The sequence below is a fragment of the Halomonas campaniensis genome (assembly GCF_014193375.1).
Classification (GTDB): Bacteria; Pseudomonadota; Gammaproteobacteria; order Pseudomonadales; family Halomonadaceae; genus Halomonas; species Halomonas campaniensis.
Map to the genome: position 1 here is coordinate 111899 of NZ_JACHZF010000007.1, position 55433 is coordinate 167331.

Here is a 55433-nt window from a genome sequence, read left to right on the forward strand (position 1 = left end):
TCACCCTGGCCATGACCCACGGCATCGGGCTCAACAAGCTGCTGGGCACCATCCATCCCTACCCGACCCGCAGCGAGGCGGTGAAGGCCACGGCGGGGGTCTGGAAGAACGCCCACAAGCCCGAACGGCTGCTGGGCTGGCTCGAGCGCTACTTCCGCTGGCGGCGCAGCGGGCACGGAGAGCGTGATGTGCGGTCCGCGGCGGGGGGACGTCGCGCGGAACAGGAGGCGCGTTGATGCTGGATCGCTGGACCATGCCGATGAGCCAGCCGCCGCTGGGCTGGCTGGCCCGGCGCCTTCAGGCAGCCGGGGTGCGCCCCGACCAGGTCACGGTGGTGGCCTTTCTGGTGGGAATGCTGGCGTTGCCGTTGCTGGCTCTGGGCTGGACCCTGGCGGCGCTGGTGGTCATCCTGCTCAACCGCCTGGGAGACGGGCTCGATGGTGCCCTTGCCCGGCTGACCGGTCGGACGAGCGATGCGGGTGGCTTCCTCGACATCGGCCTGGACTTCGTCTTCTATGCCGCCGTGGTGCTGGGCTTCGCCCTGGCCGACCCCGCGGCCAATGCGCTGGCCGCCGCCTTCCTGCTGTTCGCGTTCATTGGCACCGGGACCTCCTTTCTGGCCTTCGCCATCATGGCGACCCGTCATGGCCTCGAGCGGCCGTCGTTCCAGAGGAAGGCCTTCTACTACCTGCACGGCTTGACCGAGGGCACCGAGACGGTGCTGGCCTTGGTGGCCTTCTGCCTGTGGCCCGGGCATTTCGCCCTGATGGCCACGGTCTTCGGCCTGGCCTGCCTGGTCACCACGGCGACACGCCTGTGGGGCGGCTACCGGACCCTCCGTGCCATGGGGTAGCGGCCGAAAACGCGGAAGGGGCAGCCAGTGGCTGCCCCTTCCGGATCCGGGCCCCGGGAAACTCTCGGGGCCATGGCGCTGGGCCCGGCTCAGTGCTGGTGGCCGCCCTCGCCGTGCACGTGGCCGTGCTCGATCTCTTCCTGGCTGGCTTCGCGCACCGAGGCGATCTCGACGTCGAAGTTCAGGGTCTGGCCGGCCAGCGGATGGTTGCCGTCGACGGTGACGGTGTCGCCTTCCACGCTGGTCACGGTGACCATCAGCGGGCCGCCCTGGGTCTGGGCCTGGAACTGCATGCCCGGCTCCACGCTCTCGACGCCCTGGAAGGCATCGCGCGGCACTTCCTGCACCAGCTGGTCCTGCTTCTCGCCATAGCCGTCGCTCGGCTCGATGGTGGCGGTGAGCTTGTCGCCGGCGGCGCGACCCTCAAGCTCCTTCTCGAGGCCCGGAATGATGTTGCCGGCGCCGTGGAGGTAGGTCAGCGGCTCGCGGCCTTCCGAGCTGTCCAGCACCTCACCTGCGTTGTTGGTCAGGGTGTAGTGGAACGCGACAACGGAATTCTGCGCAATCTGCATTAGGGAGAAACCTTTCGGTGAGTGCATGTCCCGCGCATGGTAACGCGTCGGGCGGGGGGCTGTCAGGGGCATGGCGGATTTTCAGGATCAAGGGACCCATCCTGAGACGCGTTCACGCCCCGCCGCGGGGCCTTTCCGCGTGACCTTTGGACGGTTGCGCCACCCTCCGGGCGGGGATAACCTAGCGGGCACCCTTTTTCGCACACCCCCTTCCATCCCTCTGTGGAGACTGCCCATGACTCAACTCGTGATCTGGCTGATCGCCTTCGCCGCGATCCTCGTCCTCTCTCTCAAGCGCTGGGAATCGGTCAGCCCGTCCCTGGACAAGGTGCTGCCCGCGGCGATGAAGAGCCACGGTGACAACGCCATCGTCTGGAGCCTGGCTCTGGCCATCCTCGGCGCCACCACCCTGGTGCGTCCGGTGGACATCCTGCTGACCGTGATCGTGATCGCCGTGCTGGGCCTGGTCGGCGCCAAGCTGGCCGGCTGGGCCATGAACAAGGTCGACCTTCACTGAGTGCCCGGGCGGCCGGCCCGATGCCGGCCGCCGGCCTGCAGGACGGCCACGAGGCCCCGCACGACCCCACGAGAGAAGGCCCGCGGATCGCTCCGCGGGCCTTCTCTCGTGGGGGGGCTAACCGATGGGGCCAGGCCCCGCCCGATGTGGCGGGCGGCCGTGGGTCAGTAGGGGGCCACGGTGATGTTACGGCCGCTGCCGATCAGCCGGACGCGCTGGCCCACCTGGAAGGCCTGGTCGGCCTTCTGCACGACGACGACGTTCATGCCGTCGTCGCGGCGGATCTCCATCTCCCAGGCGCGCACCCGGTTGGTGGACTCCTCGATGCGGCTGCCGGCCACGGCACCGCCGATCACGCCGGCCGCGGTGGCCAGGTCGCGACCCGAGCCGCCGCCCACCTGGCGCCCCAGCAGGCCGCCGACGACCGCGCCGCCACCGGTGCCGATGATGCCGCCGGCACGGCTGTCGGCCTCGACCTGCACCTGGCGCAGGGCCTGGATGGTGCCGAAGCGCACGGTCTGCTCGGCGCCGACCTGGCTGCCGCTGTAGACGTTGCCCCCCATGGAGGCGGTGTTGGCGCAGCCGGCCAGGCTGAGGGCGCCGAGGGCGATGACGGGAAGAAGACGTTTCATGCATGACCTCCTGAGGCGTTCTGCGGGGCAGCCTGTGTAAAGTACGCGGCCCGGTGACATCCTGTCCTGGATTGGCAGGTTCGTGAACACTGTTTGGTAATGGAATTCTACCCAGCTGTCGAAGCTTTGACCAGTCGACGCCGGAGTCGTGCTGCTCATTCTAGCCGGCAAAGCGACCAAACAATGTGCAAAATCGGCCGGCCACAAAAAAGGGGAGGCGCAAGCCTCCCCAAGGGTTCCAGTCATTCTACCGTGTCACCAACCGTCGGCTCAGCCGAACTGGTTCATGGTGTTGTCCTTGCCGCCGGCCTTGAGGGCCGCCTCGCCGTGGAAGAACTCCTTGTGGTCGTCCCCGATGTTGGAGCCGGCCATGTCCTGGTGCCTGACGGTGGCGATGCCCTCGCGGATCTCGCGGCGCTGCACGCCTGCCACGTAGGCCAGCATGCCCTCGTCACCGAAGTAGCCCTTGGCCAGGTTGTCGGTGGACAGGGCCGCGGTGTGGTAGGTCGGCAGGGTGATCAGGTGGTGGAAGATGCCGGCCTCGCGGGAGGCGTCGCGCTGGAAGTTGCGGGTCCACTCGTCGGCCAGCTGGCCCAGCTCGGTGTTGTCGTACTCGGCACTCATCAGGCTGGCGCGGTCGTAGGCCGACACGTCCTTGCCTTCCTTCTCCCAGGCATCGAACACCTGCTGGCGGAAGTTGAGGGTCCAGTTGAAGGAGGGCGAGTTGTTGTAGACCAGCTTGGCGTCCGGGCAGACCTCGCGGATGCGGTTGACCATGGCGGCGATCTGGCCGACGTGGGGCTTCTCGGTCTCGATCCACAGCAGGTCGGCGCCGTTCTGCAGGCTGGTGATGCAGTCCAGCACCACGCGGTCCTCGCCGGTGCCGGGCTTGAACTGGTAGAGGCCGGAGGCCAGGCGCTTGACCTTGACGAGCTTGCCGTTCTGCTTGATCACCACGTCGCCGTTGTCGATGTCGGAGGCGCTGTCGATCTCGTCGCCATCGAGGAAGCTGTTGTACTGGTCGCCCAGGTCGCCCGGCTCGTTGGTCACGGCGATCTTCTGGGTCAGGCCGGCACCCAGGGAGTCGGTGCGGGCCACGATGACCCCGTCGTCGACGCCCAGCTCCAGGAACGCGTAGCGCACGGCGTTGATCTTGGCCAGGAAGTCCTCGTGGGGCACGGTGACCTTGCCGTCCTGGTGGCCGCACTGCTTCTCGTCGGAGACCTGGTTCTCGAGCTGGATGCAGCAGGCACCCGCCTCGATCATCTTCTTGGCCAGCAGGTAGGTGGCCTCGGCGTTGCCGAAACCGGCGTCGATGTCGGCGATGATCGGCACCACGTGGGTCTCGTGGCTGTCGATCTGGTTCTCGATCTCGGCGGCACGGGCGCTGTCACCGGCCTCTTTGGCCTCTTCCAGGGCGCGGAACAGGTGGTTGAGCTCCCAGGCGTCGGCCTGGCGCAGGAAGGTGTAGAGCTCCTCGATCAGGCTCGGCACGGTGGTCTTCTCGTGCATGGACTGGTCGGGCAGCGGGCCGAACTCGGAGCGCAGGGCGGCGACCATCCAGCCGGAGAGGTAGAGGTAGCGGCGCTGGGTGGTGCCGAAGTGCTTCTTGATGGAGATCAGCTTCTGCTGGCCGATGAAGCCGTGCCAGCAGCCCAGCGACTGGGTGTACTGGGCGGTGTCGGCGTCGTAGGCGGCCATGTCCTCGCGCATGATCCTGGCGGTGTACTTGGCGATGTCCAGGCCGGTCTTGAAGCGGTTCTGGGCACGCATGCGGGCGACGTTCTCGGGGCTGATGTCGGCCCACTTGCCCTGCATGGCCTCGCGCAGTTGAGCCACTGCCTTGATGTCGTCTTTGTATGACATGGAACCATCCTCCCTCGGGTCTGTTCGATTGCTTGCCGGTGACGGCTAATGCTGCACCTGCGAAGTGAGCTCAGGTTCGACCATCGCGGGACGCTTGTCTCTGCTGCCTTGGTCGAACCCTGGCGAATTTGAAACGAATGTATGAGTGAGCCCGGCGGGCGGTGCCAAACAGTCGTTTTGTCTTTCGCCTTGGCAAGCACTATGGCCCATGGCTGCGCGCTTCAACAATGGGCTCTTTGGGGGAGGAGGGGTTGTAACCCGACTACAGGATGGCGCCTCGAGGCCGCCATCCTGTAGTCGTTTTTCGTTTGAAGGGTGGGTTGCCGGCTCAGCGGCCGGCCAGGGGGAGGTGCATGTTGCGGTGCGGGATGCCGGCGTCCAGGAATTCATCGCCGAAGGCGGTGAAGCCGAGCCGCGCATAGAAGGCCAGGGCGTGGGTCTGGGCGGCGAGTTCCACGGCGGGGTGTCCTTGGCGGTGCGCGGCGTCGATGGCGGCGTGCATCAGCGCCGCGCCGATCCCTGAGCCGCGGGCCTCGGCAAGCACGGCCACCCGGCCGATATGGGCGTCGGGGAGCAGGCGGGCGGTGCCCACCGGCCGGCCCTCGAGCAGGGCGAGGAAGTGGTGGCAGTCACCGTCCCGGCCGTCCCACTCCTCCTCGAGGGGCACGCGCTGCTCCTCGATGAAGACCACCCGACGGATCTCGGACGCCTCGGCGCCCAGCACCGCCCAGCTTCCCTCGCGAATCTCCAGCTTGGCATTTTGCATGTCATCCCTTCCCATGCTCAGGGCTGGTCCGGCGGCAGGCCGGCTACTCTTCGAACTCATCCGCCCAGGCCAGGCTGCCGGCATCCAGCAGGGCGGCCAGCAGCTCGGCGGCCCCGGGCAGGGCCAGCGCCTCGGCGTCCAGCGGGGCGTCGGAGGCCAGGTGCCGGGCCAGCGCCAGGGCGCAGGTGGCGCCGTCGCCGTCGGCGAACAGCGTGGCATGCCCGTCGTCCAGGGTCCGCCAGGCGAAGCGCGAGCCGGGGCTTCTGATCAGCTCGGCGCCCTCCTGTAGTGCCACGACAAGCGTGCCGGGGTCAGTGGGCGTCTCGCTGGGTACCAGCTGGTCGACGTACTTGGGCTGGGTCATCACCCGGCCGAACCACTGGGCGAGCTGGGCCGGGTCGTCGAGGGTCTCGAGGATCAGGGAGCGCATGCGCGCGACGGCGGCGTCGTCCAGCTCGGCCGGGTCCGCCGGCGGGGCCATGCCGGCGTCGGCGTAGCGCCACGAGGCGGGCAGCTGCTCGCCCAGGTAGTCGGCGAAGGAGGTGATCGCCTCGTCGGCGGAGGGGGCGCGGAAGCCCACCGAGAGGGTCAGGCAGTCGTCGGACTGGCTGACGCCGTGGTGGGCCCAGCCGGGGGGCAGGTAGAGCAGGTCGCCGGGCTCGAGCACCCAGTCGTCGCCATCCTCCACCGTGAAGCGCTCGAGGATGCGCAGGTCAATGCCGGCAAGGATCGGGGCGTCGTCACCCACCCGGCCGCCCAGCTGCCAGCGGCGCTGCCCGCTGCCCTGCAGCAGGAAGACGTCGTACTGGTCGACGTGGGGGCCGACGCTGCCGCCCGGCGGGGCGTAGCTGATCATGATGTCGTCGAGCCGCCAGCGGGGCAGGAAGTCGAAGGCCTCGAGCAGCTCGGCCACCTCGGGCACGTAGTGGTCCACGGCCTGCACCAGCAGGGTCCAGTCCCGCTCGGGCAGCCGGGCGAAGGTGCGCTCGTCGAAGGGGCCGTGGCGGACCTGCCAGGGGCCCTCGGCACCCTGCTCTTCGACGAGGCGGGCCTCGACGCCCTCCTCGCAGGCGAGCCCCGCCAGCTCGTCGGGGTCCAGCGGGCATTCGAAGTCGGCCAGGGCGCCGCGGATCAGCAGCGGTTTCTGCTGCCAGTAGTCGCGCAGGAACTCGGCGGCGGTCAGGCCGCCCAGCATGGGCAGCGGGGTATCGGAGGACATGGTCAGAGCCTCTTTGCCTGGGCCTCGGCGTTGCCGATGTAGGTCGCCGGGCTCAATGCCTTCAGTTCGGTCCTGACCGCGTCCGGCAGCTCGAGGGTGTCGATGAAGGCGGCGAAGCCTGCCTGGTCGATGCGCTTGCCGCGGGTCAGCTCCTTGAGCTTCTCGTAGGGCTTCTCGATGCCGTAGCGGCGCATCACCGTCTGGATCGGCTCGGCGAGCACCTCCCAGCTGGCGTCGAGGTCCTCGGCGATGCGGGTCGGGTTGGCCTCGAGCTTGCCGATGCCCTTGAGCGAGGCCTCGTAGGCGATCAGGCCGTAGGCCAGGCCGACGCCCAGGTTGCGCAGCACCGTGGAGTCGGTGAGGTCGCGCTGCCAGCGGGAGATCGGCAGCTTCTGGGCCAGGTGGCCGAGGATCGCATTGGCCAGGCCCAGGTTGCCCTCGGAGTTCTCGAAGTCGATGGGATTGACCTTGTGGGGCATGGTGGAGGAGCCGATCTCGCCCTCGACGGTCTTCTGCTTGAAGTAGCCCAGCGAGATGTAGCCCCAGACGTCGCGATCGAAGTCGATGAGGATGGTGTTGAAGCGGCAGATGGCGTCGAACAGCTCGGCGATGTAGTCGTGGGGCTCGATCTGGGTGGTGTAGGGGTTGAAGGTCAGCCCCAGGCCCTCGACGAAGGTGCGGGCGTTGCCTTCCCAGTCCACCTCCGGGTAGGTGGCCAGGTGCGCATTGTAGTTGCCCACCGCGCCGTTGATCTTGCCCAGGATCTCGACGCCCTCGATCAGCCTGAGCTGGCGACGCAGGCGGTAGGCGACGTTGGCCATCTCCTTGCCGAGCGTGGTGGGGCTCGCCGTCTGGCCGTGGGTACGGGAGAGCATCGGCAGGGCGGCGTGATCAAAGGCCAGCGCGGCGATGTCGTCGGCCACCCGGTGCATCACCGGCAGCAGGCTCTTCAGCCCGTCGGTCAGCATCACGCCGTGGGAGAGGTTGTTGATGTCCTCGCTGGTGCAGGCGAAGTGCACGAACTCGGTGATGGCGTGCAGCTCGGGCTGGCCGGCGATCTTCTCCTTGATGAAGTACTCCACCGCCTTGACGTCGTGGTTGGTGGTGCGCTCGATCTCCTTGATGCGCTCGGCGTCGGCCAGCGAGAAGTCGCGGATCATCGCCTCCAGGAAGGCGGTGGCCTCGGCGGAGAGCGGCGGCACCTCGGTGATGCCGGCCAGCTCGGCGAGGCGCTGCAGCCAGCGGATCTCGACGATCACCCGGGCGCGGATCAGGCCGAACTCGCTGAAGTGTTCGCGCAGGGCCTCGGCCTTGCTGCCGTAGCGGCCGTCGACGGGGGAGAGGGCGGTCAGGGCGGACAGGGGGAGTGAAGAGTGCGACAGGGCTTGCATGGGCGTGTTCCGGTTCGATGGGGCGTTGGCGAAAGGGTCAGGCGAGCTGGTCCAGGGTTCTCTTGAGGGCACCGCGCTGGAAGATCAGCTTCCAGCGCCGGCCGCCCTGCTGGTGCCACAGCAGGGCGAAGCGGATGCCGGCAAGCAGGATGGCCCGCACCCGCTCGGGCATCATGCGGCTCTGCAGCAGCGAGGGGTCGCCCTGCACGATGATGCGGGTCTTGAGCGTCGAGAGCGTCTCCTGGTAGGCCTCGCCGAGGCTGGCGATGACGTTCTCGTGGGTGGCGCCGAAGTGCTCGGCCTGGCCCTGGATGCGCACCAGCCGCTGGCCGAGGTCGTCCATCATGGCGTCGTTGGTGCGCAGCTGGTTCATCAGCAGCAGCAGCGTGAAGCCGTAGCGCAGTACCACGGGGTTGGCCTGCTGGCGACCCACCACCGCCTCGAGCACGTCGAGGCCGCGGCGCAGGTTGTTGGGGTGGCCGCCGTAGATCGCCTCGAAGCTCGCGGGGCTGGTGTCCAGGGTGGCATGGATCAGCGTCTCCCAGGCGCGGGTGTCGACCTGCCCGGTGCGGGCGAGCTCGTCGACCAGGCTGGCGGCCTGGAAGACCCCGGCCAGGGCCAGGGCCTGGCGGGTGGTGGGGTCGTCGGGGATGCGGTGGATCGGCGTCGAGGCGGTCATGCGGCACGCTCCTCGGCGTTCCAGGTGTCGCGGATCACCCCGCCGCCCAGGCAGATCTCGCCGTCGTAGAGCACCAGCGACTGGCCGGGGGTGACGGCGCGCTGGGGATCATCGAAATGGACCTCGACGCCGCCATCGGCGCGGGCCTGCATGTGGCAGGGGACGTCGGCCTGGCGGTAGCGGGTCTTGGCGGTAAGGCGCCCCGCGGCGACGGGCGCCTCGCCGGCCACCCAGTCCATGGCCTCGGTGGCCAGGCTGTCGGTGTAGAGCAGCGGGTGGTGCTTGCCCTGCACGGCGACCAGCACGTTGCGCTCGAGGTCCTTGGCGGCCACGTACCAGGGCTCCTCGGGATGGTTGGCGAGCCCGCCGATGCCCAGGCCCTGGCGCTGGCCGAGGGTGTAGTACATCAGCCCCATGTGCTCGCCGATCACCTCGCCCTCCGGGGTCTCGATCACGCCGGGCTGGGCCGGCAGGTACTGCTGCAGGAAGTCGCGGAAGCGACGCTCGCCGATGAAGCAGATGCCGGTCGAGTCCTTCTTGCGCGCGGTCACCAGGTCGTGGCGCTCGGCGATGGCACGCACCTCGGGCTTCTCCAGTTCGCCCACCGGGAAGAAAGTGCGGGCGATGGCCGCCTCGGGCACGGCGTGCAGGAAGTAGCTCTGGTCCTTGTTGGCATCGAGGCCCTTGAGCAGCCGCGGCCGCACCTGGCCGTCGATGGCGCCACGCACCTGCCCTTGACGAACATAGTGGCCGGTGGCGATTTTCTCGGCGCCGAGCATCTCGGCGTACTCCAGGAACACCTTGAACTTGATCTCGCGGTTGCAGAGGATGTCCGGGTTGGGCGTGCGGCCGGCCTGGTACTCCGCCAGGAAGTGCTCGAAGACGTTGTCCCAGTACTCGGCGGCGAAGTTGGCGGTGTGCAGCCGGATGCCGAGCTTCTCGCAGACGGCCTCGGCGTCGGCCAGGTCGGCCTTGGCGGTGCAGTACTCGGTGCCGTCGTCCTCGTCCCAGTTCTTCATGAACAGGCCTTCGACCTGATAACCCTGCTCGAGCAGCAGCAGGGCGGACACGGAGGAGTCGACGCCGCCGGACATGCCGACGATCACCTTGCCTGGGGTGGCGGTCATGGGCGCCCTCGGAATCGGTGTGACATAAATGGGGCGGTATTATACATGATCACGCTGCCGGCCGCCGAGCACTCAGCGTTCGTGGATGACGTCCATGGGGAAGAAGCGTCCGGCCAGGGCGTCGCGGATGCGGCGCAGCACCAGCGGGCTTCTCAGCCGCCCCTCGCGATACAGCGCCTCGATCTCCTCCAGGGTCAGCCAGTGCACGGCGTGGATCGCCGGGTCCAGGTCGTTGCCCATGTGCGCCAGCGCCATGCCGAGGAAGCCGTGGCTGTGGAAGGTATTGCCGTCCGGTGCCTGGTAGACGTACATGCCGAGATAGTCGCTGATGCCGACCCGCCAGGCGGTCTCCTCCTCCACTTCGCGCAGGGCGGCGTCGCGGATGCGCTCCCCGGGCTCCAGGTGGCCGGCGGGCTGGTTGAAGAGCGTGTGCGGGCCACCGCGGTTCTCCTCGACCATCAGGAAGGCGCCGGCGCGCTCCACCACGCAGGCCACGGTGACAAAGGGTTGCCAGCGGTTCATCGCTTGCCTCCTCGTGGGGCCGTCTTCGGTCGCCGGGCACTCGCCCGGCCCGGCCCGCCGCGGCGCGACGGGGCATGCAGGGTCTCGCGGCGCCACTCGCCGGGGGCCAGGCCATCGAGTCGCCAGGGGCCGATGGCCACCCGCACCAGGCGCAGGGTGGGGTGGCCCACATGGGCGGTCATGCGCCGGACCTGGCGATTACGTCCCTCGCCGATCGTCAGCTCCAGCCAGGTGGTCACCGGGTGGCGCTTCGGGTCCACGGGCGGGTCGCGCTCGGGCAGGCCGCTCGCCTCCAGGCGGCGCACTTTCGCCGGTTTCGTCATCCCGTCCTTGAGCACGACGCCGTCGCGCAGCGCCTGCAGGGCGGCGTCATCGGGGGTGCCCTCCACCTGCACGCGATAGGTCTTGGGCTGCTTGTGGCGCGGATGGCTGATGCGGTGGATCAGCTCGCCATCGTCACTGAGCAGCAGCAGGCCCTCGGAATCGTGGTCCAGACGGCCTGCCGGGTAGATTCCGGGCACGTCGATGACGTCGGCCAGGGTGGCGCGCGGCCCCCTGTCGCCGCCCTCGCGGTCGGTGAACTGGGACAGCATGCGGTAGGGCTTGTGCAGCAGGTAGAGGGTGCTCATGGGCCAAGCTTACCGGCAAGCCGGACGGGATGGCAGGGGGGAGTCGTCCGGCGCGTCAGCCTTATTGCGCATACGCCGGGTCGGGGTGGCTGGTATAATGCGCCCGCTCTCCGGGAGCGCTTCGTCCTGACGGGGCCTGCCGAGACTCCGCCACCGGTGCGATGCCGCGCGCATCCCTGCCGGATCACAACATGGGGAGAGCACCCCGGGGTCCCCCGTTCCAGTCATCGTCAGCGCGCGCCAGCGGTTCCTTTCCTGCTGTCGCAGCGACCAGAGAGATCAACGCAACCATGTCCAAAACGCCGAAGATTATCTACACGTTCACCGACGAAGCGCCTGCGCTGGCGACCCACTCGCTGCTGCCGATCATCGACGCCTTCACCGATGCCGCCGGCATCGAGGTGGAGACCCGCGACATCTCCCTGGCGGCGCGGATCCTCTGCCAGTTCCCCGACTACCTGGGCGAGGACAAGCGCGTCGAGGATCACCTGGCCGAACTGGGCGCCCTGGCCAAGACCCCGGAGGCCAACATCATCAAGCTGCCCAACATCAGCGCCTCCATGCCGCAGCTGCGCGCGGCGATCAAGGAGCTGCAGGGCCAGGGCTACCCCCTGCCGGACTACCCGGACGAGCCGGCAAGCGACGAGGAGCGTGACATCAAGGCGCGCTACGACAGGACCAAGGGCAGTGCCGTCAACCCGGTGCTGCGCGAGGGCAACTCCGACCGCCGCGCCCCCAAGGCGGTCAAGGAGTACGCTCGCAAGTACCCGCACCACATGGGCGAGTGGAGCCAGGCCTCGCGCACCCACGTCTCGCACATGCATGGCGGCGACTTCTACCACGGCGAGAAGTCGATGACCCTGGATCGCGCCCGCAACGTGAAGATGGAGCTGATCACCGCCAGCGGCGAGACCCGGGTGCTCAAGCCCCGGGTCGAGCTGCAGGAAGGCGAGATCATCGACAGCATGTTCATGAGCAAGAAGGCGCTGCTCGACTTCTACGAGCGCGAGATCGAGGATGCCCGCAAGACCGGCGTGATGTTCTCTCTGCACGTCAAGGCCACCATGATGAAGGTCTCGCACCCCATCGTGTTCGGCCACTGCGTGCGGATGTTCTACAAGGAGGCCTTCGCCAAGCACGGCAAGCTGTTCGACGAGCTGGGGGTCGACGTCAACAACGGCATGGCCAACCTCTACGAGAAGATCGACACCCTGCCCGAGAGCCAGCGTGACGAGATCGTCCGCGACCTGCACGCCTGCCACGACGAGCGCCCGGAGCTGGCGATGGTGGACTCGGCACGCGGCATCACCAACTTCCACTCGCCCAGCGACGTGATCGTCGACGCCTCGATGCCCGCCATGATCCGCGCCGGCGGCAAGATGTACGGCGCCGATGGCCGCATGAAGGACGTCAAGGCGGTGATGCCGGAGTCCACCTTCGCCCGCATCTACCAGGAGATGATCAACTTCTGCAAGTGGCACGGCGCCTTCGACCCCGCCACCATGGGCACCGTGCCCAACGTCGGCCTGATGGCCCAGAAGGCGGAGGAGTACGGCTCCCACGACAAGACCTTCGAGGTGCCCGAGGCCGGCGTGGCCAACATCACCGACCTGGACACCGGCGAGGTGCTGCTCACCCAGAACGTCGAGGAGGGTGACATCTGGCGGATGTGCCAGGTCAAGGACGCGCCGATCCGCGACTGGGTCAAGCTCGCCGTGAACCGCTGCCGCGACTCCGGCATGCCGGCGGTCTTCTGGCTCGACCCCTACCGCCCCCACGAGAACGAGCTGATCAAGAAGGTCCGCACCTACCTCAAGGACCACGACACCGAGGGTCTCGACATCCAGATCATGTCCCAGGTGCGCGCCATGCGCTACACCCTGGAGCGCGTGATCCGCGGCCTCGATACCATCTCGGTGACCGGCAACATCCTGCGTGACTACCTCACCGACCTCTTCCCGATCCTGGAGCTGGGCACCAGCGCCAAGATGCTCTCCATCGTGCCCCTGATGGAGGGTGGCGGCCTGTTCGAGACCGGCGCCGGCGGTTCCGCGCCCAAGCACGTCCAGCAGCTGCTCGAGGAGAACCACCTGCGCTGGGACAGCCTGGGCGAGTTCCTGGCGCTGTGCGCCTCCCTGGAGCACCTCGCCAAGACCTTCGACAACGAGCGCGCCGCCCTGATGGCCGACGCGCTGGACAAGGCCACCGGCCGGTTCCTGGAAGAGAACAAGTCGCCGTCGCGCAAGGTCGGCGAGATCGACAACCGCGGCAGCCACTTCTACCTGGCCCTCTACTGGGCAGAGGCATTGGCGGCCCAGGACAAGGACCCCGGCCTCAAGGAGCGCTTCGCCCGGCTGGCCGAGACCCTGGTGGCCAAGGAGGCGACCATCATGGAGGAGCTCAATGGCGTCCAGGGGCAGCCGGTGGACCTCAAGGGGTACTACCATGCCGACCATGAGCTCGCCCGCTCGGTCATGCGCCCCAGCAAGACCCTCAATGAGGCATTGGCGCTGGTCGCCGAGGCCTGACCAGCGACTTAGGCGCATCGTGCCCCCGCTCGGGGCACACCCTGAAGCCCCCGTCCGCCGCCCGGCGGACGGGGGCTTCATCTTCATGTCGAAGGGGTGGGTGATGGGCCGGGTGGGGGGGACGATGCTATACTCCGCGCTCCACTGAACAGACCACTACAGGGGAGTTCTCAATGGGATACCAGAAAATCGTCGTCCCGGAAGGCGGCCAGAAGATCACCGTCAATGCCGACAACACCCTGAACGTGCCGAACAACCCGATCATCCCGTTCATCGAGGGTGACGGCATCGGCGTCGACGTGACGCCGGCGATGAAGATCGCCATCGATGCGGCCGTTCAGAAGGCCTACAACGGCGAGCGCAGGATCGAGTGGATGGAGATCTACGCCGGCGAGAAGGCCACCCAGGTCTACGACGCCGACACCTGGCTGCCCGACGAGACCCTGGAGGCCGTCAAGGACTTCGTCGTCTCCATCAAGGGCCCGCTGACCACGCCGGTGGGCGGTGGGATCCGCTCCCTGAACGTGGCCCTGCGCCAGAAGCTCGACCTCTACGTCTGCCAGCGTCCGGTGCGCTGGTTCGAGGGCGTGCCGAGCCCGGTGAAGAAGCCGGCGGACGTGGACATGGTCATCTTCCGCGAGAACTCCGAGGACATCTACGCCGGCATCGAGTGGAAGGCCGGCACCCCGGAGGCCGACAAGGTCATCAGGTTCCTGCGCGAGGAGATGGGTGTCCAGAACATCCGCTTCCCCGAGAACTGCGGCATCGGCGTCAAGCCGGTCTCGGTTGAGGGCACCAAGCGCCTGGTGCGCCAGGCCCTGCAGTACACCATCGACAATGACCGTGAGTCGCTGACCCTGGTGCACAAGGGCAACATCATGAAGTTCACCGAGGGCTCCTTCAAGGACTGGGGCTACGAGCTCGCCCGCGAGGAGTTCGGCGCCGAGCTTCTCGACGGCGGCCCCTGGATGACCATGAAGAACCCGAAGACCGGCAAGGAGATCGTCATCAAGGACGTCATCGCCGACGCCATGCTGCAGCAGATCCTGCTGCGCCCGGCCGAGTACGACGTCATCGCGACCCTGAACCTGAACGGCGACTACCTCTCCGACGCCCTGGCGGCCGAGGTGGGCGGCATCGGCATCGCGCCGGGCGCCAACCTTTCCGATGCCGTGGCGATGTTCGAGGCCACCCACGGCACCGCGCCGAAGTACGCCGGCCAGGACAAGGTCAACCCGGGCTCGCTGATCCTCTCTGCCGAGATGATGCTGCGCCACATGGGCTGGGTCGAGGCCGCCGACCTGGTGCTCAAGGGCATGGAGAAGGCCATCTCCAAGGGCGAGGTCACCTATGACTTCCATCGCCTGATGGACGATGCCAAGCTCCTCAAGTGCTCCGAGTTCGGCCAGGCCGTCGCCGACAACATGTAAGTCGCGGCGCCGGACCCGGGCCCCCGTCCGCCGCCCGGCGGGCGGGGGCCCTTTGCGTTGAGGGATAGCGGTGAACCCTGCCGGCCCCGGGACGTCCAATCACGGTTGAGGCGACCGATGGCTGCCGGCTTGTCGAGATGGATAGTGGCCCTTATGTTCAGAAATGATGTGGTATGCGGCATGACACGCCCTCCGACCCCGGGGGAGGAAGACGGCGACCTGGCGGTGCAGACCGCCGAGCCCGAGCTGGCGCGTCCGCCGATGTACAAGGTGGTGCTTCACAACGATGACTTCACCCCCATGGAGTTCGTGGTGGAGGTGCTCCAGACCTTCTTCCACATGGACAGCGAGACCGCGGTGCAGGTGATGCTGACGGTCCACACGCAGGGCAAGGCGACCTGCGGCATCTTTACTCGCGACATCGCGGAAACCAAAAGCCATCAGGTCAATCAATACGCAAGAGAGTGTCAGCATCCGCTGCTGAGCGACATCGAGGCGACGGACTGACTCCCCGGACATGGTCGCGATGGGTGAGACTCCGCCGGCCGTTGGCAAGAGGGCTTGCAACGGCGGCGTTTGTACCCGATGTTGATGATGCCGGACCATGAAAGATCCGACGCAATGCCCTGGGCGGCAAGAAGGGGACTGCCATGCTGAGCAAAGAACTTGAACTGACCCTGAACACGGCCTTCACCGTGGCGCGCTCCAAGCGTCACGAGTTCATGACCGTGGAGCACCTGCTGCTGGCCCTGCTCGACAACGCCTCCGCGGCGGATGTCCTGCGGGCCTGCGGGGCCAATCTCGACAAGCTGCGGTCCGACCTGCAGGATTTCATCAACTCCACCACCCCGCTGATCCCCGAGGACCAGGGGGATCGCGAGACCCAGCCGACCCTCGGCTTCCAGCGCGTGCTGCAGCGTGCCGTGTTCCACGTGCAGTCCTCCGGCAAGAGCGAGGTCACCGGCGCCAACGTGCTGGTGGCGATCTTCTCCGAGCAGGAGAGCCAGGCGGTCTACTTCCTCAAGCAGCAGAACGTCGCGCGGGTCGATGCCGTCAACTACATCGCCCACGGGATCTCCAAGGTGTCCGGCCACGGCCAGGCACCCTCGTCCTCGCCGTCTCCCGACGCCGAGGATGCCGAGGAGGGCGGCAGCGAGAGCGGCACCAACCCGCTGACCGGCTATGCCACCAACCTCAACGAGCAGGCGCGGCTGGGCAAGATCGATCCGCTGATCGGCCGCGAGCACGAGCTCGAGCGGGTGGTGCAGATCCTCGCCCGGCGCCGCAAGAACAATCCGCTGCTGGTCGGCGAGGCCGGCGTGGGCAAGACGGCCATCGCCGAGGGGCTGGCCAAGCGCATCGTCGAGGAGGACGTGCCCGAGGTGATCGGCGACGCCGTGGTCTACTCGCTGGACATGGGCGCGCTGCTGGCCGGCACCAAGTACCGTGGTGACTTCGAGAAGCGGCTCAAGGGGCTGCTTGCCGAGCTGCGCAAGCAGCCCAATGCCATCCTCTTCATCGACGAGATCCACACCGTGATCGGCGCCGGTGCCGCCTCCGGCGGGGTGATGGACGCCTCCAACCTGCTCAAGCCGCTGCTCTCCTCCGGCGAGCTGCGCTGCATCGGCTCCACCACCTTCCAGGAGTATCGCGGGATCTTCGAGAAGGATCGCGCCCTGGCCCGCCGCTTCCAGAAGGTCGACGTGCCGGCGCCCTCGGTGGATGACACCATCCGCATCCTCAAGGGGCTGCGCTCGCGCTTCGAGGAGCACCACCAGCTCAAGTACACCGATAGCGCCCTGGAGAGCGCCGCGCGTCTGGCCGATCGCTACATCAACGACCGCCACCTGCCCGACAAGGCGATCGACGTGATCGACGAGGCCGGTGCCCACCAGCGGCTGCTGCCGCCGGAGGTGCGGGTCGACACCATCGACGTGGACCAGGTCGAGGCCGTGGTGGCCTCCATCGCGCGGATCCCGCCGAAGAGCGTCTCCAGCTCCGACCGCAAGCTGCTCGAGAACCTGGATCGCGACCTAAAGATGCTTGTGTTCGGCCAGGACGAGGCGATCGACGGCCTGTCGGCGGCGATCAAGCTCTCCCGCGCGGGCCTCAAGGCCCCGGACAAGCCGGTGGGCAGCTTCCTGTTTGCCGGCCCCACCGGGGTGGGCAAGACCGAGGTGGCCCGCCAGCTCTCCCGCATCATGGGCATCGAGCTGGTGCGCTTCGACATGTCGGAGTACATGGAGCGCCACACGGTGTCACGGCTGATCGGCGCCCCGCCCGGCTACGTGGGGTATGACCAGGGCGGGCTGCTGACCGAGGCGATCACCAAGCACCCCCACTGCGTGCTGCTGCTCGACGAGATCGAGAAGGCCCACCCCGAGGTCTTCAACCTGCTGCTGCAGGTGATGGACCACGGCCGCCTGACCGACAACAACGGCCGCGAGGCGGACTTCCGCCACGTTATCCTGATCATGACCTCCAATGCCGGGGTCGAGCAGGCCACGCGGCGCTCCATCGGCTTCCAGCACCAGGACCACTCCACCGACGCCATGGAGGTGATCCGCAAGACCTTCTCGCCGGAGTTCCGCAACCGCCTGGACGGCATCATCCAGTTCCACTCCCTGCCCACCTCGGTGGTGCGCAGCGTGGTGGACAAGTTCCTGGTGGAGCTGCAGGCCCAGCTCGACGAGAAGCGGGTCCAGCTGGACGTGGACATGGAGGCGCGGGACTGGCTGGCCGAGAAGGGCTACGACCCGGACATGGGGGCACGGCCCATGGCGCGCCTGATCCAGGAGAAGCTCAAGAAGCCGCTTGCGGAGATGATCCTGTTCGGCGAGCTCTCCGAGCATGGCGGGGTGGTACACGTCAGCGTGGAGGAGGGCGAGCTGCACCTCTCCACGGAGGCGGAACTGGCCGACGCACCCTGACGGGCACGCGCCCACGGCACCACACAGCGCCCTGTCTACGGACGGGGCGTTGTCGTGTGTGCGTCAGGCCTTCGGAAGGGCGGGGCGGGTCAGTGGCGCTCGACCGGCGGACAGCGTGCTGTCAGCGGGAGCGGTAGACGATGCGACCCTTGGTCAGGTCGTAGGGAGTCAGCTCGACCTTGACCTTGTCGCCGGTCAGGATGCGGATGTAGTTCTTGCGCATCTTGCCCGAGATGTGGGCGGTGACCACGTGGCCGTTCTCCAGCTCGACGCGGAAGGTGGTGTTGGGAAGGGTATCGACGACGACGCCTTCCATTTCGATATGGTCTTCACGTGCCATATAGGCGGTTCCTCGCTGATGGTATGACAATGCGGCATCGCGACAGGCGTGTCCGTGCCGGAAGAATAGCGCGATATTGTGCCGCATGCCGGCGCCCAAGGCAAAGAAAGCCATCGCTCAGCAGGTGATCATGCGCCGCCAGTGGCGGCCGTCGAGCATCTCCAGGGGCTGGAAGGCCTGCTTGTAGTTCATCTTGCGGCACTCGCGGATCCAGTAGCCCAGGTAGACGTGGGGCAGGCCGCGGCGGCGGCACTGCGCGACCAGGGTCAGCACCGCGAAGGTGCCCAGGGAGCGCCGGTCGAGGGCCGGGTCGGGGTCGAAGAAGGTGTAGATGGCGGAAAGGCCGTGCTCGAGCTGGTCGAAGGCCGTCACCGCCACCAGCCGGCCCGCCAGGCGGAACTCCAGCAGCCGGGCATACTCCTGGTCGAGGGTCAGGAAGGTGCGGTACTGCTCGTGGCTCGGCGGATACATGTCGCCGTCGGCATGGCGGGTGCGGATGTAGCGGGCGTAGAGCGCATAGTGCTCGGGGTCGAAGATCGCCGGCCGCAGGTGCAGGGTCAGGTCGGCGTTGCGCCTCGCCAGGCGCCGCTGGTTGCGGTTCGGGGCGAAGTCGGCCACCGGGATGCGCACCGAGAGGCAGGCGCTGCAGCCCTCGCAGTGGGGGCGGTAGAGGTGTCGACCGCTGCGCCGGAAGCCGAGCAGCGCCAGGGCATCGTAGACCCCCTGGCCGGGTGACTCCTGGGGATCCAGGAACAGCGTGGTCGCCTCGCGCCCCTCCAGGTAGCTGCAGGGATGGGGCACGGTGAGGAAGAAGCGCAGGTCCCGTACGGGCTGTCGGGGGGCATTGCTGCTCACGGTGACTCTCTCGGTTCGAGTTGGCTCGCAACGGGGTGGGTGACGGCCGCGAACGACCAGCAGGCAGGCGTGAAACGGACGGTGCCGGGTTCCACCTCGGGCGCCTTGCCCAGCCACTTCTCAAGATAGCCGATGAAGGCGTCGCGGGCGATGTCCCGGGCCCCGAGGCTGGCCAGGTGGGCGGTGTGCATCTGGCAGTCGATCAGCCGGCCGCCCCCCGCCGCCATGGCCCCGGCCAGCCGCACCAGGGCGACCTTGGAGGCGTCCGGCTCGCGGGAGAACATCGACTCGCCGAAGAACACCGGCCCGAGCGCCACCCCGTAGAGCCCGCCCACCAGCCGGTCCTCGCGCCAGACCTCGACCGAATGGGCGGCCCCCAGGGCGTGCAGCCGTCCGTAGGCCTCGCGCATCGCGTCGGTGATCCAGGTGCCCGGCTGGCCGTCACGCGGCCCCGCGCAGGCCTCGACCACCGCGTCGAAGGCGCGGTCGGCGGTGACCCGGAAGCCGGCGTTGCGGAGTCGCTTGGCCAGGCTACGGCGCACCCGCAGCGCCTCGGGGAACAGCACCATGCGCGGATCCGGGCTCCACCACAGGATCGGCTGGTCGTCGCTGTACCAGGGGAAGATGCCGCGGCGGTAGGCGGCCAGCAGCCAGGCGGGGGAGAGGTCCCCGCCGGCGGCGAGCAGGCCGTCCGGGTCGCGCAGGGCGAGGGTCACCGGCGGGAACTGGATCGGGTGGTCGGCAAGCCAGGGCAGCATCGGGCAAGGCATCCATGCGGGCAAGGTGGCAGTGTGACGCCCGAGGCGATGGGGCTCAAGACGCCAGGCGCCACTGTGATGGTAAGCACTTGCTCGGTATGATTGGCGCGACGGAACCGGAAGACGCCGCTTGAGGCGCAAGGGGGATGACCGCTTGAGTGTCAACAAGAAGACCTCGCCGCGGCGAGTGAGCGCGGCGAATGCCAGGGAAACGGCGAAACGCTTCGGCCTGAGGCTGCAGGGCTCGGCACGCGAGGGCGTGGCGATCGTGCTGCTGGCGGCCTGTGTCTTCCTGCTGCTGGCCCTGTTCAGCTTCCAGCCCGGCGACCCCGGCTGGTCCCGCAGCGGTCCGGAGACCGAGGTGGCCAACTGGATGGGCCCCGCGGGGGCCTGGCTGTCGGATGTCCTCTATTCGCTGTTCGGCGCCAGCGCCCTGTGGTGGCCGGGCATGCTGGGCTTCGCCGCCTGGCGACTGCTGCGCGCCCGCCAGGTCCACCTGGAGTGGGATGCCACCGCCCTGGCGGTGCGCGGCGGCGGCCTGGTGCTGCTGCTGCTGGGCACCACGACGCTGGGGGCCCTGCACTTCTACCTGCCGCCCGGGGAGACGCCGCTGCCCTACTCCTCGGGAGGGATCCTCGGCGAGGGGCTGGTCGGTGCCCTGGTGCCGATGGTCGGCATCGGCGGCACCGGGCTGATGGCCCTGGCCGCCATGCTCTGCGGCTTCCCGCTGTTCACCGGGCTCTCCTGGTTCACGGTGATGGACGAGCTGGGCCACCGCGTATTGCGGCTGTGGGGCTGGATCGCCGAGCGCTTCGCCTTCTCGGCCGAGCGCCGTGCGGCGCCCCCTGCCGACGCGAACGACGCCGACGAGACGCCCGATGAGCGGGCGACCGCCGACCAGCGCCCTGCCGACCAGGGCGCCGCCGAGCCGGAAGCGCGTCCCGCCCGCTCGCGCTGGTGGCAGCGCCTGGTGCCCGGCCGTCGGGCTCCGGACCTGGCCTATGCCGGCGACGGTCGCCGCGAGCCCGGTTTCGGCGACGATGGCGAGACCGAGATTCCCTGGGAGGTGCCCGAGCAGACGCCCTCGGCCAAGCAGCCCGAGGCCGCCTACACGGCGCGTCAGTCGGCTTCCCAGGGCGCCCCCACGCCGCCTCGTGCCACTGCGTTTGCCGCCGCGGGGGGGCGTGACGCCGGAGGGGCCGGCTCTGCCGCGCCGGCGGGGGCGGGCCTCGCCGCCGCGGCGGCCGGCGCACCGCCGCCTGCCGCGGCCAGCGTCCCCCCCGGCACGCCGTCGGGCCCGGCGGGTCGCGAGTCCCGCGAACCCTCGGTCTCCCCGGCCCGGGAAGAGCGGCGCATGCCGGAGACGGTGCCCGAACCGATGCTCCCCGACGACGACGAGCCCGCCCCCGCCTGGAGCGGCCCCTCGCTGCGGGCCAGCCGCGACGAGTCGCCGGAGGCCGACGAGCCGACCGGCAACCCGCCTGGCGACACGGCATTGCCCGAGCGGGCGGATGACCCCGCCGAGGCGGCGCCCACCGCCCGCGCCTCCTCGGGCGCCTCGCCGCACCCGCTGCGGGAGGGCGGCCGGCGCGAGCCTGGCCTGGTGGACTGGCAGGAGGTCGACTGGGACGACACGGACGACGACGAGCCGCGGCTCGCCTGGGAGGAACCCGCCGCACCCGAGCCCGCCGGCGAGCCGCGGGGCCCGCGCCAGGCGTCGTCGCCGGATACCGCCCCGCCACACCGGGACGCCGGCAAGGCCGCCCTGCTGCAGCCGCCGGAGCCGGAAGAGGCCCCGGGCGACGACGAGGCGGAAGAGCCCCGCGTCGCCACCGCCGAGCAGGCTCGCGAGGCCACCGAGGAGGAGGGGCTGCGCCTGTGGACCGTGGAGCACCTGCAGAATCAGCGTCCGGTGCTCGATGACATGCCCGAGCCCGACGGCGAACTTCCGAGCCTGCGGCTGCTCACCCCGCCGGAGCCCCAGAAGCAGAACTACTCGGTCGACCAGCTGGCCGAGATGGCCGAGCTGCTCGAGGTGCGGCTGCGCGAGTACGGGGTCAAGGCCGAGGTGGTGGACACCTGGCCGGGGCCGGTGATCACCCGCTTCGAGATCAAGCCCGCCGCCGGCGTGAAGGTCTCCAAGATCAGCAACCTGGCCAAGGACCTGGCGCGCTCGCTGATGGTCAAGAGCGTGCGGGTGGTGGAGGTGATTCCGGGCCGTCCCACGGTGGGCATCGAGATTCCCAACCCGCACCGGGCGATGATCCGCCTGCGCGAGGTGATCGACTCCGACCGCTACCAGCAGGAGGCCTCGGCGCTGACCCTGGCGCTGGGCCAGGACATCGGCGGCGGCCCGGTGGTGGCCAACCTCGGCAAGATGCCGCACCTGCTGGTGGCCGGCACCACCGGCTCGGGCAAGTCGGTGGGGGTCAACGCCATGCTGATCTCCATGCTGCTCAAGGCCACCCCCGACGAGCTGCGGTTGATCATGGTCGACCCCAAGATGCTCGAGCTCTCCGTCTATGACGGCATCCCGCACCTGCTGGCGCCGGTGGTCACCGACATGAAGGAGGCCGCCAACGCCCTGCGCTGGTGTGTGGCCGAGATGGAGCGGCGCTACAAGCTGATGGCCGCCATGGGGGTGCGCAACATCGCCGGCTTCAACGCCAAGCTCGACGAGGCCGAGCAGGCTGGCGCCCAGGTGGCCGACCCGCTGTGGGAGCCCCAGCCCTGGGAGATGCACCAGACTCCGCCGGTGCTCGAGAAGCTGCCCTATATCGTGGTGGTGATCGACGAGTTTGCCGACATGTTCATGATCGTCGGCAAGAAGGTCGAGGAGCTCATCGCCCGCCTGGCCCAGAAGGCCCGGGCCGCCGGCATCCACCTGATACTCGCCACCCAGCGCCCCTCGGTGGACGTGGTCACCGGCCTGATCAAGGCCAACATCCCCACGCGGATGGCCTTCCAGGTCTCCTCGCGGATCGACTCGCGCACCATCCTCGACCAGGGGGGCGCCGAGAACCTGCTGGGCCACGGCGACATGCTCTACCTGCCGGCGGGCTCCGGCCTGCCGACCCGCGTCCACGGTGCCTTCGTCGACGACGACGAGGTGCACCGGGTGGTGGAGGACTGGAAGCGCCGCGGCGAGCCCGAGTACATCGAGGAGATCCTCTCCGGCGGCGTCTCCGCCGAGGCCCTCACCGGGCTGGAGGCCGAGGGCGGCGGTGACGGCGACGACGCCGAGCAGGATGCCCTCTACGACGAGGCGGTGCAGTTCGTGACCGACTCGCGCCGGGCCTCCATCTCGGCCGTGCAGCGTCGCTTCAAGATCGGCTACAACCGCGCCGCGCGCCTGGTCGAGGCCATGGAGATGGCCGGCGTGGTCTCCACCATGGGCACCAACGGGGCCCGCGAGGTGCTGGCGCCGCCGCCCCCGCGCGACTGAGCCCCGGGCGGCGGGGCCCGCTCAACCATGCAGCAATGATGAAAGCGTCGGCGTGGCCGCAACCCGCCGACCTTCCGAAGGTCCGAGTGTCAGGAATCCATGATGGACCCGTCCAGGGAGACAGAGACGATGACAGTGAAGAAGACCCTTGCCGCACTGGCCATGACCGTGGCGATGCCCCTCTCGGCGTTGGCCAGCGAGGGCGCCGAGCGGCTGACCCGCATGCTCGAGCCGCTGCAGACCTTCGAGGCCACCTTCGAGCAGCAGATCCTCGATGCCGGCGGCGAGCGCCTGCAGGAAGCCCAGGGCCGCATGTGGCTGTCGCGTCCGGGCAGGTTCCGCTGGGAGGTCGATGCGCCCTACCAGCAGGAGGTAATCTCCGACGGCGAGGAGGTCATCCTCCACGACCCCGACCTGGAGCAGGTCACCATCCAGGCGCTGGACCAGCGGGTGACCCACACCCCGGCCCTGCTGCTCTCCGGCAGCGCCGGCGATCTCACCGAGAGCTATGACGTCTCCCGTCAGCAGCAGGGCAGCGCCGAGACCTTCACCCTGGTGCCGAAGTCGGCCGACACCCTCTTCGAGGAGCTGAAGATGACCTTCCGCGGCGAGGCGCTGGCCACCCTGCAGATGACCGACAGCACCGGACAGCGCACCGCCATCGAGTTCCGTGACGCACGGGTGAACGAGGCCATCGACGACAGCCGGTTCACCTTCGAGATTCCCGACGGGACCGACGTGATCCGCGATACGCACTGACTGCGCCGAGCGACAAGCGCCCAGCCGCTCGCTGACGGGCGGCAGGTGTCGAGGAAGGCAGCGAAAACGAGAAACCCCGTCGGAGTTGAATCCGGCGGGGTTTTTTATCGACACATCACACGAAGCCAGCCAGCATCCTGCGGCGCTCGGCGCTCGGCGCTCGGCGCTCGGCGCTCGGCGCTCGGCGCTCGGCGCTCGGCGCTCGGCGCTCGGCGCTCGGCGCTCGGCGCTCGGCGCTAGGCCTCGCCCTCGTCCGCCTCGGCGTCGAGCTGCTCCCGCCAGGCCATCAGCTGGCCGTAGCGCTTCTCCTGGCCATATGCCGTGGGCGTGTAGAAGCGCTGGCGCGGGATCTCGTCGGGCCAGCAGTCGTGGGCGCTGCCGGCGGGGTAGCCATGGGGCTCGCGGTGGGCGTAGCGGTACCCCTCGCCGTGGCCCAGGGACTCCATCAGCCTCGTCGGGGCGTTGCGCAGGTAGCGGGGGACCTCGAGCTGCGGCTGGCCGGCCACGAAGGCCTTGGTCTGCTTCCAGGCCTGGTCGATGGCGTTGCTCTTGGGGGCCACCGCCAGGTGGATGGCGGCGTGGGCGATGGCCCGCTGGCCCTCGTGGTCGCCCAGGCGCAGGTAGGCATCCCAGGCGGCCATCACCAGCGGCAGGGCGCGCGGGTCGGCATTGCCCACGTCCTCAGAGGCGATGGCGGCCAGGCGGCGGATCACGTCCAGCGGGTCGCCGCCGCCCTGCAGGAAGCGGGCGATATAGAGCAGGGCGGCATCGGGGCGCGAGGAGCGCACCGACTTGTGGATCGCCGAGAGCAGATCGTAGAAGTGGTCGCCCTGCTTGTCGAAGGCGCTGGCCTGGTGCCCCAGCACGTCCTCCAGCGCCTCCCGGGGGAGGTGCTCGCCCTGCCCGTCGTCGACGGCGAAATCGCAGGCGGTCTCCAGCAGCCCGAGGGCGCGTCGGGCATCGCCGGCGGCGGCCCGGGCCAGCAGGGCCAGCACCTCGTCGTCGACCCGGAGCCGGCGCCGGCCCAGGCCGCGCTCCTCGTCGCTCAGGGCCCGGCGCATCACCTCCACCAGCTCCGCCTCGCCGAGCGCCTTCAGCACGTGCACCCGGGCGCGGGAGAGCAGCGCCGAATTGACCTCGAAGGAGGGGTTCTCGGTGGTGGCGCCGATCAGCGTCAGCAGCCCCGACTCCACGTGGGGCAGCAGGGCATCCTGCTGGCTCTTGTTGAGGCGGTGGATCTCGTCGAGGAACAGCAGCGTCGCCTGGCCCCGAGCCTGGCGGGCGCGGGCCCGCTCCACCGCGGCGCGGATCTCCTTCACGCCGGCCATCACCGCCGAGAGGTGCTCCAGCTCGGCGCCGGACTCGGCGGCGAGGATCTCGGCGAGGGTCGTCTTGCCGGCACCGGGAGGGCCCCACAGGATCATCGAGCGGACCACCCCGGTCTCGGCCATGCGCGCCAGCGGCTTGCCGGGGCCGACCAGCGCCTGCTGGCCCACGTAGTCCGCCAGCCGCCGGGGGCGCATGCGCCAGGCGAGCGGGGCGGCCTCGTCGGTACCCGATGCAAAGAGGTCCATCAGCTACTCCTTACGTTGACGTAGGGCGGGGCATGAAGGTGGTCCGGCTGCTAGAGTGTCTGGGTATCGTCGGCGAGGCGTCTCGGACGGCTCGTGTTGTGATGAACCCTGTCCATGATCGCGCATCCAACGAAGGATGCCTTCTCCCTTGTCACTACACAGGAGGGCCTGACATGCCCATGCTGACCCAACTGCGTCGGGATCATGCCAATATGGCTCGCATGTTGCACGTTCTGCAGCTCAAGCAGAAGACGCTGGCGACCGGCGAGCGTCCCAACTTCCAGCTGGTGCGTGAGGTCGTCGACTATATCCTCGACTACATGGAAGGGTTCACCCTGCCCCTGGAGCGGCTCTTCAGCGAGCGCCTGCAGGAAGTGGCACCGGAGAGTGCCGAGCTGACCGAACGGCTGGCCACCGACTACCGTGCCGTCAAGTCTCGCCTGTCCCGGCTCTCCAACGACCTGGACATGATCCTGATGGATGCCGTGGTGCCCATGGACCGGTTTGCCGATGACCTCAAGGCCTATCTCGATGCCCACCTGGCCTACCTGCGAGATGAACGGGAGCTGCTCTTCCCGCTGATCCGCGAGCACTTCACCGAGCCCGACCTGGATCGCCTCGCCGAGGCCCTTCCGGAGGGCGCCACGGCGGAGCTCGAGCGGCTGCAGGAGGCCTACCCCGAGCTCTATGCCGAGCTGCGCGAGGCCCCCGAGATCGCCTGACCCGGCCGGGGCGGCGGCGCCTGCCGTGAGCGCGGGCGCCACCGGCTGCGGGTGGCGGCCCGGCTGAGGTAGAATGGCGCCATGTCCAGCCGGGGCCCCACGATGTCCACCAGCCGTCTCTCTCCCATGCCGCCGCCGCCGTCGACGCCCTTCGACCCTCTCGTGGTTGCGCGAGAGGGGAGAGTCGCGCCGTGACGGCGGGGCCCATCCTGGTATTCGACTCCGGCGTCGGCGGCCTCTCGGTGGTCTCGGCGCTGCGCGAGCGGCTGCCCCGCGCGGCGCTCGCCTATGCCTGCGACAACGCCATGCTGCCCTACGGCCTGCGCGAGGATGAGTGGCTGGTCGCTCGGATCCTGGCGGTCTGCGAGGCGGCCGCGGTCGCGAGCGGCTGCAGCGCCCTGGTGGTGGCCTGCAACACCGCCAGCACCCTGGCCCTGGATGCCCTGCGTGAACGCCTGACGGTGCCCGTGATCGGCACGGTGCCGGCCATCAAGCCCGCGGCGGCGCACAGCCGCAGTCGCCATATCGGCCTGCTGGCCACCAGCGCCACCGTGGCGCGCCCCTACACCCTGCGGCTGATCGAGACCTTCGCCGCCGACTGTCGCGTGACCCGCGTCGCCGCCGATGCCCTGGTGCGCGAGGCGGAACGCTGGCTCGCCGGCGAGCCCCTGGATCGCGAGGTGATCCGCCAGGCCCTGGCGCCGCTGTGGGTCGATCCCGAGCTGGATACCGTGGTGCTGGGCTGCACCCACTTCCCGCTGCTGCGGGAGGTGCTGGCCGAACTCGCGCCCCGGCCGGTCGCCTGGATCGACTCCAGCGAGGCCATCGCCCGGCGTACCGCCCAGGTGGTGGCCGGCGTGGCGCCGCGGGAAGGCCCCGGCCCCAGCTTCGTCACCGCCCCGGACCCCCGGCTGGTCCCCGGCCTGGCGGCCTTCGGCTTCGCCGAGCCCCGCCTGCTGTCCCTCGACTGAGCGTGCCGGATGCCCGCTCGCTCCCTGCCCACTCATTCCCACTACCCGGAGGAGACTCCTTGGCCATTCCCGTCGTCGACCCCGCCCGCTATGACGAGCAGCTCGAGGCGAAGCGCGAGCGCATCACCCGCGACTTCGCGCGCTTCGCCCCACCGCCGCTCGAGGTCTACCCCTCGCCGCCGAGCCACTACCGGCAGCGCTGCGAGTTCCGCATCTGGCACCAGGGCGATGACCTCTTCTATGCGATGTTTGAAATACAAGAGTCCGAGGGGGCTCCCGAGGATCCGAAGAAAACGCAGAAGACGGTGGTACGCCTGGACGACTATCCGGTCGCCAGCCGGCACATCAACGAGCTGATGCCGGTGCTGCTCGACGCCATCCGCGACGTGCCGCTGCTGCGGCGCAAGCTCTTCCAGGTGGAGTTTCTCACCACCCTCTCGGGCGAAGCGCTGATCACCCTGATCTACCATCGCCCCCTGGACGAGGCCTGGGAGGGCGAGGCGCGCCTGCTCCAGGAGCGCCTGGGGGCGATGATCATCGGCCGCTCGCGCAAGCAGCGCCTGGTGCTGGCCCGCGACCACGTCTGGGAACGCCTGGAGGTCGACGGTCGCCCGTTCGTCTACCAGCAGGTGGAGAACAGCTTCGCCCAGCCCAACGCCGAGATCTGCCGCTCGATGCTCGCCTGGGCCCGGGAGGTGACCCGCGGCAGCCAGGCGGGTGACCTGGTGGAGCTCTACTGCGGCAACGGCAACTTCACCATCGCCCTGGCCGAGAACTTCCGCCGGGTAATGGCCACCGAGATCTCGCGCACCGCGGTGGCAAGCGCGAGGGAGAACCTGGCCGCCAACGGCATCGACAACGCGGTGGTCGGGCGCATGTCCGCCGAGGAGTTCGCCGCGGCCCTCAAGGGCGAGAAGGGCGGCCGCCGGGTGGCGGAGTGGGCCCTGGACGACTATGACTTCACCACCGTGCTGGTGGACCCCCCGCGGGCCGGGCTGGACGAGGCCAGCTGCCGCCAGCTCAGCGGCTATTCGCGCATCGTCTATATTTCATGCAACCCGGAGACACTGGCGGACAACCTCGAGACCCTGACCGAGACCCACGAGATCACCCGTTTCGCGCTGTTCGACCAGTTCCCCTGGACCCACCACTGCGAGTGCGGCGTGCTGCTGGAGCGGCGCGCCTGACCTCGGCCCGGTCGAGGGCTGTCAAGCGGCGACGCGCTCGCGACGATGCGTAAGCGACATGCTCCATGAGCAAGTCGGCAACTCGGTGGGGCGGGGTCGGGGAGTGGCGTAAGCTGGCAGGCAGGGCGGCCGACTCGGCCGCCGTGTCGAAGACTTCCGGCCGCCGTCGCGGCCCAGGGCACGAGGTGATGGATGCAGCACGTTGCGAACGATGAAGCCAGACAGGATTTTCTCAAGCAGCTGGCCGAGCGGCTGGGCAGCCGCCTGGACAGGGACAAGGCCGCCGAGGTGGAGGCCTTCGCGCGCTACTTCTACGCCTCGGTGCCCTTCGACGACCTGGAGGACCGGCGCCTCGACGACCTCTACGGAGCGACGCTCTCGGTCTGGCACTTCCTGCAGGAGTTCGACCCGGCCTACCCCAAGGTGCGCGTCTTCAACCCCGACTTCGAGGAGCACGGCTGGCAGTCGCCCCACACCTTCGTGGCGGTGCTGCACGAGGACATGCCCTTCCTGGTGGACTCGGTGCGCATCGAGCTCAACCGTCGCGGCATCACCGTGCACGCCATCCACAACGCGGTGCTCGCCACGGAGCGCGACGGCAAGCATCGGCTCAAGCGGGTCGCCTCGCCCCGGGATGCCAAGGCCCCCGAGGCCCGCGAGTCGCTGATCGTCATCGAGATCGACCGCCACTCCGATGCCGCCGTGCTGCAGGATATCCAGACCAGCCTGCACGATGTGCTGGTCGATGTGCGCACCGCGGTGGCTGACTTCGAGCCGATGCGCGAGCGGGTCGAGGCCGCCCTCGAGGAGCTGCGCGCCGGCTGCCCGCCCCAGACCGACCCCGACGACCACCGGGAGGCCATCGCCTTCCTCGAGTGGCTGCTCCACGACAACTTCACCTTCCTAGGCTATGACGCCTACGAGGTCGGCGAGAAGCGCGGCAAGCAGCAGCTGGACAGGGCCAAGGGCAGCGAGCTGGGGGTCTTCCGCCTCGACCAGCCGCGCTATCGCGAGCGGATCCGCACCGAGCTCGGCATCGAGGAGGGCCGGTTCGTGCTGGTGCCCGAGCTGCTGTCGTTCGCCAAGAGCGCCCACCATGCCCGGGTGCATCGCCCCACCTACCCCGACTACATCTCCATCGACCGCTACGACGAGCAGGGCAACCTGGTCGGCGAGCACCGTTTCCTGGGCCTGTTCACCGCCACCGTCTACAACGAGTCGCCGCGCAACGTGCCGATCCTGCGCCGCAAGCTCAAGACGGTGATGGAGATCGCCGGGTTCAATCCCAAGGGGCACAACGGCAAGCAGCTGCTGCAGATCCTCGAGGTCTATCCCCGCGACGACCTCTTCCAGATCGATACCCGGGAACTGGCGCAGACCGCGCTGGGCATCCTGAGCATCCGCGAGCGACGCCGGGTCCGGCTGTTCATCCGCGAGGACCGCCCCGGGCGCTTCTACTCCTGCCTGGCCTTCGTGCCGCGCGACGTCTTCTCCACCGAGCTGCGCCTGCGCATCCAGGCCCTGCTCTGCGAGGAGCTGGGCGCCACCTTCGGCGACTTCAACACCTACCTGTCGGAGTCGGTGCTGGCGCGCATCCAGTTCATCCTGCGCTTCGAGGGCGACCGCCCGGCCGAGTACGACATCAAGCGCCTGGAGGCCAAGGTCGCCCAGCTGGCCCGCAACTGGCGCGACGACCTGCAGGCCGCCAGCATCGAGGGCTTCGGCGAGGAGCAGGCCAATCGCCTGATGGACCGCTTCCGCGACGCCTTCCCGGCCAGCTACCGCGAGGACTTCAACGCGCGCACCGCGGTCTATGACCTGCAGCACATCGGCGAGCTGGACGAGGGGGCGCCGCTGGCGCTGTCGCTCTACCGGCTGGTGGAGGAGGAGGGCAGCGGGGTCAACCTCAAGCTGTTCCATCGCGAGGCCCCCATCCCGCTCTCCGACGTGCTGCCGATGATGGAGAACCTCGGCCTGCGGGTGATCGGCGAGCGCCCCTACGAGATCGAGGCCACCGATACCCGCTACTGGATCCACGACTTCGACCTGGAGCACCACACCAGCACCGAGGTCAACCTCCAGGAGATGCGCGAGCCCTTCATCGAGGCCTTCCAGCGCCTCTGGGCCGGGGAGGCGGACAACGACGCCTTCAACCGGCTGATCATCGGCGCCAACCTGGACTGGCGCGAGGTGGCGATGCTGCGCGGCTATGCCCGCTACCTGAAGCAGATCCGCTTCGGCGTCTCCCAGGAGTACATGGCCAACGCCCTGGCCAGCTACCCGGAGATCACCCGCGAGCTGGTGACCCTGTTCGAGCTGCGCTTCGATCCCGAGGAGCGCCCCGCCGAAGGGGAGATCGACGACTGCCTGGCGCGCATCCAGCGCCTGCTCGATGACGTGGCCAGCCTCAACGACGACCAGCTGCTGCGTCGCTACATGGAGCTGATCCAGGCCACCCTGCGCACCAACTACTACCAGCGGCGCGAGGACGGCCAGCCCAAGGACTACATCGCCTTCAAGCTGCAGCCCTCGAAGGTCACCGGGATGCCCAAGCCGCGCCCGGCCTTCGAGATCTTCGTCTGCTCGCCCCGCGTCGAGGGCGTGCACCTGCGCGGCGGCAAGGTGGCCCGCGGCGGGCTGCGCTGGTCCGACCGCTTCGAGGACTACCGCACCGAGGTGCTCGGCCTGGTCAAGGCCCAGCAGGTGAAGAACTCGGTGATCGTGCCGGTGGGCGCCAAGGGGGGCTTCGTCTGCAAGCGCCTGCCCGAGGGCGACCGCGAGGCCTTCCAGCGCGAGGGGATCGAGTGCTACAAGACCTTCATCCGCGCGCTGCTCGACGTCACCGACAACCTCAAGGGAGGCGATGTAGTGCCGCCCCGCGAGGTGGTGCGCCACGACGAGGATGACCCCTACCTGGTGGTGGCAGCCGACAAGGGCACCGCCACCTTCTCCGACATCGCCAACGAGATCTCCGCGGAGTATGGCCACTGGCTGGGTGACGCCTTCGCCTCCGGCGGCGCGAACGGCTACGACCACAAGAAGATGGGCATCACCGCCAAGGGCGCCTGGGAGTCGGTGAAGCGCCACTTCCGCAACCTGGGAGTGAACACCCAGCAGGACGAGTTCACCGTGCTGGGCATCGGCGACATGGGCGGCGACGTGTTCGGCAACGGCATGCTGCTGTCGGACCGGATCCGCCTGCTGGGGGCCTTCAACCACCTGCACATCTTCGTCGACCCCACGCCGGATGCCGCGGCCACCTTTGCCGAGCGCCAGCGGCTGTTCGAGATGCCACGCTCCAGCTGGGAGGACTTCGACGCCTCGCTGATCTCCGAGGGCGGCGGGGTGTTCAAGCGCAGCGCCAAGTCGATTCCCATCTCCAAGCCGATGAAGGCCGCCTTCGGCATCAAGGAGGACAAGCTCTCGCCCAGCGAGCTGATCCAGGCGATGCTCAGGTCCCACGTCGACCTGATCTGGAACGGCGGCATCGGCACCTACGTCAAGGGCAGCGAGGAGAGCGATGCCCAGGTGGGCGACAAGGCCAACGATGCGCTGCGCATCAACGGCTGCGAGCTCAACTGCAAGGTGGTCGGCGAGGGCGGCAACCTGGGCCTGACCCAGCGCGGCCGCATGGAGGCCGCCGCCCGGGGCGTGCGGGTCAACACCGACTTCATCGACAACGCCGGCGGGGTCAACTGCTCCGACCACGAGGTCAACATCAAGATCCTCATCGACGAGGTGGTCGAGCGCGGTGACATGACCCTGAAGCAGCGCAACCAGCTGCTGGCCGACATGACCGGCGAGGTCTCCGACCTGGTGCTGCTCGACAACTACCGCCAGACCCAGGCGCTGGATCTCTCGGAGCTGCTCTCCCGCCAGGGCGTCGGCCCCTATCGTCGCTTCATCAGCGAGCTGGAGGCCCAGGGCCAGCTGGACCGCGAGCTGGAGTTCCTGCCCGCCGACGAGGTCCTCGAGGAGCGCGCCGCCAACCAGCAGGGCATGCTGCTGCCGGAGCTCTCGGTGCTGATCTCCTATGCCAAGAGCGTGCTCAAGGGCGACCTGATCGCCTCCGAGGTGCCCGACGACCCGACCATCGCCCGCTACGTGGAGCGCATCTTCCCGAAGGCGCTGGTGGAGCGCTACCGCGACGAGATGTACGAGCACCGGCTCAAGCGCGAGATCGTCGCCACCCAGGTGGCCAATGACCTGGTCGACCACATGGGCATCGTCTTCGTGCGGCGACTGATCGACTCCACCGGGGCCGGTCGGGCCGACATCGCCCGGGCCTACGTGATCGCCCGGGAGGTGTTCCAGCTCGGCACCCTGTGGCAGCAGATCGAGGCCCTCGACAACCGGGTGGCGAGTTCGGTCCAGTACGACATGATGCTCGACCTGATGCGGCTGATCCGCCGGGCCACCCGCTGGTTCCTGCGCAGCCGCACCGGCATGAGCACCCGGGAGACCATCGACTACTTCGCTCCGCGCCTCGCCCCGCTGCAGGAGAGCATCGGCAAGCGTCTGCGCGGCGAGGAGCTCGAGGCCTGGGAGGCCCGCCGCGGCGAGCTGGTCGAGGCCGGCGTGCCCGTGGGGCTGGCCGCGATCGTGGCGGCGGCGGGCAGCCTCTACGCGGCACTGGGCATCATCCAGGCGGCCCGCCAGGCCGACGAGAAGCCCCAGAAGGTGGCCGAGGTGTACTACGAGATCGGCGCTCGGCTGGAGCTGCCCTGGATGATCCGCCAGATCACCGAGCTCAGGGTGCGCGACAGCTGGCAGGCCCAGGCCAGGGAGACCTTCCGCGACGACATCGACCGCCAGCAGCTGGCGCTCACCGTCAGCGTGCTGCAGATGGAGGGCGGGCCCCGCGAGGCCACCGAGCGGGTCGACCAGTGGCTGACCCTGCATGGCAGCATGCACAGCCGCTGGTGCCGGCTGCTCGAGCAGGTGGGCAGCGGCAGCCAGGGGGGCTTCCCGCTGTTTGCCGTGGCCGTGCGCGAACTGGTCGACCTGGCCGAGAGCAGCCGCGAGACCTGATGCCCTTCGGGTCATCCCGCCACGACGAACCCCGCCATTCGGCGGGGTTCGTCGTCTGCGGCGGAGGGCGCCGGCGGGTCAGGGCGGGCGATGGCTCACCGGGCTTTGGCTCACCGGTCTCTGGCTCACCGGTTCTGGCTCACAGCAGGAAGAAGGTGGCCAGGCCCAGGAAGGCCATGAAGCCCACCACGTCGGTGACGGTGGTCAGGATCACCGATCCGGAGAGGGCCGGGTCGATGCCGGCCCGCTTGAGCATCAGCGGGATGACGATGCCGGCAACGCCGGCGGCCAGCATGTTGATCACCAGCGCGGCGGCGATGATGGCGCCGATGGCGAGGTTGCCGAACCAGACCACCGCGAGCAGCGCCACCACCAGCGACCAGAGCAGGCCGTTGAGCGCGGCGATGCCGATCTCCTTGCGCAGCAGCCAGCTGCTGTTGGTGCGGCTGATCTGCCCCAGTGCCAGGCCACGTATGGCCAGGGTCAGGGTCTGGCTGCCGGCGATGCCGCCCATGCTGGCGACGATGGGCATCAGCACCGCCAGGGCAACGATCTTGTCCAGGGCGTCCTCGAAGCGGCCGATCACCCAGGCGGCCAGGAAGGCGGTGAGCAGGTTGATCCCGAGCCACACCGCCCGGCGCTTGGCGCTGGGCAGCACCGGGGCGAAGAGGTCCTCCTCCTCGTCGAGGCCCGCCATGTTCATCAGCGCCTGGTCGGAGTCCTCGCGGATCACGTCGACGATGTCGTCGATGACGATGCGCCCGAGCAGCAGCCCGGTCTCGTCCACCACCGGGGCGGAGACCAGGTCGTGGGTCTGGAACAGGGTGGCCACGTCCCGGGACTTCATGTCGACCCGGATGCTGTCCACCTCGCGGTCCATCAGGTCGGCGACGGCCATCTCCGGGTCGTGGCTGACCAGGCGCGCCAGCGAGAGGGCCCCCACGAAGCGGCCGTCGCGGTCCACCACCATCAGCAGGTGGGTGTTGTCCGGCACGGACTCCTTCCAGCGCAGGAAGCGTCGCACCGTCTCCAGGCTGACATCGGCGCGCACGGCGATGGTGTCCATGCGCATCAGGCGACCGGCGCTGTCCTCCTCGAAGGAGAGCGTCTCCTCCAGGCGGGTGCGCTGCAGCGCGTCCATGGAGCGCAGCATGTCCTCGGCGACCTGCTGGGGCAGGTCCTCGAAGATCTCCGCCAGGTCGGTGGTGTCCAGCGCGGCCGCCGCGGCCACGATCTCCTCGTGGTCCATGTCGTCGAGCAGGGTGCTGCGCACCTCGTCATGCACATGCAGCAGCACCTCGCCGTCGACCTCCGTGGGCACGCGCTGCCACAGCTGCACCCGCGCCGCGGGGGGCAGCGACTCGAGCAGCAGGGCGATCTCGGCGGGCTCCAGGTCGGCGATGACGGCGTCGACATCGGCCAGCTGCTCGTTCTCCAGCGCCAGGTGGATACGCGACAGGCGGTGTTCCAGTGTCTCGGTGGTGTCGGCCATGGCCTGCTCCCTGGCTGGGGCGCATCGCGGCGCCGGCGCCGCGATGCCTCCGTGGTGGAATCGAGGCAGACAGTAGACCACAAAACCCCGGGATGGCGCCGCCTCGCTCGCGTCGTCACCCGGGCCTGGCGCTGCTATAATCCGCCCGCCCCGATGCCGCTGCCCCCGGAGATGCCATGTACTCGCTTGCCCGCTCGCTCCTGTTTCGCCTCGACGCCGAGACCGCCCACGGCGTTGCGCTGTCGGGCCTCGACCTGGCCGGACGGCTGGGGCTGGCGAAGCGGCTCGGGGGCGGGCGCGTGGAGGACCCGGTGGAGGTCATGGGCCTGCGCTTTCCCAACCGGGTGGGCCTGGCCGCGGGGCTCGACAAGAATGCCGACCACCTCGATGCCCTGGGCGCACTGGGCTTCGGCTTCGTCGAGGTGGGGACCGTGACCCCGAAACCCCAGGCGGGGAACCCCCGGCCACGGCTCTTCCGGCTGCCCGAGGCCGGTGCCATCATCAACCGCATGGGCTTCAACAACGCCGGCGTCGACCGCCTCGTCGAGAGGGTCAGGGCGAGCCGCTATGACGGCGTGATCGGCATCAACATCGGCAAGAACCTCACCACGCCGGTGGAGAAGGCGGTGGATGACTATCTGACCTGCCTGCGCAAGGTCCATGCCCATGCCCACTACGTCACCGTCAACATCTCCTCCCCCAATACGCCGGGGCTGCGCAGCCTGCAGTTCGGCGAGCATCTCGACCAGCTCCTCGGGGCGCTGCGCGAGGCGGGGCTCGAACTGGATCGCCAGGCCGGCCGGCGGGTGCCGCTGGCGGTCAAGATCGCCCCGGACATGGACGCCGAGGAGGTGGCCCTGGTGGCCCGGGCGCTGTCGGATAACGGCATCGATGCGGTGATCGCCACCAACACCACCGTCTCCCGCGAGGCGGTGGCGGGCCTGGTCCACGCCGATGAGCAGGGCGGCCTGTCGGGGCGTCCGGTGTTCGAGGCGTCCAATGCGGTGATCCGCGAGCTGCGCCGCCACCTGCCGACGATGCCGATCATCGGCGTGGGGGGCATCGACAGCGGCGACTCGGCGGTGGCGAAGGTGGCGGCGGGGGCCGACCTGGTGCAGCTCTACTCGGGCTTCATCTATCGTGGCCCTGCCCTGGTGGGCGAGTGCGCCCGGGCGCTGAAGGCCAGCGTCGCCACGCCATGAGGCCGGAAGGCACCAGCAAAAAGCCCGTGGCGCTTGCCACGGGCTCTCTCGAGGGGGGGGTGTAAACCCGAAGGGAAAGGTGGGGGGGTCACATCACCATGGGGTTCTTGTGGATTCCGGAGACACCCGTCATGCCGGACCATTGATCCCCACGACCTTCACGCCAACCGCTCATCCAGTATTCGCGAAGATTGATATCCTGACTGGGACAGTCATCGCGGGAACGACCTGAGACTCCCGCCTTGTAGCCATGAATATAGGCACGCTGGAAGCGATCACGTTTCTGTCGTTTCATTGGACTACCTCTTGAAAAGGTATCAATCTGGAGCGATCCATGCGTCAGCGTGGCGCACGATCGATCCGTAACGTGCCCCGGGGATCGCGTCAGACTTGCTGAGCCGTGCCCGGTGACAGAAAACGCATGCGTTCTTCAGTAGCTACTGGGTTATTGATAGCCCATCCCGGTCGCCACTGTCGACCCTTGATTTGTAACATCCCGTTCACCCGCCGGTCACGGCGGCCATGACCCCAACAGCATGCCGGTGACACCTTCATGACCGATAGCCAACCCACTGAGACCCTTGACTTTCTTGCCACCTGTCCCCGGGGCATCGAACTGCTGCTGGCCGACGAGCTGGCGACCCTGGGGGCCGAACCGGGCAAGACCACGGTGGGCGGGGTGCACTTCCGGGCCGGGCTCGAGGCGGCCTACCGCGCCTGCCTCTGGTCGCGGCTGGCCAACCGGGTGGTGCTCTGCCTCGCCCGCGAGGAGGGGATCGAGACGCCGGAACAGCTCCGGGCCGCGGTGGCGGCGGTCGAGTGGAAGGCCCACCTGGCTTCCGGGGCGAGCCTGGCGGTGGATTTCCACGGTCGCTCCGAGGCGATCCGCCACACCCGCTTCGGCGCCCAGACGGTCAAGGACGGCGTGGTCGACCGCCTGCATGCCGAGGGGCGGGCGCGTCCCGACATCGACCTCAAGTCGCCCGACCTGCGGCTCTATGCCCACCTGCACCGCGGGCGGCTGACCCTGGGCGTGGACCTCTCCGGCGACAGCCTGCACCGCCGCGGCTACCGGCGCGACGTGGGCCACGCCCCGCTCAAGGAGAACCTGGCCGCGGCGCTGCTGGTGCGCGCCGGCTGGCCGGCGCTGGCCCGCGACGGCGCCCCGCTGGTGGACCCGCTGTGCGGCGCCGGGACCCTGCTGATCGAGGCCGCCATGATGGCCGCCGACATGGCCCCCAACCTGGCCCGCCAGCGCTTCGGCTTCCACGGCTGGGCGGGCCATGACGAGGCGACCTGGCGCGAGCTGAAGCGCGAGGCCGAGGCCCGCGCCAGCATCGGCCGCAAGCGCTGCCGCTCGCGGCTCCACGGCTTCGACCGCAGCCCGCCGGCGCTGGCGGCGGCCCGGGCCAACGCCATGCGCGCCGGCATCCCGGCGCTGATCGCGTTCCATGGCGCCGGGCTCGGCGAACTGGTGCGCCCCGAGGGGCTGGATGACGCGCCGCCGGGCCTGGTGATCACCAACCCGCCCTATGGCGAGCGGCTGGGCGAGCTGCCCGAGCTGGTCGGCCTCTACGGGCAGCTCGGCGAACGGGTGCGTGCCGCCTTCCCGGGCTGGGGGCTGGCGGTCTTCACCGCCAACCCGGACCTCGGCCACCGCATCGGCCTGCGTGCCCACAAGCAGTACGCCCTGCGCAACGGCCCGCTCGAGGCCAGGCTGCTGCTGATGGCGATCCCGGAGGCGGCCCGCGGGGACGATGCCGCCGCCAGAGACCGGGCGGGAGGCGCCCCGGCGCGCTCCGAGGGAGCCCAGATGTTCGCCAACCGGCTGGAGAAGAACCGGCGGCGGCTGAGGAAGTGGCTCAAGAAGAGCGGCGAGCGCTGCTATCGTCTCTATGACGCCGACATGCCGGAGTACGCCCTGGCCATCGACGTCTACGGCGACCGGGTCCACGTGCAGGAATACGCGCCGCCGCGCTCCATCGATGCCGCCCAGGCCCAGAAGCGGCTCTTCGATGCCCTCTCGGTGATTCCCGAGGTGCTCGAGGTCGACCCGGCCCGGGTGGTGATCAAGCGCCGCGAGCGCCAGAGTGGCCGCGCCCAGTACCAGAAGCAGGCGGCCAGCGGCGAGCGCTTCGAGGTGCAGGAGGGGCGGGCGCGGCTGTGGGTCAACCTGCGCGACTACCTCGACACCGGCCTGTTCCTGGACCACCGGCCGGTACGCCGGCTGCTGGGCGAGATGGCCGCCGGCAAGCGCTTCCTCAACCTCTTCTGCTACACCGCCACGGCCACCGTGCAGGCGGCGCTGGGGCCGCGTGAGGCCGAGGGGGCGGCCGGCGCCAGCGACAGCGTCAGCGTGGATCTCTCCAACACCTACCTGGAGTGGGCGCGGGACAACTTCGCCCTGAACCGCCTCGACCCCAGCCGCCATCGGGTGGTGCGCGACGACTGCCTGCGCTGGCTGCAGACCGCCGGGGGGCAGTTCGACCTGATCTTCATGGACCCGCCCACCTTCTCCAACTCCAAGAAGATGGACGAGACCCTGGATGTCCAGCGCGACCACGGCCGCCTGGTGCGGCTGGCCATGACCCGTCTGGCCCCGGGCGGCACCCTGGTGTTCTCCAACAACCAGCGACGCTTCAAGCTGGACGCCGACCTGGCCGAGCACTATGCGGTGGAGGAGATCTCGGCGAAGACCTTCGATCCGGATTTTGTTCGTAACCCCGACCTGCACCACGTCTTCCTGATTCGCCACCGGGAGGAGCGCGCATGATCCGGCTGACCCTGTATACCACCCTGGGCTGCCACCTCTGCCAGCAGCTCGAGGCGCTGCTGGTGACGCTGTGTGCCGGGGAGTATCGCCTGGAGCGGGTCGAGATCAGCGAGGACGACGCCCTGGTCGAGCGCTACGGGGTGCGCATCCCGGTGCTGGTGGATGCCGAGGGCAGGGAGCTCGACCGCGGCTTCGAGGCGCCGCGGCTGGCCGCCTGGCTCGCCGAGCGGGGCTGGCTGGAGGAGGACGCCTGGGCGGCGCTGCAGCGCCAGCTGGCCGGCGAGGCCGAGCCCCGCGAGGCCCGGGGAGCGACCATGCGTGGCGGCCGGCGTTACCTGGGGTAGGGCAACTTGCCGTAGGAGGGCAACTCGTTGCGCGACTGGCGCCGTCAGGCGCCCGGCGGTGTCACCATCGCCTGGGCGGCAGCGGCGCGAGGCCGAGGGCCTTGATCGCCCAATGAATTGGCCTCCTACAGTGCATCCAGCAGCGACAGCTGGCTGACCGCCTCGCGCCCCTCGGGGCTCTGGTCGTCCACCTCCAGCACCTTGCGGAAGCCACGGGAGGCCTGGATGGTGGCCTCATCGCCGAGCCACATCAGGGCCTGGCCATGGTCGTCGGCCAGCTGATGCTTGAGGCCGCCGAACTGGGTGCCGATCTGCCCCCAGGCGCGGCTGAAGATCCAGTCGCCGAACATGTCCTGGTGGATGTGCACCAGCACATAGTCGTGGTCGGTTTCCCAGCGAACGATCATTGAAGCTCCCGCGGTGCGCTGTGCCGGGCTTGGCGGCAGAGTGATAAGGTGTGGCGTATTGTAATTCCTTGCCGGAGCCGAACAAGCCGCCATGAAGATTCTTGTCGATGCCGATGTGCCTGCCGCCGACCTCTGCTTCCGCGACCTGGGGGAGGTGGTCCGCCTGCCGGGGCGCGAGATCACGGCCGCTGCCCTGCGCGATATCGATGCCCTGGTGGTGCGCTCCATCACCCGGGTCGACGCGGCGCTGCTCGCCGAGGCCCGCCGGCTGCGCTTCGTCGGCACCTGCACCATCGGCACCGACCATATCGACCGCGACCTGCTGGCGACGCGCGGCATCGCCTTCGCCAGTGCGCCGGGCTGCAACGCCGAGGCGGTGGTGGACTACGTGCTCGGCAGCCTGGCGACCCTGGCCGAGCGCCAGGGGTGGACGCTGGCCGAACGGCGGGTGGGCGTTATCGGCGCCGGCAACGTGGGCGGGCGGCTGCTGCGGCGGCTCTCCGCCATGGGTATCGACTGCCTGGCCTGTGATCCGCCCCGCGTCGAGGCCGAGCGGGTCTCGCGCGAGGGCCAGGCGGCGTTCGTCGACCTGGAGACCCTGATCGACGCCTGCGACGTGCTCTGTCTGCATACCCCGCTGGTGCGCCAGGGACCCCATGCGACCCACCACCTGCTGGGCGCCCAGGCGATCGCCGAGCTGGCCCCGGGCACGGTGCTGCTCAACGCCGGGCGCGGCGACTGCGTGGACGGCCAGGCGCTGCGCGGCCGGCTGGCCGGCGAGGGCGACATCACCGCGGTGCTCGACGTCTGGGAGCATGAGCCGGGCATCGACGCCGTCCTGCGCGACCTGGCCGAGATCGCCACGCCGCATATCGCCGGCCACAGCCTGGAGGGCAAGCGGCGCGGCACCCACATGATCTACCGGGCGCTCTGCGAGCGACTGGGCCTGCCGACCCGGGTGAGCCTGGAAGACCTGCTGCCGGCCCCCCCGCTGCGCCGCCTGGAGCTGGGCCCGGGCCTTGAGCCCGAGGAGGCCCTGCGGCTCTGCCTCCGCGCCGTGCATGACGTGCGCCGCGACCACGACAGCCTGCTGCGCGAGAGCCGCCTCCAGGGCATGGCCAAGGGCTTCGACGCCTGCCGGGCGAGCTATCCCCTGCGACGCGAGTTCGCCGCCCTGGAGGTGGTCCTGGTGGCGCCCGATGAGTCCCTCGCCACCCTGCTGGCCGGCGCCGGGTTTCGGGTCACCCGGGGGTGAGTCGCCCGACGCTTACTCCCGACGCAAGCGGGCCCGCCAATTGGCGGGCCCGCTTGTCTTTCAAGGTTCCCCGTCACTGCCGGTAGGCGGCTTCCTTGAGCGCGCGGATACGGCCGGTACAGGGAGCAGCGGCGGGGTGGCCCGCCGCTGATCGCCTCACTGGCGGTAGGCCGCTTCCTTGAGCGCCCGGATACGGTCATCCAGAGGCGGGTGGCTGGCGAACAGGCGCTCCATCAGCGACTGGGTCTGGCCCTTGGTGATGGCCATGGCGCGCAGGGTGTCCGGCATCTGGTCGGGCATCTCGGTCTCGGCCTTGAGGCGGGCCAGGGCGTTGATCATGGCCCCGGAGCCGGCGAGCTGGGCGCCGGCGGCATCGGCGCGGTACTCGCGGAAGCGCGAGAACCAGGCGACGATCGCCGAGGCGATGATGCCGAACACGATCTCGGCGACGATCACCACCGCGAAGTAGCCCATGAAGCCCAGCCCCGCGCCGTCGGTGCGGCTCTTCAGGAAGCTGTCCACCAGGTGGGCCACCACCCGGGCGAAGAACATCACGAAGGTGTTCACCACGCCCTGGATGAGCGCCAGGGTCACCATGTCGCCGTTGGCCACGTGGCCGATCTCGTGGGCCAGCACCGCGCGCACCTCCTCCGGGCGCATGCGGTTGAGCAGGCCGGCGGAGACCGCCACCAGGGCGTCGTCCTTGTTCCAGCCGGTGGCGAAGGCGTTGGACTGCTGGGCGGGGAAGATGCCCACCTCGGGCGTCTTGATGCCGGCCTCCCGGGAGAGCTCCGCCACGGTGTCCACCAGCCACTTCTCGGTGGCGTTGGAGGGCGTCTCGATGATCACCGTGCCGGTACTGCGCTTGGCCATCCACTTGGAGATGAACAGCGAGATCATCGAGCCGGCCATGCCGAACACGAAGCAGAAGATCAGCAGGGCGTTGAAGTTCATGCCCTGGCCGCGCAGGTAGCCCTCTACGCCGAGCAGGCGCAGGGTGATGCTGGCGACGAGTATCACCGCCAGGTTGGTGCCCAGGAAGAGCAGGATTCGCATCATGGGGTGGGGTCTCCATCAGTCGTCGGGGAAGGGGAGGGGGCCGCCCGGGGGGCGGCGTCCAGAAGCTGTTGCTTAGATACGGTCGGGGCGTTCGGGTTTCAAGCGGCGCTACTGGCGGTAGCGCGACAGGAAGCGGGCGAAACGGTCCAGGGCATCCTCGAGCTGGTCGGCCCAGGGCAGGGTGACGATGCGCACGTGGTCGGGCTCCGGCCAGTTGAAGGCGGTGCCCTGCACCAGCAGGATCTTCTCCTGCAGAAGCAGGTCGAGCACCAGCTGCTGGTCGTCCCGGATGTTGAACACCTTGGGGTCGAGCCGCGGGAAGGCGTAGAGCGCCCCCTTCGGCTTGACGCAGCTGACGCCGGGAATGGCGTTGAGCTTGTCGAAGGTGATGTCGCGCTGGGCCAGCAGGCGCCCGCCGGGCAGGATCAGGTCGTTGATCGACTGGTAGCCGCCCAGCGCGGTCTGGATGGCGTGCTGGGCCGGTACGTTGGCGCACAGCCGCATCGAGGCGAGCATGGTCAGCCCCTGGATGAAGTCGGCGGCGCGCTGCTTGGCGATAGCCCCGGAGAGGATCATCCAGCCGGAGCGGAAGCCGGCGCAGCGGTAGCTCTTGGAGAGCCCGTTCATGGTCACCACCAGCTGGTCCTCGCCGGCCAGCGCCCCGGTGGAGACGTGCTCGACCCCGTCGTAGAGAATCTTGTCGTAGATCTCGTCGGAGAAGACCACCAGGTCATGCTCCCGGGCGATCTCCAGCAGCTCGCGCACCACGGCCGGCGGATAGACGGCGCCGGTGGGGTTGTTGGGGTTGATGATCACGATGGCCCGGGTGTGAGCGGTCACCTTGGCGCGGATGTCGTCCAGGTCCGGTGCCCAGTCGGCCTGCTCGTCGCACAGGTAGTGGACGGCGTGGCCGCCGGAGAGGTTGGCGGCGGCGGTCCACAGCGGGTAGTCCGGCGCGGGGATCAGCACTTCGTCGCCGTCGTTGAGCAGGGCCTGCATGGCCATCACGATCAGCTCGGAGACGCCGTTGCCGATGTAGATGTCCTCGATGCCGACGCCGGGAATCTCCTTGCGCTGGCACTCCTGCATGATCGCCTTGCGCGCCGAGTAGAGCCCCTTGGAATCGCAGTAGCCCTGGGCGGTGGGCAGGTTGCGCATCACGTCCTGGAGGATCTCCTCCGGCGCCTCGAAGCCGAACGGGGCAGGGTTGCCGATGTTCAGCTTGAGGATGCGCTGGCCCTCCTCTTCCAGGCGCTTGGCGTGGTCGAGCACCGGGCCGCGGATGTCGTAGCAGACGTTGTGCAGCTTGTGCGATTTCCGGATCGGGGTGGTGTCCATGTCGGTCGGTGTCCAGTGTCCAGGGCGGCGGGCGAAAACGGATTATGCGGTGTGGCCGGCGTCGGCGTCATCCTCGCCAGGGGCGGGGGCGTCCACGGGCTCGGGTGGGATGTCTGCCGGGGTCTCCAGGGTCAGGCGGCCGAGCTTGCCGTCGCGCAGCTCGTGCAGCAGCACCTCGGCGCCGCGGTGCAGGTCGACCTCGCCGCCGGGACGCAGGCCGCCGCGCCGGGCGGCGATCTCGGCCAGTATCGCATGGCCGTCGAAGCCCGCCACGGCCAGCAGGTCGATCCGCGCCGGGCCGTCGGCCTCGACCCGCGCCGCGTCGGGGTTGGGCGTGTAGGCCGGCAGCGCCGTGAGCTTGTAGCGCGCGGTGAGGGCCTCGGGGTAGCGGCGGGCCAGCTCGGCGGCGGTGACCACGGCCACGTCGACATAGTCGATGGCGGTGTCGCGGATGGCGCCGCTGGCGGCCAGGCGGTAGGCGCTGGCCTGGTCCTCGATCTTCGGCCACAGCACCCCGGGGGTGTCGATCAGCGCCACGCGCCCGCCGATGCGCACCTTCTGCTGGCGCTTGGTCACCGCCGGCTCGTTGCCGGTCCTGGCGATCGCCTTGCCGGCCAGGCCGTTGATCAGGGTCGACTTGCCGACGTTGGGAATGCCCATGACCATCACCCGCACGTCGCGGTCCGCGCGCACCTGGCCGGCCAGCTCGTGGCACAGCTTGGGGATGCGCTTGAGCTCCCGGGCCTGGGTGGTGGTCACCGCCAGGGCGCGCATGTCCGCCTGGGCGTCGAAGTGGGCCACCCACTCCCGGGTGCGCTCGGGGTCGGCCAGGTCGGCCCGGGAGAGGATCTTCAGCACCGGCTTGTGGCGGGTCAGCTCGGCCAGCATCGGGTTGGCGCTGGAATAGGGGAGGCGGGCGTCGAGCACCTCGATCACCACGTCGATCTCCGGCAGGGCCTCGAGGATCTGGCGGCGCGCCTTGTTCATGTGTCCCGGGAACCAGCCGAGCATGGGGGCCTCTCTTGGTCAGCCAATGAAACGGCCGCCCATCTTAGCAGATGGGCGGCCGTGACAGGATGGCAGGCTCGGCTACTCGCCGGAGTGGAAGGACAGGGCCACCGAGTTGATGCAGTAGCGCAGCCCGGTGGTGTCGGGCGGGCCGTCCGGGAACACATGGCCGAGGTGGGCATCGCAGCGGGCGCAGGTCACCTCGGTGCGCTGCATGCCGTGGGAACCGTCGGCGCGCTCCTCCACGCAGTGCCGGCCCAGCGGGCGATCGAAGCTCGGCCAGCCGCAGCCGGCATCGAACTTGTGCTCGTTCTCGAACAGCGGGGCGTGGCAGCAGACGCAGTGGTAGATGCCATGCTCCTCATGCACCCGGTAGTGGCCGCTGAAGGGAGGCTCGGTGCCGCGCTCCCGGGTCACGCGGAACTGCTCGGGCGTCAGCTGCTCACGCCATTCGGCCTCGCTCTTCTCGATCTTGCTGCGCATGGCGTCTCTCCTCGTCGGGGTTTCGACAGTCTCGCTTCATTCTGACACCGCGGGCGCGATGTTTTTCCATGACTTTCGCCCGGGCCGTCACGCGGGGTCAACGGGCCTCGGGGAGGCGCTTGACAGCCTTCGGGGCGCTCAGTAACATACGCGCCACCTCGACGAGGCGAGACATTGCGTCCCATTCGTCTAGTGGTCCAGGACACCGCCCTTTCACGGCGGGAACAGGGGTTCGAACCCCCTATGGGACGCCACTCGACTCATCAAGGTGCCGGAGTGCAAGAAAGCGCGGGAATAGCTCAGTGGTAGAGCACAACCTTGCCAAGGTTGGGGTCGCGAGTTCGAATCTCGTTTCCCGCTCCATCTACCGTAAGGTAGGCGGAACAAGCTTCAAAGCTTATTGCGTCCCATTCGTCTAGTGGTCCAGGACACCGCCCTTTCACGGCGGGAACAGGGGTTCGAACCCCCTATGGGACGCCACCTTCCGGCACGATCGCACGGCGATCGACAGCAGTGCGAGACCTGCGGGAATAGCTCAGTGGTAGAGCACAACCTTGCCAAGGTTGGGGTCGCGAGTTCGAATCTCGTTTCCCGCTCCATCTTCTGCCAAGAAGATCATGCGTCCCATTCGTCTAGTGGTCCAGGACACCGCCCTTTCACGGCGGGAACAGGGGTTCGAACCCCCTATGGGACGCCACCTCGCTCGCGCCAGCGGTACTCGACAAGCGGGAATAGCTCAGTGGTAGAGCACAACCTTGCCAAGGTTGGGGTCGCGAGTTCGAATCTCGTTTCCCGCTCCATGTCGATGCCAGACTCCCGATAGCCAAGATTGCGGTCACTCCCCCCCTCTTTGATGATGTCTGCCGACGCGCAGGCGTTCTGCCGTGTCCGGCCGTCGCGCCCGGGCCCCGGTGACTTGAAGTCCCGCGGCATCGACCCAATATCCTTATGCCTTTGCGGCATGCCCGCACTCGAACCTCGAACCGACCAAGGATTGCCAATGGCCGAACCGGCGCTGTCCATCCGTGGCCTGACCAAGGTCTACGGCAATGGCTTCCAGGCCCTCAAGGGCATCGACCTCGACGTCGCCGAGGGCGACTTCTTCGCCCTGCTGGGCCCCAACGGGGCCGGCAAGTCGACCACCCTGGGGGTGGTCTGCTCGCTGGTGCAAAAGAGCGCCGGCAAGGTGTCGATCTTCGGCATCGACATCGACACCGACTTCGCCCGCGCCAAGTACCACCTGGGCGTGGTGCCCCAGGAGTTCAACTTCAACCAGTTCGAGAAGGTCATCGATATCGTGCTGGACCAGGCCGGCTACTACGGTATGCCGCGGCGCGAGGCGCTGCCCCGGGCCGAGGAGCTGCTGCGCGACCTGGGCCTGTGGGACAAGCGCAACGGTAGCGCGCGGATGCTCTCCGGCGGCATGAAGCGCCGGCTGATGATCGCCCGGGCGCTGATGCACCGCCCCCGGCTGCTGATCCTCGACGAGCCCACCGCGGGCGTCGACATCGAGCTGCGCCGCAGCATGTGGGAGTACATGCGCCGCATCAACCGCGAGGAGGGCACCACCATCATCCTCACCACCCACTACCTGGAGGAGGCGGAGAGCCTCTGCCGCAACGTGGCGATCATCAACCACGGCGAGATCATCCGGAACACCAGCGTGCGCGACCTGCTCGCCGAACTGGATACCGAGACCTTCCTGCTCGACCTGGCCCACCCGGTCGAGGCCGCTCCCGACGTCGAGGGCTTCGAGGTCAGCCGGGTGGAGCCGGCCCAGCTGGCGCTGGTGGTGCATCGCGGCCAGCGCATCAACGACGCCTTCCGCTCCCTGAGCGAGCAGGGCATCGAGGTGGTCTCCATGCGCAACCGCGCCAATCGCCTCGAGGAGATGTTCGTCACCATGGTGGAGCAGGGCAACGATGCCCTGGATCGGGCGGCCGCCGCCGCCAGCGGAAAGGAGGCCCGCCCATGAGCCCGACGCAGATCGCCATCGCCCTCTGGACCCTGGTGGTCAAGGAGATCAAGCGCTTCACCCGGATCTGGCCGCAGACCCTGCTGCCGCCCTCCATCACCATGACCATGTACTTCATCATCTTCGGCAGCCTGATCGGCTCGCGCATCGGCGAGATGGACGGCTTCAGCTACATGGACTTCATCGTCCCCGGGCTGATCATGATGGCGGTGATCACCAACAGCTACTCCAACGTGGCCTCCTCCTTCTTTTCCAACAAGTTCCAGCGTTCCATCGAGGAGATGATGGTCTCGCCGATGCCCAACTGGGTGATCCTGCTGGGCTTCGTGCTGGGCGGCATGGCCCGCGGCCTGGGGGTCGGCCTGATCGTCACCCTGGTCTCGCTGTTCTTCACCCGGATCAGCGTGGCCCATCCGCTGCTCACGGTCGGGGTGGTAGTGCTCACCTCGGCGCTGTTCTCCATCGGCGGCTTCATCAATGCCCTGCTGGGCAAGAAGTTCGACGACATCTCCATCGTGCCGACCTTCATCCTCACACCGCTGACCTACCTGGGCGGGGTCTTCTACTCGATCTCGCTGCTGCCGGCGGTCTGGCAGGGCGTGTCGATGCTCAACCCCATCCTCTACATGGTCAACGTCTTCCGCTACGGCTTCCTCGGCGTCTCCGACATCCCGGTGGGCTGGGCGCTGGCCGCCATCGTCGCCTTCATCGCCGTGCTGTTCGGCGTCGCCCTGTGGATGCTGGAGCATGGCAAGGGGATCCGTTCATGAGCCACTCCCGTCCCGACACCCTCGAACATGCCCCCCTGGGGCGCGAGTCCGCCTATCCGGAGCGCTACGACGCCACGCTGCTCTATCCCATCCCGCGTGCCGCCAACCGGGCGCCGCTGGGTATCGAGGAGGGCGTGTTGCCCTTCGTCGGCGAGGACGAGTGGCACGCCTTCGAGGCCAGCTGGCTCAATGCCCGGGGCAAGCCGGTGGTGGCCGTGGCGCGCTTCCGCCTGCCGGCGGACTCGCCGAACCTGATCGAGTCCAAGTCCTGGAAGCTCTACCTCAACGGCTTCAACCAGGCCCGCTTCGCGAGCCGCGAGGCGGTCATCGAGACCCTGGAGCGCGACCTGGCCGCAGCGGCCGGCGCGCCGGTCACCGTCGAGCTGTTCGACGTGGACGACGAGGTGCTGATGCCGCGACGGCTGCCCGGCGACTGCCTGGACGAGCTGGATATCGAGGTCGACCGCTACACCCCAGGCGCCGAGCCGCTGGCAGTGGGGGAGGAGGTCGTCGAGGAGACGCTCCACTCGCACCTGCTCAAGTCCAACTGCCCGGTCACCGGCCAGCCCGACTGGGGCAGCGTGTTGATTCGCTACCGGGGGCCGCGGATCGACCGCGAGGGCCTCCTGCGCTACCTGATCGGCTATCGCCAGCACCAGGACTTCCACGAGCACTGCGTGGAACATATCTTCGTCGATCTGATGGCTCGTTGCCGCCCCGAGCGGCTGCTGGTGCTGGCGCGCTATGTGCGCCGCGGCGGGCTGGACATCAGCCCCTGGCGTGCCACCCCGGGCGAGCGCCCGCCCGAGCCGCTGCGCCTGGCCAGGCAGTAGCGGCCGCCACGACAGGCGGGCGGCCAGCTGGTAAAGTGCCGAGAAGAGTTCTCGTCTGACCGCCGCCAAGGGAGGCACTCAATGGACGCGCTGACGCTGCTGCATGAACGCAGCTCCATGGGCAAGCTGATGGGGCCGCCGCCCGGTCCCGAGCAGCTCGAGGCGATCTATCGGGCGGCGCTGAGGGCCCCGGACCACAAGGAGCTGCGGCCCTGGCGCTTCATCGAGTTCTCGGGGGAGGGGCTCTCCCGCCTCGGCGAGCTGTTCGCCGAGGCGGAGTACCGCGAGGACCCCCACGTCGGCGATGCCGCCCTGGACTCCGCGCGCAAGAAGCCGCTGCGGGCGCCCATGGTGATCGCGGTGATCGCCAGGGTGACCCCGGACCTCATCAAGGTGCCGAAGATCGAGCAGGTGATCTCCGCCGGCTGCGCCGCCCACGGCATCCTGCTCGCGGCCCATGCGCTGGGGCTCGGTGCCATGTGGCGCAGCGGCAAGTACGCCTTCGACCCCACTGTTCGCAAGGGCCTGGGCCTGGAGGAGGACGATGAGGTGGTCGCCTTCATCTACCTGGGGCAGCTGGGCGGGCGCCACAAGCCGATCGCCGAGCATCGCCAGGAGGACTTCGTGGAACGCTGGGTCTGAACCGGCCCCGGACCACCGAGTTGATCGGGTCACCAAGGAGAACCGCCATGCGCGAGATCGGTATCCCCCACCCACGGCTTCCGCTGCCGGCGCCGGGCCAGGACGATGACCCGGCGCGCTTCCTGGCCTGGCTGGGCGAGGCCATTCCCTTGGTCGGGCACCTGGGCATCCGTCGCATGACCCGCGACGACCGCGAACTGACCTGGGAGCTGGAACTCACCCCCAGCCTCAACGATAAGGGCACCGCCTTCGGCGGCGCCCTGACCGCCCAGGCCACCCTGCTGGGCTGGTGCTGGACGACCCTCTGGCTGCGCCGCCACAGCCTGGCGCGCGACGTGGTGGTGGCCGAGGCCAGCCAGCGCTTCCTGGCGCCGGTCACCGGCGACTACCGCATGGTCTGCTTCCCCGAGCGGGAGGAGGGCCCGGTCAGCCTGGCGGAGCAGCTGGCCGCCCGCGGCCGCGGGCGCATCGCCCTGGTGCAGCAGCTCTGGTGTGGCGACACCCTCTGCCTCGAGGCGCGTGGCGACTACGCCGTGCTGGGTGGCAGCTGAGCGGAAAACGGCTTGCAATCGAAGACTTATGTCGATAACATACGCGCCGTTCTTGAGCGAAAGGCCACGTGCCTCGAGCCCATGAACCACAATGCGGAGGGGTGTCCGAGTGGTCGAAGGAGCACGCCTGGAAAGTGTGTAAGTCGAAAGGCTTCGAGGGTTCGAATCCCTCCCCCTCCGCCACTTATTCAAGAAAACCAGCCTGTTACGGCTGGTTTTTTCGTTTACCCGCCTAAATACCCGCCTAGCGCGAAACGCTGGGAAATGCCAGCCCGCAGGCACCGGAAGTCGAAAGGCCGTCTCTTCCCGGGGCGGCCTTTTTCGCTTGTACGGCATGCGAACTCCTCATTGTGCCGATTGAACTCTGGTCCGCTGCCTTGCTTGCCTTCTACAATGGGTGGACATCAGCGGACGAGTTTAGGGGCGAGAACACATGAGTGAACGAGATGACCTGCTGGTCTCCATCGCTAACACGATCAAGACCTATCGGGAGGGCGAGATTGATGAGCCTACGCCGGAGCATGTCGCGCGGTGGGTGAGCCAATTTACTCCCGCGAATCAACTGCCGTTCCTCCGAGAATTTGACCACGTCATGAAGAAAACCTTCATAACTAAGGACGTGGTTAACCAGTTTTTAAGTAACTTAGTCACAGACGAGGGTTTAGCTGGTAATGACCCAGCCACTTACTGGCAGCGTGCAAATTTCTTGACCATTCAGAGGGCTGGCCAGAGCCAGAAAGAGATGGTCAGCCTTTTTTCCCAAGCACTACGTGATCAGTGTGGACTAGATCTGAAATTTTGCGGCGTGGAGGGAGGTGACTACATTTATTTAGACGATGTGTTGTTCACTGGTAGCCGTGTGGCTTCGGACCTTCAAGCATGGATTGCTAAAGATGCTCCGGAAAAAGCCGTTGTCCATGTGATTCTTATGGCTCTTCATACAAGTGGCCATTACTATATCACAAGCAACCGATTGCGCAGGGCAATTAGAGAGTCAGGAAAGAAGATTAATGTAAAATTTTGGTATTTGTTTGAATTAAAGAACAAGAAGAATGAAAGGAATATCTCAGACGTGCTCTGGCCTGCGGTCATTCCGGAATTTGAACAGGTGGAATCCTATATTGAAGAGGAAGAAAGGTTTCCTCTGACGCTTCGGAACCCAGGAAGGGGTTTAGGGGTCTTTTCTTCTGAGGCTGGACGCCAGTTGCTTGAGAGCGAGTTCCTGATTGCCGGTGTTAAGATAAGGTCACTTACTCAGTCACCCAAGGATTTTATCCGTCCCTTAGGATTTGGGAATTTTGGTGTGGGGTTTGGTTCATTGCTGGCAACATATCGAAACTGCCCTAACAACTCTCCATTAGCGCTGTGGTGGGGTGATCCTAAAGCGACATCAGGCGCCCTGCACTGGTACCCTTTATTGTCGCGTAAGACCTATACAGCGCCGGAGAATATTTTCGATGCCCTTGACGATTTCGCACTCTAAAAAGAAAAACACCTTCCGCACATACCGTCGTGCGGAGGTTGTTGTTTTTCATAAGACAAGAGAGAGTTTCGGCGGATTGTCGAATATGGCTGCTGGCTTCCCACTTTACGTTAATGGCATTCGTATACTGACTTCAGAGGCGCTTTACCAAGCCTGTCGCTTCCCCCACCTGCCCGATGTTCAGAAAGAAATTATTGGGCAACGAAGCCCAATGACGGCGAAGATGAAGAGCAAGCCACATCGCAACAACTCTCGTCCTGACTGGGATCAAGTAAACTTCAGGGTAATGCGTTGGTGTCTCCGAGTGAAGCTCGCTCAGCACTATGAAGAGTTTGGAAGATTGCTTCTTTCAACAAAAGATCGCCCAATTGTCGAGCTATCCAGAAAGGATGATTTTTGGGGGGCAAAAACTGACGACCTCGCCGACGAAATATTAATTGGCCAGAACGTACTAGGCCGGTTACTAATGGAGTTGCGCGAGCTTCTGAAGAAAGATTCCGACGGAAAATTGAAGAAGGTTTCCCCGTTGAATATCCCTGATTTTCTATTTCTTGGTGATCTAATTGGCCCTGTAGATGGCACCATGAAGCCCAGCAAACAACAATATATTCAGCGGTCAATGTTATAGTGCATTTGTAAATAGATGTCCCAACAAGAAGCCCTCGGAAGCCTCTGGCCCGGCTGAGGATAGGGGCGTGACGCCTCCGAGCTTTCGGTTTCGCGGGGGCCAAGGCGCGCCATCACGGCGCGCTACTACCTCACGGCAGCACCACAAGTGCTCGGTTAATCCTCGCCCTCCGCTTCGGTTGCGGCCTGACGGCTGAGGGCGAGGGAAAGGTTCATCAGTGGATCGGCTTTGCCGCGCACGAACTCCCGATCAGCGGCAACGGCGGTCTTGTAGGCCAGCCGGACGCCTCCGAGCTTCGCATTCACGCGGTCGTGTACCTCGCCCATCACCCGTTCGGCCAGGTCGGCTACCGGGAATGGGCGGCGGTCCCGGGTCCGGCGGTCGATCACCGTGGCGACAGCGGCGGCCAGCACCACATCCCCGGACATGACGGCCTGACGGGCGGCGGTTTCGAGTTCGACCGGCCCGGCTCCTTCGAGCTGCTGTTGGTATTGGGTCCGCTTCGGCTCGCCCAAGGCAACGCGCCCCAGCATCATCGCTGGCGTCACGCAGACGGCGGCGACGGCTTCGGCCTCATCAGAGTAGGCTTTCAGAGCGCGCAGCATCTCGGCACGCTCGCCTTCGGAGCTGGCGAGCAGCGAGCGGCGCATCTCGGCAATCTTGTTGGCGGCGTTCTTCTTAGCGAAGGAGGCGGCGGCGGCCCGATCCTCGGGGCCTACATCAGCAACCATCGCTTCGGCGTCGCGGGAATAGCGCTCCCGTGCCTCGGCAAAGGTCGCTTGGAGCTTGTCGAGCTTGCGGTGGAAGGCGGTGGCGGCTTCGGTCGCGCGGTCGCTTAGACGTTGTACGTTGTCCTCGCTCAGGCTCACCCCGGACGGGACGTTGTCGAAGTCGATGCGCTTCTTGGCGGTGTTCGCTGTGGTGGGCATGGGGCTGTTCCTCAGACCAGTGTCGTCATGATCCCGGGAGGTCTGGCCCTGATGCTCTATAGCGGGGCTGTTCCCGGCCTGCGGTGACGCGCGGTATCGCGTCACGTTACCGGGAAGAATAGCTGTCGCGCTGTGGAGCGGTCTACCATAAAGACTTGTATATCAATGCCTTACTTTACTTTTTAGGGGTGCATATCAGAGCACCCGGCTCCGTCGGGTCTGGCTTACAGGAGACGATCCAGCGCGGCTCAAGGGTGCGGCGGCGGTCGGTTCGCACCGACTCCCGGGCGGGCCTTTCGGTGGCCTGCCGTAGGGCTGGCGAGAATGTGCCGATTTGCGCGCGCTTGATCGTATCCAGCGCGGAGTACCGGGGTGGCTCCTGGGCTGCGGCTACGGTGGCGAGAAGTGGCAGAACCACCAAGGCGAGTATCCGGCGCATGGTCTTCTCAGCTACCGTCGTCACAGTTGATTCGGCGGCCTCTGTAAATTATCCCCATCGCGGTGTCGCGAGTAGTGACAATTTCTCCGTCGCGCAATAGAAACCAGCGAGTTTTCGGGCCGGCATAGCCTCCGTAAGAGTTTTTGGCGTTAACGGTCGCGCAGGTAGACCAGCCATAGACCGCCTCATGCTCATGGACATTTGTGATGGCGTGTTCCTCACGGGGTCGGCTGAAAGACACGTATCTTGCGGATTCCGGGTCTTTCAAGTTGGCTTCGTACCAGGCTTTCACCGCTTCCTGATAGTTGGTTGGGTAAGGGCCGTGGTCGCCTGCGTGGGGATCGGGCTTCCACTCGTCTTGGGTCGAGGAGCTGGGTGCCGCAGCACAGCCCGTCAGAAACGCGGATGTGAGCAACAAGGCATAGAGTTTTCGCATTGATTGTTCCTCTTGGTCTTTCGGTTGGCGGCCAAATTGCCACTAAGGAATCCTTAGTATACCGAAACCGCCCACTAAGGAACCCTTAGCCCTTCAACGGGGGCTAAAGGTTTGAAAGAACAAACAGTTTTTGGGCGTCAACTGCGAAAGGCGAGAACCCGGGCCGGGTTATCGCAAAAGCAGCTCGGCATTGAAGCTGGCATGGACGAGTTTTCAGCCAGCCCGCGCATCAATCAGTATGAGCGCGGCACCCATACCCCCGATTACCGCACTGCACAACGCCTCGCCGCTTGTCTGCGTGTTCCCGTCGAATACCTATACACCGACTCAGAGACGATGGCGGAACTCATCTTGTTGATATCAGAACTGGATGAGCAGAAGCGCCACAGGCTTATAGAGCAGCTTCGTTCAACCTCTCAGACGTAGATCACCCGGTTGCCAGTGTCGGGCAGCCGTGACGGCGCGCTGTTGAAGTCGCTGACCCGGACCGGCCCCTGCGACGCCCCGGCGATCAGGTATGAGGTGGCGTCCAACAAATGGTCGTTGGCAGCTGTGTCCACGTCCTCCGGGTTCCTCGGGTCCCGGGGCAGCGCTGGGACAGTGGCCAGCCAGTACCGGCAGCGCGAGGCCACGAAGAACTCCCCATTGACCATCAGCGACTTGAGGTGCTCAAAGCGGGGCACCCGTGCGCCTTTCTTGGCTGGCGATACCCGGACACCGGCGGCCCGGAACAAGTCAGCAATCGACGCCTCGGCGCGGCCAGCCGTGCGGGCCTCGGCGGCGGAGTCGATCAGACCCCGGGCGCGCATCCGGCTACGGGCGGCCATTGCGTGGAGGGCGGGGGCAATCTGCCCAGGTGTCCGGCCTGTCCCCCGGCTGATGTTGTTGGGGTCACACTCGAAGTGCTCGTCATAGATCACCCAGGCCCCGCGCGGCATTACCCGGTCATCGCTCAGGCGCACGTCATAGGCGAGGCGTCCGCCCAAAACAGACGCGCAGGGCGCGGCGCTCCCCCAGTCAATCGACACCTTCAGCGTTGAGAACATCTCCGGCGGGACCTCGTGATGATCGAATATGGCGCGGTCTGGGAACCAGATGCCGCCGAAGTAATCACCCACGATGGCCGACCAGTCGCCATGGCGGTGCGCCTTGTACAAGGCCGGGTCGGTATGGCGCAGCACCTCGAAGTTCTTGCGGTATGGTTCCGGCAGGTGCGGGTTATCGTCCACCGTCGAAGGAGCATAGACCCATTTCTGTTCGGCGAACTCGAACGGGGCAAACGGTTCCCGGCCCGTGACGTACCGCTCAGCCAGCGTGGAGTGGTTGGCCCCACCCGGGTTGCCCGCCAGAATCATCCGCAGGGGCACGCCCGGCGCACGCAGCGTCAGCGCCAGCGAGTCGATCACCGGCAACTCCGGCCCTTCGCCCGCTTCATCGACCACGATCAGTGAGAAGGACATGCCCTGAACCGTGTCTTGTAGGGCGGCGCTCGATTCGCAGTGCGTGAGCTGGACGGTGGCGCCATTGGGGACCCGGAAGATGTTGTCATTCAGGTTGTAGCTCACCCCGGAGCCGTAGGCCGACCGGAGAAGTCCGCGCAACTCCTCTGCGAACTGAAGCAGCGATTTCAACCGGCGGCGCGTCACCAGGACACGGGCGCGGTGGCCGTACTGGTTGCAGTGCCGGAGGATGAGGAGTTGGAGGGCGAAGGACTTGCCGCCACCCCGGCCCCCGCCCAGGAAGATGAAGTGATCTTCCGGGATGCTCAGCACCGTGGCTTGGAACGGTGTAGGGCGGATGACGGTTTCACTGGTCGTACTGGACATTGATGACCCTCCCGTAATCCTCCGGCGATAGCGCGGCGTTGATCTGGATCAGGACACGTGGGGCGTCGTCTCCGTTGCCGTCGCCTTTGTTGATCTTGAAGACGCGATCCGCCAACCATTCGGCGGCACGCTCGGAGCCTTCGGCCAGCATCTTGTTCTTCATGAAGGCGACTATCTCCCCGGCCCCGTCTGCGCGGCCTTCTTCTAGGGCCAGAGCTAGCGGTGATAGCTCGCCTTCCTCGCTGTCTTCCTTGAGC

The 55433-nt window shown here is 67.8% G+C and carries 50 protein-coding genes and 7 tRNA genes (2 of these 57 running past the window's edge); 32 read left to right on the plus strand and 25 right to left on the minus strand.

Annotated elements, in window-relative coordinates:
* Positions 1–236 carry the final stretch of an FAD-dependent oxidoreductase gene (locus tag BDK63_RS06075; protein WP_183330473.1) on the plus strand. The gene continues 1996 nt to the left of window position 1, outside the view, so the window shows 236 of its 2232 coding nt (coding positions 1997–2232); its start codon lies off the left edge, out of view; it ends in the stop codon at positions 234–236.
* Positions 236–853 (plus strand): CDP-alcohol phosphatidyltransferase family protein, encoded by a 618-nt coding sequence (locus tag BDK63_RS06080; RefSeq protein WP_183330474.1) that lies wholly within the window; start codon positions 236–238, stop codon positions 851–853. Before BDK63_RS06075 ends, BDK63_RS06080 begins: the two co-directional genes overlap by 1 nt.
* An 89-nt stretch (positions 854–942) precedes the next feature.
* On the opposite strand, the gene BDK63_RS06085 is transcribed toward BDK63_RS06080, so the two are convergent.
* Positions 943–1425 (minus strand): FKBP-type peptidyl-prolyl cis-trans isomerase, encoded by a 483-nt coding sequence (locus BDK63_RS06085; protein ID WP_183330475.1) that lies wholly within the window; start codon positions 1423–1425, stop codon positions 943–945.
* A 235-nt stretch (positions 1426–1660) separates the two neighbouring features.
* Between BDK63_RS06085 and BDK63_RS06090 the strand changes: the two genes are divergently transcribed.
* Complete coding sequence (locus BDK63_RS06090; RefSeq protein ID WP_183330476.1) at positions 1661–1942, plus strand: hypothetical protein; 282 nt, start codon at positions 1661–1663, stop codon at positions 1940–1942.
* Between the two features lie 164 nt (positions 1943–2106).
* On the opposite strand, the gene BDK63_RS06095 is transcribed toward BDK63_RS06090, so the two are convergent.
* From BDK63_RS06095 to BDK63_RS06135, 9 genes are all read right to left on the minus strand, one after another.
* A complete protein-coding gene (locus tag BDK63_RS06095) occupies positions 2107–2574 on the minus strand; it encodes an outer membrane lipoprotein (protein ID WP_183330477.1) in 468 nt (155 codons plus the stop codon).
* A 270-nt stretch (positions 2575–2844) separates the two neighbouring features.
* Positions 2845–4440, minus strand: a complete 1596-nt coding sequence (locus BDK63_RS06100) for an isocitrate lyase (RefSeq protein WP_183330478.1) — start codon at positions 4438–4440, stop codon at positions 2845–2847.
* Between the two features lie 328 nt (positions 4441–4768).
* Positions 4769–5206, minus strand: a complete 438-nt coding sequence (locus BDK63_RS06105) for a GNAT family N-acetyltransferase (protein WP_183330479.1) — start codon at positions 5204–5206, stop codon at positions 4769–4771.
* 43 nt (positions 5207–5249) lie between these two features.
* The gene (locus BDK63_RS06110) at positions 5250–6425 is read right to left on the minus strand and encodes a cupin domain-containing protein (protein ID WP_183330480.1); all 1176 of its coding nucleotides are present in this window, start codon (positions 6423–6425) and stop codon (positions 5250–5252) included.
* A 2-nt stretch (positions 6426–6427) separates the two neighbouring features.
* A complete protein-coding gene (gene purB, locus BDK63_RS06115) occupies positions 6428–7816 on the minus strand; it encodes an adenylosuccinate lyase (RefSeq protein WP_183330481.1) in 1389 nt (462 codons plus the stop codon).
* 37 nt (positions 7817–7853) lie between these two features.
* Positions 7854–8495, minus strand: coding sequence for a high frequency lysogenization protein HflD (gene hflD, locus BDK63_RS06120; RefSeq protein WP_183330482.1), 642 nt, complete (start codon positions 8493–8495; stop codon positions 7854–7856).
* Positions 8492–9622 carry a tRNA 2-thiouridine(34) synthase MnmA gene (mnmA, locus tag BDK63_RS06125; protein WP_183330483.1) on the minus strand — a complete coding sequence of 377 codons (1131 nt, stop codon included), beginning with the start codon at positions 9620–9622 and terminating at the stop codon, positions 8492–8494. The genes hflD and mnmA overlap by 4 nt, the downstream gene beginning before the upstream one ends.
* Positions 9623–9694: 72 nt before the next feature.
* Complete coding sequence (locus BDK63_RS06130) at positions 9695–10144, minus strand: NUDIX domain-containing protein (protein WP_183330484.1); 450 nt, start codon at positions 10142–10144, stop codon at positions 9695–9697.
* Entirely contained in the window at positions 10141–10773 is a 633-nt protein-coding gene (locus BDK63_RS06135; protein WP_183330485.1) for a pseudouridine synthase, read from the minus strand. Before BDK63_RS06135 ends, BDK63_RS06130 begins: the two co-directional genes overlap by 4 nt.
* Before the next feature lie 290 nt (positions 10774–11063).
* Here BDK63_RS06135 and BDK63_RS06140 point away from each other — a divergent pair, with 290 nt between their 5' ends.
* The 4 genes from BDK63_RS06140 to clpA all read left to right on the plus strand — a co-directional run bounded on the left by BDK63_RS06140 (position 11064) and on the right by clpA (position 17661).
* Positions 11064–13301, plus strand: a complete 2238-nt coding sequence (locus BDK63_RS06140; RefSeq protein ID WP_183330486.1) for an NADP-dependent isocitrate dehydrogenase — start codon at positions 11064–11066, stop codon at positions 13299–13301.
* Positions 13302–13474: 173 nt separating this feature from the next.
* Complete coding sequence (icd, locus tag BDK63_RS06145; protein ID WP_183330487.1) at positions 13475–14731, plus strand: NADP-dependent isocitrate dehydrogenase; 1257 nt, start codon at positions 13475–13477, stop codon at positions 14729–14731.
* A 180-nt stretch (positions 14732–14911) separates the two neighbouring features.
* A complete protein-coding gene (clpS, locus tag BDK63_RS06150; RefSeq protein ID WP_246385861.1) occupies positions 14912–15238 on the plus strand; it encodes an ATP-dependent Clp protease adapter ClpS in 327 nt (108 codons plus the stop codon).
* A gap of 143 nt (positions 15239–15381) precedes the next feature.
* Positions 15382–17661, plus strand: a complete 2280-nt coding sequence (gene clpA, locus BDK63_RS06155) for an ATP-dependent Clp protease ATP-binding subunit ClpA (RefSeq protein ID WP_183330488.1) — start codon at positions 15382–15384, stop codon at positions 17659–17661.
* A gap of 121 nt (positions 17662–17782) precedes the next feature.
* On the opposite strand, the gene infA is transcribed toward clpA, so the two are convergent.
* The 3 genes from infA to aat form a co-directional block, all read right to left on the minus strand.
* Positions 17783–18001, minus strand: coding sequence for a translation initiation factor IF-1 (gene infA / locus BDK63_RS06160; RefSeq protein ID WP_010627817.1), 219 nt, complete (start codon positions 17999–18001; stop codon positions 17783–17785).
* Between the two features lie 117 nt (positions 18002–18118).
* The gene (locus BDK63_RS06165) at positions 18119–18856 is read right to left on the minus strand and encodes an arginyltransferase (protein WP_183330490.1); all 738 of its coding nucleotides are present in this window, start codon (positions 18854–18856) and stop codon (positions 18119–18121) included.
* Positions 18853–19614, minus strand: coding sequence for a leucyl/phenylalanyl-tRNA--protein transferase (gene aat / locus BDK63_RS06170; protein ID WP_183330491.1), 762 nt, complete (start codon positions 19612–19614; stop codon positions 18853–18855). The genes BDK63_RS06165 and aat overlap by 4 nt, the downstream gene beginning before the upstream one ends.
* Positions 19615–19768: 154 nt before the next feature.
* On the opposite strand from aat, the gene BDK63_RS06175 reads away from it, so the two are divergent.
* Together BDK63_RS06175 and lolA are read left to right on the plus strand one after the other, a co-directional pair.
* Complete coding sequence (locus tag BDK63_RS06175; protein ID WP_221202533.1) at positions 19769–23059, plus strand: DNA translocase FtsK; 3291 nt, start codon at positions 19769–19771, stop codon at positions 23057–23059.
* Positions 23060–23188: 129 nt separating this feature from the next.
* Entirely contained in the window at positions 23189–23818 is a 630-nt protein-coding gene (gene lolA, locus BDK63_RS06180; RefSeq protein ID WP_183330492.1) for an outer membrane lipoprotein periplasmic chaperone LolA, read from the plus strand.
* Positions 23819–24054: 236 nt separating this feature from the next.
* Here the strand turns inward: lolA and BDK63_RS06185 are convergent, their stop codons facing one another.
* Positions 24055–25392 (minus strand): replication-associated recombination protein A, encoded by a 1338-nt coding sequence (locus BDK63_RS06185; RefSeq protein WP_183330493.1) that lies wholly within the window; start codon positions 25390–25392, stop codon positions 24055–24057.
* Between the two features lie 179 nt (positions 25393–25571).
* Between BDK63_RS06185 and BDK63_RS06190 the strand changes: the two genes are divergently transcribed.
* From BDK63_RS06190 to BDK63_RS06205, 4 genes are all read left to right on the plus strand, one after another.
* Positions 25572–26114, plus strand: a complete 543-nt coding sequence (locus tag BDK63_RS06190; protein WP_183330529.1) for a hemerythrin domain-containing protein — start codon at positions 25572–25574, stop codon at positions 26112–26114.
* Positions 26115–26305: 191 nt separating this feature from the next.
* On the plus strand, positions 26306–27085 hold the full coding sequence (murI, locus tag BDK63_RS06195; RefSeq protein ID WP_183330494.1) for a glutamate racemase: 780 nt from the start codon (positions 26306–26308) through the stop codon (positions 27083–27085).
* Positions 27086–27144: 59 nt separating this feature from the next.
* Positions 27145–28272, plus strand: a complete 1128-nt coding sequence (gene trmA / locus BDK63_RS06200) for a tRNA (uridine(54)-C5)-methyltransferase TrmA (protein WP_183330495.1) — start codon at positions 27145–27147, stop codon at positions 28270–28272.
* A gap of 192 nt (positions 28273–28464) precedes the next feature.
* Positions 28465–33303 (plus strand): NAD-glutamate dehydrogenase, encoded by a 4839-nt coding sequence (locus BDK63_RS06205; RefSeq protein ID WP_183330496.1) that lies wholly within the window; start codon positions 28465–28467, stop codon positions 33301–33303.
* 139 nt (positions 33304–33442) lie between these two features.
* Here BDK63_RS06205 and mgtE read toward each other — a convergent pair whose 3' ends face one another.
* Positions 33443–34795: a magnesium transporter gene (gene mgtE / locus BDK63_RS06210; protein ID WP_183330497.1), complete on the minus strand. Its 1353-nt coding sequence runs from the start codon at positions 34793–34795 to the stop codon at positions 33443–33445.
* A 176-nt stretch (positions 34796–34971) separates the two neighbouring features.
* Between mgtE and BDK63_RS06215 the strand changes: the two genes are divergently transcribed.
* The gene (locus tag BDK63_RS06215) at positions 34972–35997 is read left to right on the plus strand and encodes a quinone-dependent dihydroorotate dehydrogenase (RefSeq protein ID WP_183330498.1); all 1026 of its coding nucleotides are present in this window, start codon (positions 34972–34974) and stop codon (positions 35995–35997) included.
* 88 nt (positions 35998–36085) lie between these two features.
* Here BDK63_RS06215 and rmf read toward each other — a convergent pair whose 3' ends face one another.
* Positions 36086–36292, minus strand: coding sequence for a ribosome modulation factor (rmf, locus tag BDK63_RS06220; protein WP_183330499.1), 207 nt, complete (start codon positions 36290–36292; stop codon positions 36086–36088).
* Between the two features lie 258 nt (positions 36293–36550).
* Here rmf and rlmKL point away from each other — a divergent pair, with 258 nt between their 5' ends.
* Positions 36551–38770 (plus strand): bifunctional 23S rRNA (guanine(2069)-N(7))-methyltransferase RlmK/23S rRNA (guanine(2445)-N(2))-methyltransferase RlmL, encoded by a 2220-nt coding sequence (gene rlmKL, locus BDK63_RS06225; RefSeq protein ID WP_183330500.1) that lies wholly within the window; start codon positions 36551–36553, stop codon positions 38768–38770.
* Positions 38767–39114, plus strand: a complete 348-nt coding sequence (locus BDK63_RS06230) for a glutaredoxin family protein (protein ID WP_183330501.1) — start codon at positions 38767–38769, stop codon at positions 39112–39114. Before rlmKL ends, BDK63_RS06230 begins: the two co-directional genes overlap by 4 nt.
* A gap of 125 nt (positions 39115–39239) precedes the next feature.
* Here the strand turns inward: BDK63_RS06230 and BDK63_RS06235 are convergent, their stop codons facing one another.
* Positions 39240–39521, minus strand: coding sequence for a hypothetical protein (locus tag BDK63_RS06235; RefSeq protein ID WP_183330502.1), 282 nt, complete (start codon positions 39519–39521; stop codon positions 39240–39242).
* A 91-nt stretch (positions 39522–39612) separates the two neighbouring features.
* On the opposite strand from BDK63_RS06235, the gene pdxB reads away from it, so the two are divergent.
* Positions 39613–40776: a 4-phosphoerythronate dehydrogenase PdxB gene (pdxB, locus tag BDK63_RS06240; protein WP_183330503.1), complete on the plus strand. Its 1164-nt coding sequence runs from the start codon at positions 39613–39615 to the stop codon at positions 40774–40776.
* Positions 40777–40932: 156 nt separating this feature from the next.
* Here the strand turns inward: pdxB and htpX are convergent, their stop codons facing one another.
* The 4 genes from htpX to msrB all read right to left on the minus strand — a co-directional run bounded on the left by htpX (position 40933) and on the right by msrB (position 44664).
* Positions 40933–41835, minus strand: coding sequence for a protease HtpX (gene htpX / locus BDK63_RS06245; protein ID WP_183330504.1), 903 nt, complete (start codon positions 41833–41835; stop codon positions 40933–40935).
* 108 nt (positions 41836–41943) lie between these two features.
* Positions 41944–43173: a pyridoxal phosphate-dependent aminotransferase gene (locus tag BDK63_RS06250; RefSeq protein ID WP_183330505.1), complete on the minus strand. Its 1230-nt coding sequence runs from the start codon at positions 43171–43173 to the stop codon at positions 41944–41946.
* A 42-nt stretch (positions 43174–43215) separates the two neighbouring features.
* The gene (gene ylqF / locus BDK63_RS06255) at positions 43216–44184 is read right to left on the minus strand and encodes a ribosome biogenesis GTPase YlqF (protein WP_183330506.1); all 969 of its coding nucleotides are present in this window, start codon (positions 44182–44184) and stop codon (positions 43216–43218) included.
* A 78-nt stretch (positions 44185–44262) separates the two neighbouring features.
* Positions 44263–44664, minus strand: coding sequence for a peptide-methionine (R)-S-oxide reductase MsrB (gene msrB / locus BDK63_RS06260; RefSeq protein ID WP_183330507.1), 402 nt, complete (start codon positions 44662–44664; stop codon positions 44263–44265).
* A gap of 178 nt (positions 44665–44842) precedes the next feature.
* Between msrB and BDK63_RS06265 the strand changes: the two genes are divergently transcribed.
* The 14 genes from BDK63_RS06265 to BDK63_RS06330 all read left to right on the plus strand — a co-directional run bounded on the left by BDK63_RS06265 (position 44843) and on the right by BDK63_RS06330 (position 51546).
* Positions 44843–44918, plus strand: a tRNA-Glu gene (locus tag BDK63_RS06265).
* Between the two features lie 34 nt (positions 44919–44952).
* Positions 44953–45027: transfer RNA gene (locus tag BDK63_RS06270), tRNA-Gly, on the plus strand.
* A gap of 41 nt (positions 45028–45068) precedes the next feature.
* A tRNA-Glu gene (locus BDK63_RS06275) sits at positions 45069–45144 on the plus strand.
* Between the two features lie 44 nt (positions 45145–45188).
* A tRNA-Gly gene (locus BDK63_RS06280) sits at positions 45189–45263 on the plus strand.
* Positions 45264–45285: 22 nt separating this feature from the next.
* Positions 45286–45361, plus strand: a tRNA-Glu gene (locus BDK63_RS06285).
* A gap of 28 nt (positions 45362–45389) precedes the next feature.
* A tRNA-Gly gene (locus tag BDK63_RS06290) sits at positions 45390–45464 on the plus strand.
* 200 nt (positions 45465–45664) lie between these two features.
* On the plus strand, positions 45665–46639 hold the full coding sequence (locus tag BDK63_RS06295) for an ABC transporter ATP-binding protein (RefSeq protein ID WP_183330509.1): 975 nt from the start codon (positions 45665–45667) through the stop codon (positions 46637–46639).
* Positions 46636–47409: an ABC transporter permease gene (locus BDK63_RS06300; RefSeq protein WP_183330510.1), complete on the plus strand. Its 774-nt coding sequence runs from the start codon at positions 46636–46638 to the stop codon at positions 47407–47409. The genes BDK63_RS06295 and BDK63_RS06300 overlap by 4 nt, the downstream gene beginning before the upstream one ends.
* A complete protein-coding gene (gene queF / locus BDK63_RS06305; protein ID WP_183330511.1) occupies positions 47406–48242 on the plus strand; it encodes an NADPH-dependent 7-cyano-7-deazaguanine reductase QueF in 837 nt (278 codons plus the stop codon). The genes BDK63_RS06300 and queF overlap by 4 nt, the downstream gene beginning before the upstream one ends.
* 81 nt (positions 48243–48323) lie before the next feature.
* Positions 48324–48884 carry a nitroreductase family protein gene (locus BDK63_RS06310; RefSeq protein WP_183330512.1) on the plus strand — a complete coding sequence of 187 codons (561 nt, stop codon included), beginning with the start codon at positions 48324–48326 and terminating at the stop codon, positions 48882–48884.
* A gap of 47 nt (positions 48885–48931) precedes the next feature.
* The gene (locus BDK63_RS06315; protein ID WP_183330513.1) at positions 48932–49435 is read left to right on the plus strand and encodes a YiiD C-terminal domain-containing protein; all 504 of its coding nucleotides are present in this window, start codon (positions 48932–48934) and stop codon (positions 49433–49435) included.
* Between the two features lie 95 nt (positions 49436–49530).
* Positions 49531–49618, plus strand: a tRNA-Ser gene (locus BDK63_RS06320).
* A gap of 250 nt (positions 49619–49868) precedes the next feature.
* A complete protein-coding gene (locus BDK63_RS06325) occupies positions 49869–50918 on the plus strand; it encodes a phosphoribosyltransferase-like anti-phage protein (protein WP_183330514.1) in 1050 nt (349 codons plus the stop codon).
* Entirely contained in the window at positions 50893–51546 is a 654-nt protein-coding gene (locus tag BDK63_RS06330; protein ID WP_183330516.1) for an NADAR family anti-phage protein, read from the plus strand. Before BDK63_RS06325 ends, BDK63_RS06330 begins: the two co-directional genes overlap by 26 nt.
* A gap of 155 nt (positions 51547–51701) precedes the next feature.
* On the opposite strand, the gene BDK63_RS06335 is transcribed toward BDK63_RS06330, so the two are convergent.
* Complete coding sequence (locus BDK63_RS06335) at positions 51702–52475, minus strand: hypothetical protein (protein ID WP_183330517.1); 774 nt, start codon at positions 52473–52475, stop codon at positions 51702–51704.
* A gap of 446 nt (positions 52476–52921) precedes the next feature.
* A complete protein-coding gene (locus BDK63_RS06340) occupies positions 52922–53350 on the minus strand; it encodes a hypothetical protein (RefSeq protein WP_183330518.1) in 429 nt (142 codons plus the stop codon).
* A 111-nt stretch (positions 53351–53461) separates the two neighbouring features.
* Between BDK63_RS06340 and BDK63_RS06345 the strand changes: the two genes are divergently transcribed.
* Positions 53462–53776, plus strand: a complete 315-nt coding sequence (locus BDK63_RS06345; RefSeq protein ID WP_183330519.1) for a helix-turn-helix domain-containing protein — start codon at positions 53462–53464, stop codon at positions 53774–53776.
* Here the strand turns inward: BDK63_RS06345 and BDK63_RS06350 are convergent.
* Positions 53767–55176 (minus strand): PBSX family phage terminase large subunit, encoded by a 1410-nt coding sequence (locus BDK63_RS06350; protein WP_183330520.1) that lies wholly within the window; start codon positions 55174–55176, stop codon positions 53767–53769. The two genes, BDK63_RS06345 and BDK63_RS06350, sit on opposite strands and share 10 nt — an antisense overlap.
* A protein-coding gene (locus tag BDK63_RS06355) for a hypothetical protein (protein ID WP_183330521.1) crosses the window boundary here: on the minus strand, positions 55157–55433 show its 3' portion. It continues 164 nt past the right edge of the window; only the last 277 of its 441 coding nucleotides appear in the window; its start codon lies off the right edge, out of view; its stop codon occupies positions 55157–55159. Before BDK63_RS06355 ends, BDK63_RS06350 begins: the two co-directional genes overlap by 20 nt.

What these genes read in the sequence shown, in the direction of transcription:
- clpA (WP_183330488.1), top strand. Translation starts at nt 15,382, where the DNA reads ATGCTGAGCAAAGAACTTGAACTGACCCTGAACACGGCCTTCACCGTG.
- BDK63_RS06185 (WP_183330493.1), bottom strand. Translation starts at nt 25,392, where the DNA reads ATGGACCTCTTTGCATCGGGTACCGACGAGGCCGCCCCGCTCGCCTGG.
- purB (WP_183330481.1), bottom strand. Translation starts at nt 7,816, where the DNA reads ATGCAAGCCCTGTCGCACTCTTCACTCCCCCTGTCCGCCCTGACCGCC.
- queF (WP_183330511.1), top strand. Translation starts at nt 47,406, where the DNA reads ATGAGCCACTCCCGTCCCGACACCCTCGAACATGCCCCCCTGGGGCGC.
- BDK63_RS06250 (WP_183330505.1), bottom strand. Translation starts at nt 43,173, where the DNA reads ATGGACACCACCCCGATCCGGAAATCGCACAAGCTGCACAACGTCTGC.
- BDK63_RS06140 (WP_183330486.1), top strand. Translation starts at nt 11,064, where the DNA reads ATGTCCAAAACGCCGAAGATTATCTACACGTTCACCGACGAAGCGCCT.
- BDK63_RS06085 (WP_183330475.1), bottom strand. Translation starts at nt 1,425, where the DNA reads ATGCAGATTGCGCAGAATTCCGTTGTCGCGTTCCACTACACCCTGACC.
- BDK63_RS06105 (WP_183330479.1), bottom strand. Translation starts at nt 5,206, where the DNA reads ATGCAAAATGCCAAGCTGGAGATTCGCGAGGGAAGCTGGGCGGTGCTG.
- rlmKL (WP_183330500.1), top strand. Translation starts at nt 36,551, where the DNA reads ATGACCGATAGCCAACCCACTGAGACCCTTGACTTTCTTGCCACCTGT.
- BDK63_RS06090 (WP_183330476.1), top strand. Translation starts at nt 1,661, where the DNA reads ATGACTCAACTCGTGATCTGGCTGATCGCCTTCGCCGCGATCCTCGTC.
- BDK63_RS06325 (WP_183330514.1), top strand. Translation starts at nt 49,869, where the DNA reads ATGAGTGAACGAGATGACCTGCTGGTCTCCATCGCTAACACGATCAAG.
- BDK63_RS06230 (WP_183330501.1), top strand. Translation starts at nt 38,767, where the DNA reads ATGATCCGGCTGACCCTGTATACCACCCTGGGCTGCCACCTCTGCCAG.
- BDK63_RS06135 (WP_183330485.1), bottom strand. Translation starts at nt 10,773, where the DNA reads ATGAGCACCCTCTACCTGCTGCACAAGCCCTACCGCATGCTGTCCCAG.
- pdxB (WP_183330503.1), top strand. Translation starts at nt 39,613, where the DNA reads ATGAAGATTCTTGTCGATGCCGATGTGCCTGCCGCCGACCTCTGCTTC.
- icd (WP_183330487.1), top strand. Translation starts at nt 13,475, where the DNA reads ATGGGATACCAGAAAATCGTCGTCCCGGAAGGCGGCCAGAAGATCACC.
- BDK63_RS06235 (WP_183330502.1), bottom strand. Translation starts at nt 39,521, where the DNA reads ATGATCGTTCGCTGGGAAACCGACCACGACTATGTGCTGGTGCACATC.
- infA (WP_010627817.1), bottom strand. Translation starts at nt 18,001, where the DNA reads ATGGCACGTGAAGACCATATCGAAATGGAAGGCGTCGTCGTCGATACC.
- BDK63_RS06100 (WP_183330478.1), bottom strand. Translation starts at nt 4,440, where the DNA reads ATGTCATACAAAGACGACATCAAGGCAGTGGCTCAACTGCGCGAGGCC.
- lolA (WP_183330492.1), top strand. Translation starts at nt 23,189, where the DNA reads ATGACAGTGAAGAAGACCCTTGCCGCACTGGCCATGACCGTGGCGATG.
- BDK63_RS06335 (WP_183330517.1), bottom strand. Translation starts at nt 52,475, where the DNA reads ATGCCCACCACAGCGAACACCGCCAAGAAGCGCATCGACTTCGACAAC.
- BDK63_RS06205 (WP_183330496.1), top strand. Translation starts at nt 28,465, where the DNA reads ATGCAGCACGTTGCGAACGATGAAGCCAGACAGGATTTTCTCAAGCAG.
- BDK63_RS06350 (WP_183330520.1), bottom strand. Translation starts at nt 55,176, where the DNA reads ATGTCCAGTACGACCAGTGAAACCGTCATCCGCCCTACACCGTTCCAA.
- BDK63_RS06080 (WP_183330474.1), top strand. Translation starts at nt 236, where the DNA reads ATGCTGGATCGCTGGACCATGCCGATGAGCCAGCCGCCGCTGGGCTGG.
- htpX (WP_183330504.1), bottom strand. Translation starts at nt 41,835, where the DNA reads ATGATGCGAATCCTGCTCTTCCTGGGCACCAACCTGGCGGTGATACTC.
- BDK63_RS06315 (WP_183330513.1), top strand. Translation starts at nt 48,932, where the DNA reads ATGCGCGAGATCGGTATCCCCCACCCACGGCTTCCGCTGCCGGCGCCG.
- BDK63_RS06340 (WP_183330518.1), bottom strand. Translation starts at nt 53,350, where the DNA reads ATGCGAAAACTCTATGCCTTGTTGCTCACATCCGCGTTTCTGACGGGC.
- mgtE (WP_183330497.1), bottom strand. Translation starts at nt 34,795, where the DNA reads ATGGCCGACACCACCGAGACACTGGAACACCGCCTGTCGCGTATCCAC.
- clpS (WP_246385861.1), top strand. Translation starts at nt 14,912, where the DNA reads ATGACACGCCCTCCGACCCCGGGGGAGGAAGACGGCGACCTGGCGGTG.
- aat (WP_183330491.1), bottom strand. Translation starts at nt 19,614, where the DNA reads ATGCTGCCCTGGCTTGCCGACCACCCGATCCAGTTCCCGCCGGTGACC.
- rmf (WP_183330499.1), bottom strand. Translation starts at nt 36,292, where the DNA reads ATGAAACGACAGAAACGTGATCGCTTCCAGCGTGCCTATATTCATGGC.
- BDK63_RS06295 (WP_183330509.1), top strand. Translation starts at nt 45,665, where the DNA reads ATGGCCGAACCGGCGCTGTCCATCCGTGGCCTGACCAAGGTCTACGGC.
- BDK63_RS06190 (WP_183330529.1), top strand. Translation starts at nt 25,572, where the DNA reads ATGCTGACCCAACTGCGTCGGGATCATGCCAATATGGCTCGCATGTTG.
- hflD (WP_183330482.1), bottom strand. Translation starts at nt 8,495, where the DNA reads ATGACCGCCTCGACGCCGATCCACCGCATCCCCGACGACCCCACCACC.
- ylqF (WP_183330506.1), bottom strand. Translation starts at nt 44,184, where the DNA reads ATGCTCGGCTGGTTCCCGGGACACATGAACAAGGCGCGCCGCCAGATC.
- BDK63_RS06110 (WP_183330480.1), bottom strand. Translation starts at nt 6,425, where the DNA reads ATGTCCTCCGATACCCCGCTGCCCATGCTGGGCGGCCTGACCGCCGCC.
- BDK63_RS06130 (WP_183330484.1), bottom strand. Translation starts at nt 10,144, where the DNA reads ATGAACCGCTGGCAACCCTTTGTCACCGTGGCCTGCGTGGTGGAGCGC.
- BDK63_RS06300 (WP_183330510.1), top strand. Translation starts at nt 46,636, where the DNA reads ATGAGCCCGACGCAGATCGCCATCGCCCTCTGGACCCTGGTGGTCAAG.
- BDK63_RS06330 (WP_183330516.1), top strand. Translation starts at nt 50,893, where the DNA reads ATGCCCTTGACGATTTCGCACTCTAAAAAGAAAAACACCTTCCGCACA.
- BDK63_RS06095 (WP_183330477.1), bottom strand. Translation starts at nt 2,574, where the DNA reads ATGAAACGTCTTCTTCCCGTCATCGCCCTCGGCGCCCTCAGCCTGGCC.
- BDK63_RS06215 (WP_183330498.1), top strand. Translation starts at nt 34,972, where the DNA reads ATGTACTCGCTTGCCCGCTCGCTCCTGTTTCGCCTCGACGCCGAGACC.
- mnmA (WP_183330483.1), bottom strand. Translation starts at nt 9,622, where the DNA reads ATGACCGCCACCCCAGGCAAGGTGATCGTCGGCATGTCCGGCGGCGTC.
- msrB (WP_183330507.1), bottom strand. Translation starts at nt 44,664, where the DNA reads ATGCGCAGCAAGATCGAGAAGAGCGAGGCCGAATGGCGTGAGCAGCTG.
- BDK63_RS06310 (WP_183330512.1), top strand. Translation starts at nt 48,324, where the DNA reads ATGGACGCGCTGACGCTGCTGCATGAACGCAGCTCCATGGGCAAGCTG.